Origin of the sequence: Sphingomonas sp. (genome assembly GCF_025353885.1) — a bacterium.
Taxonomy (GTDB): domain Bacteria; phylum Pseudomonadota; class Alphaproteobacteria; order Sphingomonadales; family Sphingomonadaceae; genus Sphingomonas_O.
This window is the reverse complement of sequence record NZ_JANXNX010000068.1, coordinates 1-57515: the sequence shown is the minus strand read 5'-3', so window position 1 is coordinate 57515 and position 57515 is coordinate 1. Positions and strand designations below refer to the sequence as shown.

Here is a 57515-nt window from a genome sequence, read left to right as displayed (position 1 = left end):
CTACTGCCGTCAGCGTTTGCGTAGGTCGGATTGGAATACATCGACCAGTCATAATATTGTGAATAGACATTGGCCTTCAGGGTGTCGCCCATGAATGCCGCATCGACGATGACGCGCCGGGTCTGGCCACGCGCCGATGGATCCGGCGCACAGAACACGTCGCGACATACGGCACTGCCAATGATGCGATCCGGAATTTGCTCGGTTGGATTCCAGTGCGCGTCGTAAAGGTGAAGGCTGAGCGCGAGTGCGCCGTCGCCGACGGGACGGCTCAGCTTGGCGAACGCGGAATAATGACGCAGTCGTTCGGGCGCGGCCCATGGTCCGTCATAGTGCTTTGCCTGGGCAGCGACGGTCAAGCTGCCCCCCGCTGTCGAAACCGTCGCACCGCCAGCTAGTCGCACCGCGCCGTAGGACCCAGCTTCGACCGAGAACCAAGGTTTATCGAAGCGCGAGACGGTCTGAAACATTGCAGCGCCGGCAAGCGCGAAATCTCCGCCAGCAGCACGATAGGGGCCTTTGCGATAATCCTCGCGCTCGACGATTTCCGGGATCAGCCCGTTAAGGTCGAGATAGCCTTGGCCGTGGCCATGCGTGCGCAAATTCATTTGTACGCCATCGATGTACGTCGTGAAATCGGATCCATGATCCAGATTGAAGCCACGCAAAAAATACTGATTGGCCTTGCCGCTGCCCGAGTGTTGCGCGGCGATCATGCCGGGGACAGCTTCGAGCAGCTCGGCGACGCGTAACAGCGGACGGACCAGTAAATCCGCCCCTGCCACTGTTCCCTCGCTGGCAGCGGTTGCCGTTCCAATCTTCGACTCGCCACGGCCAAAGACCACGATTTCAGGAGGGATCGCATCCGGCGCAGTCTGCGCGCTCACAGATGTGCTTGCGGGGATAAGCAGCGTCGCCGCAAAAATGTATTTGTTCAGGGTCATGAAAACGTGCTGGCCGTTTTCTCGTTCGCGCGGCAAGCAAGTTACGGTTCGGACACGTTATTAAGCGTTACATCTCGCATTGTAACGACTACTTCGTTAAGATTTGGCATGACTACGGGACCTATTGCTGAAGCCTCGCTCGATGACCAGGCTGCGCTTGTAATCAGCCACGACGCCTTCGGGCGCTCGCAGGCGCTGGACCGGTTGTTCCGGTTCCTGGTGGACTGCGCGCGCGAAGGACGCGCCCCAAAAGAGATCGAGATCGCGCGCGAAGTTTTCGACAAGGAAGCCGAAGACGATGCCTCGATCCGTGTCCACGTCCATCGGTTGCGCCGCAAACTTGACGAGTTCTATGCAGGGCCAGGAGCCGATTTTCCGTTCCGTCTCGCGCTGCCAAAAGGGGGGTACCGGCTCGTCGTCGTTCCGCGCGAGGTGGTTGAAGCGGTGACACCGGATGTGACACCATCGTCGCGTCGCGGCTGGGAAATGGGCACGATGCTGTTGCTAATCGCCGCAATTCTCGGGACCTGGTGGCTCGCACGCCGACCCGACGCCGCTGAAGCGCCGCTTGCGACGGCACGAGCCAGCCGTTTGTGGAGCCCAATCGTCGACGGCGAAAGGCGGATCGCTTTGGTCGTAGGCGATTATTATATCTTTGGTGAGCGCAATCGCGATGGCGACGTATCGCGCTTGGTTCGGGAATTTGACGTCAATTCAAGTCGCGATCTGGCGGCGCGGTTTAGTGCCCGTGAAGGAGAAGTGCGCGACGTCATAGACCTGGACCTCGCTTATTTGCCGGTCGGCGTTGGCAATGCGCTGCGCGTTATTGCTCCGGTCGTGCGGCGCAATTCTCGTGCTGAAGTGCCGAGTTTCGTGATCCCGGCTTCAAACCTCACCCCTGAACAACTCAAGCTGACTAATATCGTGTATCTGGGCTATCTGAGCGGCTTGGGGTCTTTGCGCGATCCTCTCTTCAGCGGGTCGCGCTTTGGAATTGGCTCGTCCTATGATGAAATTGTGGATCGCTGGACCGGGCGGCGCTTTCTTGCGGGGTCGCACCTTGACGCGGGCACCGACACGCCAACGCGTGATTATGCACTCATTGCGGGCTTTAAAGGTGTGGGCGGGAACCAAATCGTTGTGATCGGTGGCACGCGTGACGCCGCCTTGATGCAAGCTGCTGATTTTGCAACGCGACCCGAAACGCTCAATGAGTTAACACGGGCCGTTGGAGCGGCTGAAGATTTCGAAGCGTTGCTCGCGGTCGATTCACTTCGTGGCGTCGGCCTGCGCGCGAACATCGTTTGGGCGGGATCACGGCGCGCGACAAAGTGGGACGGCCAGCCGCAGGTGTTTCCCGACTCCTCCACGGGCGTGACAGCAAATTTGGCGAGCCTTGCCAAAAGCCCTTAAAGATATTGCAGAATTTTTCCGGTCTTTGCTTTACGGATATGCAGTCGCCGCTATCGCGACTGATGACGTTACCTTATAGGTTGATCGGACAGGATAGCGCCCCTCCATCAAACTAGAGGCGCACAGGGAGGTCGATGAAGCTAAGCCATTTTAACGTGCTCGTCGCAATCAGCGAACGGGGTAGCTTGCGCGGAGCCGCGCGCCAACTTGGCATGACCCAGCCCGCGATGACGCGGAGCATTCGCGAACTAGAGCGCGAACTCGGCGTTCAGCTATTCGAGCGCTCGTCGAGTGGCGTGATGCCAACCGAAGCCGGGCGTGCAGTGACGCATCATGCGCGGACAATTCAAACTCAAATGCAGCACACGCTTGAGGACGTGCAACGCTATAAAGGTGCCGAGTCAGGCACCTTGTCACTGGCCTTGTCGACGGCCGCGCATGTCGCGATTTTACCGCGCATCATAAACCCTTTCCTTCGGCGCTACCCCGATGTGCGGCTGAAGATCATCGAAGGGCTTTATCCGGCGTTGGAAGCTGGCATCCGCGATGGTGAGATCGACGCTTATGTCGGGCCGGTCCCAAAGGATTTGCGCAGCCGGGGCCTGGTGTGCGACGTGCTATTTGAAAATCCCCGCATCATCATCGGGCGACGCGGCCATCCGCTTGCCGCGGCGACATCGATCGCCGAACTCGTCGATGCCTGTTGGGTGACGACGCCGGTGATGCCCAACACCGAAAATGAGGTCAACGCGATCTACGAAGCGGCGGGGCTGTCGTCGCCCAAGATCGTCGCGCAGGCGGCGTCGGGAATGAGCATCATCTCGGTCGTCGCCTCGTCGGACCTACTGGTTCCGGGACCACGCGAATGGCTGGAACTGATTGCCTCGACCAATTTGCTGGTGCGTATCCCGATCCGGGAGTCGACATTCGCGCCGCCGATCTGCGTGGTGCGGCTAGAACGGACCCAGTTGTCGCCGCCAGCGCAATATCTGAACGACCTGATCCATCGCATCGCTGCCAATCATGTACGACAGCTGGCGGCATCGGCGGGGGGCTGATAGTTCAGCTTGAGAACTCGTTCATCAATGCCCTGACTTCTCACGTACAAGCCGAGCGTTGGACTGAGTTTCGGGTAGTTATCGTTTCACCCACTTGTCCTGAAATTTGCGATATGCGGAAGTTGTCGTCCATCGCTCCAGTTTATTGGCATCGGGAATTCGCACCGTGGCGCCCCTTTGTTCCAACTCCGCGCGCTGAGACACCAGACTGCGGTCCATTTCGGCACCCGGCACTGCATAGGCGGTGTGTGCGGCGCGTTGGATCGCATCGCGGTCTCGCCTCGCCAGCCTGTCCCAAGTGCGCTTGTTCATCACCAGAAGGTATAGGTGCCCGAGCCAAAGCTTATTGGATAAGACAATATGGGGTGCTGTGCTTTCAAGGTTTAGCTGCGCGCCGCCGTCTACGTTCACCATAACGCCGTCGAGCGTTCGGCCTTTTAATGCGTCCAGTATGCCGGCGCCCCAAGGCATCGACACTGGTACTGCTCCGCCAGCGCGTAGGAAAATCGCGATGCCAAAAACTTGCTGCGCGCCATTGACCGCCTCACACTTCAAAAGCCGTACTGTGACGCATCCGCTGCTCGTGCCAGTTCTGACTAAAGATCGCGAGCGACACGGAACCCGCGGTCGGCGCTGGTCGCACGGACATCACCGCGCACCCGTGCTGCAGCGCGTAAGTCGCTCGCAGGGGTGGCCCATGAGCCGCCCCGCACCACGCGGGCCGCACAGTTGCCGTGCCAGCAGTCGGACGTCCACGAACCGACGTTCCCTGCGACGTCGAACAGGCCGAACGCGTTTGCCTTGCTTTTGTCGAGCGGGACCGTGAACGCAAAGGGGTCGCAGGCATCGGCTGAATTGACCGGTGCACACCCGGCGGCAAAGTCTTCGCCCCACCAATACGCAGTGGTCGTCCCACCACGTGCAGCATATTCATATTCAGCGTCTGACAGCAGTCGATACCGGTGACCGGTCGTCTGCGCGAGCCAGCGCACATAAGCTTGCGCGTCGGCATATGCGACGCAGGTCACTGGACTGCGCGGCGTTTGCGGGAAACCGGGATTAAGCCAATCACGCGCGCCGCTGGCCGAAACATTGTCCGGCATCGTGCATGCCGTCGCCGACTTGTGTCCGGACGCGTGGACAAACCACGAATATTCGCCATAAGTGATCGGGAACATTGAGACAGCAAAAGCGCGATTCAACCGCACCCGGCGACGTTTTTCGTCATGCTGCCTGCCAGCTTCGGTATCTGGCGAACCGATTGTATATTCGCCAGCTGGCACGACGACCATGCGCGGCGCTACGGCTGTATCAAACACGACGACGGGCGCCGCCGCGGTGCGCCAGACCACCGGGGGATGCTGGAGCGCCGGACCGGGGGCTGCCCGATATGCAGAAACCATCGCGGCGGTTTTCGATTTGATAGTAGCAATGGTGGCGTCCTGGGGCGGCAGTGCCGCCTTTACAGCGGCGAAGCGCCCTTCGCGTTCCGCTTTCCACGCCACATCGTCGTGTGCGCTGGCAGGCGTGTACCCGAGCACTGAAAGCGCAACAATCGCAACCAGACTGATGCCTGCGCGGGTCAAAACTTTGTGAACCCTTCTGCTGTCGGCGGCGGTGCAACGTGCTGGTTGTTCTCGAAGCACGACTGGTCATCAAGCAAGGCCCATTCCGGGCCGTTTTTCCGGTGATAAATATTGGTGATCGTCACCGGCTCGGTAAACGCGCCGTCGTCGAACAGCGTTAAATGAAGATGCAGCGTATCGGGCGTTACACGTCGAATGGTCCATTCAAGACGCAGCTTGTCGCTGTGAGCATCGCGATTGCTGTCGAGCGGTGTGTTGCCCCGGATGCCAATGGTTTCAACGTGCAACGTATCGCCGACCCAGTGGCCGATCGAGTGCCCGTTATAACTCGACACGAAGTTGGCGGGATGCGGTCGACCGTCTGTCCAGATCGTCACGGGGAAGGTGCCAAAGGGGTAGATCGTGACTTGCCCAGGGGTCTGGATAAATTCATCGGGGTAATGTTTTGAAGCCAGCATGTTGGGCAACCCGAACGGGAGGCATCGCGCGCCAGTATCGCCAAGCGCGACGCCACGCTTCGTCGCGGCCAGGCGTTCCTCGAAAACTTTGCGAAATTCCGGAGTGTAGGGCAGTGGCCAAGGCGCCCAATAGATGGGCGGGCTACCGTCGGCGGTGCGGCCCGAATTCGACACCGGCCCTTCGCCGGGTATCCCCATGGCCGTGCCCTGCCAAACCCCCGAAATATCGGGTGCTGAAGGATCTCCATAAAATCGGATACTGCGCTCAACCGTTTTTGTGGGCGCCGCCGGAGGGGTCTGCGCCAACCCCTGCGTGCTGATTGCCATGGACAACAAGGTCAACCCGGCGATCTTCGTCCTATATTTCATCTCAGGCTCCTCTATTGCACATCGTCAAACAAAGCCGATCCAGCGACCTGCGAAAACGACACCAATCCAGAATATCAACGAAAGCGTCGCTGCTGTCCGTGCGGCGATCGGCGTGGGTACTGCTTCAGTCCAATGATGGACGCGCCGATATGCCGTAAAGTGAAAGACTGCCATGTTGGCCCCGGCAAGCGCGAGCAGGATAATTTTGATGCGAAACGGCGTGTTGCCATAATATTTTGTCGCTGCGGACACAAACATCAACGAGCCACTGATGGCGGCTATCGCAAATGCGGCCCACGTCCACGGGAGCGTTTCCGCAGCCAGCGCCACGACACCCCGGTCGCGCGACGAGACACCGAGCAATCGCAAATCGAGCATCGCAATCGACCCTATAACGAGCGTCAGCGCAAGAACATGGATGGTTTCAATGGCTGGAAATAGCCATTCGGACTCGCTAATCGCAGAACCCACACTGCTCGCTTCGAGTGAAGTGCAAAGATCGAGCAAGGTCACAGCGAGTTCTCTCCCGCATAAGCAATCCAGCGGCCGCACACGACGACGAGCACCCAGAATACCAAGGAGAGAAGCGCTAAGCCTCTGATTTTAAGACGCTGTGCACGAGCGTGGTCGCGATAAGGACGCTCATCTAGCATATGTTGGACCGGCATCGTGACGACGACCGCAGCAACAATCAGTGTCATCTTCGTCCAGAAAATCCAATTGCGAAGCTCGCGTTCAGGCTCGCCCATGATCATGATCAAGCCGGTGGTCACTAGCACGATGAGTGCCCACCATATCCATGGATAGGTGCGAAGTGCGGTGCTGCGCGCCGGGCGTTCGTGTCCGATAAACCCTGCGAGGCGCAAATCGAGCATTGCGACGGACGAAAGAACGATCGCGATCGCAAGAATATGGATGCTTTGCACGGTGGGTATCACCCACGGCGCGCCGGAGACCGCTACGCTGACCGATGTCGCCGCGAGCCATTCGCTGATAGTGGCCATCGTGGACACCCTGTCGCTCCAATCCTGTTTTCGTCATCAAGCCGATGATCGTTATATTTCTGACCGCGATCCTAAGGTGCATGGCGACCGATTTAAGATGCCCCCTGGCTGCAGGCGATACCCAAAGCTAATCCCCCCGGATCGCATGAACGTTGACGGTCACGCCAACGGAAGCCGGAATTTCGCTTGTCCCTGCATATTCGCCCTCACCGATTTTATATGCGGTACGATCGACCGTCGCCGTGCCTTGCATGGCCGCTTTGTCGCCATTGATCGTCAACGTGAATGGTAGTGTAATCGGGAGTGTTTTACCTTTCAGCGTAAGCGAGCCGCTCGCGACATAACCACGGCCCGCCTTACGAAAACGGTCTGCCTTGAACACCGCGGTGCCAAATGTCGAAGCCGCAAACCATTCCGAGCTTTTTAGGGTCTCGTCACGTTGAGCATCACCTGTGGAGGCTGAATTAAGCGGGATACGGATTTCGACGTGCGCGGTATCAAGATGATCGGGGTCGAAGCTGATGTTGCCGTCGAAATTCGAGAAACTTCCCACAATGGCGTCACCCGACCAGTTGGTCGTGAACCGTAATGTCGAGCCGGGCGCAATCTTCCAATTCGGCGATGTCGATGCTTTTTCAGCGCTACTTGTGTTGCCAATAATGGGAGTTGCGTCCTCATCGATCGGGGCAGGGACATCCTTTTTAGGGTCGGTTACCAAGTTACTCGAAAGCGGCGACGTCACAGCGGGGCTGGCCACGACTTGGGAGCTTACTACGGTTCCGGTTATGGGTAGCCATTGCAGGCCCAGCCCGACGGCCAATATCGCGATTACGACGATGCCAATCAGGCGCGGGTCGCGCCAAACTCCCGGCGCGATGCCAGGCGCCATGCGCGCCAAATCACCGTCTCGATCGACGAACTGATGTTTAACAACACCAGCCAGATGGAGAGCGAACAGAGCGTAGATCAGATAGACGCCATTGTGGTGAGCGAACTTGCCAACAGCATTCCAGTTATCGCGGGCTGCCGCGGGCAGAGTGTCCAATCCCGGCAGATGCGGCCATGGGACTGCCCCGTAGAGCAGTGTCGGCACGACGATGCGGCTTGAGGAAACGATGAGCCAGCCGCTGAACGGTATTACCAGCAAAAGGCCGTAGAAGAGAATATGGACGCCGCCTGCTAACGCGCGCTCCCAGCCGCTATGAACCAGCGGCGGCGGGGTGTTGCGCCACCGCCAGACCAACCGCAGCGCCACCAGCAACAATATCGTTATCCCGATCGACTTGTGGAGCTGGAACGAGGCGAAGCGCGCCGCTCCATGCGCGCCCTCCATGCGCAAGCCCAGACCGACTTCGAAAAGAAGGAGCGCACCGATTAGCCAGTGAAGAACGATCGCTACAGTGGTGTACCGCGTAGCAACAGTGGAGGGGGAGGGGGTAAGCGAGGGCACAAATGCTCCAGTGGCCTGAGCAGCCTTATTAGCCTATTTTTTCAAACGCGCCGACGAGGCTCAGCATCACTGCATCCCCGACCCGCGGGACCGAATAACCGAGGCCAAAGTCGCTGCGCTGAATTGTCGCGGTACCGGAGAATCCAACCTGCAACTTCTTGCTCAATGGGTTCGCACCCGCGCCGTAGAATTTCATGTCGAGCGTTACCGGTTTGGTAATCCCTTTGATCGTGAGATTGCCTGACACGCGGGCCGACGTTCCGTTGGTCACAACCGCGGTCGATGTAAAACTAGCGTTCGTGAATTTCGCCACATCGAACAGATCGGCTTTGAGCAAATGCTCAGTAAAGCCTTTTGACGTTGTTGCGATGTCGGCAATATTAAAGGTGACGTTGACCTTCGCGGCCGATAATTTCGAGGGATCGATCTCGAGCGTGCCGCTGCTTGCGCCAAACGCACCTGTCAATGGAGTAATACCGAGATGGTCTAGGGTCCAAACCACTTGCGTGTGGTTGACGTCCACTTTGTAGCTGCCTGCAACAACGCGGCTGGCATCCGGTGCACCGGGAGGACCGGCAGGGGCAGGGGCCGGCGTCGACGTCTGCGCAATAACGGGAACGACAATGGATAAAGTTGCGGCTGCGAGGATGAGGCGGGTCGAAAGCACGGGAATTCTCCTGACTGACAATTACTCTAATGTTTGACGATGTTGGTCCAAGGCGGGCTCGCTGGCGGATAGCCCTTCGTCAGCTCGTCAAAGACGGTCCGAGTGAAACTGAAAAACATTGGGTTGGCACCGGGTTCGGGCAACGCAGTCTCTACGTCGCTGAGTGACTTGCCTTGCTCAACCATGGTTTTGACCGCCGCACGTCGTTCCTCGGCATCATGAACGCGCGCTTCAAGCTGCGCCTTTGTCTCCAGGCTGCCGTGGCCCCCAACATAAGTCGTAGCGTCAAGGGCGAGCATCGCCTTCATTGTGGCGATCCAGCCAAGCGAAGAGCCCCCGAAATGAATGACAGGGAATCGCCCGAGGTTGGTCGTTACAACGTCACCCGCGTAGACAATCTTTTGAGCCGGAAGATAGACAATCAAGTCGCCGCTGGTGTGCGCGGGGGCGATATGGATAAGCTGTATTCTGACGCCATCTAGGGTGACCGTCTCATTTCCGGCGATCGTGTGGGATGGTTTGTGGGTAACCACTCGCTTGTACACGCTAGTCAGTGGTCCCCCGGTCGGATCGTTTGATGACGCAACCACTTCGCTCCAGGTGTTCTCGTGTTCGATCAGCCGCGCGGCCGCCGGATAGAGCGGAACGCCCGCGACGTGATCTGGATCGGCGTGCGTGACGATAATTGTGGAAATCGGTTTGTCAGTGAGTTTAGCGATTGCCGCCAGCTCTTGCTTGACCATATCGGGGCTCATCTCGGCGTCGATGACGATTACGCTCGTTTTACCGACGATGAAGCCGGTGTTGGCGCGCCCCCCCTCGATCCAATAGGCCCCGCCACGGAGCGGCTTGACCATGAGCACTTGCGGCGGGCCCGGCCGCTCCTGAGCGATCGCCACACTCGACGTCGCAAGCAGGCCGCCAATGAGAAGAGATTTGATCACGCACGATGTCCTTCGATTGGGGAGACAATGACTTCGCTCACATGAACGCCCCCGAAATGGCGCCAGCACGCCCAGGCGAGCGCTGCGCTGGCAACTGCACCGACAGCGAGTAACGAAGCGGGCGCGAGAGTGAGTTCCTGGGCGGGCAAATTCATGCCGAGCAAAATCCCACCCACCACCGGAGCGGCAAGTGCCCCAAGACGGCCTGCGGACTGCGTCCAGCCTGTGCCGAGCGAGCGGATTGGGGTTGGATAAAGGACGCCGAGAAGGCCCGTCATGCCACATTGCACGCCCACGACGCAGAAACCCGCACCCGCTATCACCAGCGCGTGCATGACCGGAGACAAGCCGGGCAAAACCATCGCTGCAACCAGCGGGCAGCCAAGCGCAAAAAGTATGACCAGTGGCACAACGCCAAGCCGGTCAATGATGAACATCATGACGATGCCCCCCAAAAACCCTCCAAGCGAAAACTGGGCCGCGATTGTACTTGCTTGCGCCGTTGTCGCCCCGCTCGATTGCAGCAACGTCGGCAGCCACGTGAGCGAGAAGAAATTGGCCATCTGGTTGGCTGCCTGGCAGATCCAAAGCAACGGCGTGATCAGCGCAAATGGTCCAGCAAACAACGCCGAAGTCGATCCGCGCGATGTCGACGGCACGGTCGCGGCGATCGTGATGCGGGCGTCGGGATCAATAGCGAGATCGGGTCGGAGCAGACGAGCAAGCTCTCGAACACGATCGTTGCGATCGCCACGGACCAGAAGGTATTTGATACTTTCGGGTAGCACGAAAACAGAAATCAACGCGATTGCGAGTGGCAGAACTCCCCCAATGACGAGAAGAACCCGCCATCCATAAAGGGGGACCAACGCGGCCCCGAGCAAGCCTGGAAGCGCAATCCCCAGAACGATGCCAAGGGTGATCAATACGATCAGTCGTCCCCGCGTCCGGCGCGGGGTCAATTCAGCGACCAGTGCGACGACGTTAGGAATGACGCCGCCAAGCCCCACGCCTGTTATAAAGCGTAGCACGACGAAATGCGTGACCGAAGTCGCCCCCATCGTGACCAGCGTGGTGAGGCCGATAACGGTCAGACCGAGCACAATTATGCGCTTTCGCCCATATCTGTCGCCAAGATAGCCGAGCAGCGGGCCACCGATCATCATTCCGATAATGCCGGCAGAGAATGCAGGAACCAAGGCACCCTGTGCGAGATGCCATTCCTTCGACAACTCGGGCGCGATATAGCCCATGGCTGCTAAATCGAAACCGTCGCTGATGAGCGCGAGCGCCGCTATGACAATCAACAGTATAGTGGACACCTGTACGGGCCGCCCATCGACCAGGGTGTCGAGATCGATCGTCACTGGCGCCTGCCTATCCAATGTCATCAGAATTTGGCCGCAACGCGCACGCCGTAGGTCCTTGGTGCAGTTGTATATGCAACCAGGACACCACCAAAGGCAAATGGCGCAGCAAGCAGGCGCTTGTTTTCGATGTTGCGGACATACGCGCCGATCGACCAGCGATCGTTTTCGGGACTGAAGGTTATCTGTGCGTTGCTTGTCCAACTGGCCGACTGCAACTGCTCGGGCTGGTATTCAAAGCCCATGAATCGCGATGACTTGTACTGGGTGTCGGCGTTGAGCACGAGCTTATAATTACCGACGGGCACCGTCTGCTGCGCCGACAGGTTCACGGTCCATTTCGGCGAATTGAAGGATGGCAGACCCGCGCAATTAACGACGATGCTAGCTGGGATCGTCGCCGGGACCGAAGCTGCCGTCGGGCACCCGGTACGAGACTGTAGCGCCGCGGATGTCGAGTAGGTAAAGCTATCATTGACGGCATCCAGATATTGCACGTCGGCACCGAGCACAGTGGTTGGCGTCAACAGGAAGCGTGTTTCCACCTCAAAGCCTTTGATCGTCGACTTTCCGATGTTTTCCGTAATGCTGTTGGCGCTCGGTGGGCGGCCGCGGTCAAAACCTGGATGCGCGGTCTGCTGGTTGCGATATTTCCAATAAAAACCCTCCAGATTGATTTGCAGGCGGTTGTCAAAAAAGCGGTTCTTCGACCCCAGCGTGAATGCTGTTATAAACTCAGGTTCGAATGTCTCAAACCCTACCGCTGTATTAAAGCCACCCGAACGAAAGCCAGTCTCGACGCTGGCGTAAAGCAGCGACCTGGGGCCAACGTCGAATTCTACAGCGCCGCGATAGGTGGGATGCGTGAATGTGGACCGCCTGACAAATACAGTGTCGCTGCGGCTGACCGTTGTACCCGCAACGGGGCCGGGAACCACCTGGCCGTTCCCTGCCGGCACCGCGAAGGGCAACTGACTTAGGTACGGTACGGACGGTGGAAGGATCGTATTTATGCACGTGAAGGGTACACTACAGTTAACTGAGATCGCGATCCGACTGGCATCGAGAGTCTTTGTGTCGTGAGTATACCGGACACCGCCGACAAGACGCAGCTTATCTGTAAGATGAGCGGTGACTCGCCCGAAAAACGCATAGGAATCAGTTTTCTGGCTTGTCGTATTAAAGCTCGCGTTGCTGCCAAAAGTAGTTGTGTCGCCGCGTAACGATACATCCTCATTAAAATAGAAACCGCCCAGCGTGTAGTCAAATAGCCCGATTTTGCCGGCGAACCGGGCCTCCATCGAATACTGGAGATCGCGCTGGTCGTTGTTCGACGGGAACCCGCCTGCCGGGTTAAGATTTCGGATCCGATCGAACCGGATCGCAGGCTCAAGCGTCAATACGCCCGCGCCGGTATCATATTCGACTACCGCGTTCGTACCGAAAAAATCGCTATTCTGAAAAATCTGAGGGAAGGGGTCGCGCCGCGCACGAACCTGCCCGATCGCACCGGCGCCAAGCGCCTGAAAATAAGCCTGCGACGCAGGTGAATTCACCCCTTCCGAGCGGGACAGGCCCGACGGTGTGAACGTTGTTGCCGTGTAGCGTCCGAGATAACTCCAACTGCCTCCGCGGCCGCCCAGATGGGTGTAATCCCCCGACACCCGCACCATAAGCTGTGGGGTAAGCTGTGCTTTCAACTGAATTCGGAGGGCATCAGACTTATTATCGGAGGTGCCGTCATTGTTGTAGCCGTCGCGATTGTGGATAGCGCCAGACACGCGCATCGCGCCATTTTCGCCAAGTGCGATATTGGCCGCCCCCTCTATCGCGAGGTCGTTGAAGTTGCCGTAGGAGGCTGTGGCATAGCCCGAAGTTTCGCCAAGCTTGGGCTGCGTAGGCAGAATGTTAATCACACCAGCCGTGGCGTTGCGCCCGTATAATGTGCCTTGTGGGCCCTTGAGCACTTCGATGCGCTCGAGATCGTAAAACGTACCCGATGTCGAATTGATGCGGCCCAGATACACACCGTCGTAATTGAAGGCGACGGCGGGATCGCTCGTTACGGAGACCGAAAAGTTTCCGACACCGCGAATGAACGATGCGTTCGACGCGCCGATCTGCTGAATGGTCAGGGCTGGGACCAGCGAACTCAGCGTGGTCACATTGGCGACACCACCGCGAACGATATCGGCTCCGCCGACTACGCTGATGGCAACTGCCGCTTTTTGCGCAGTCTCAACCTTGCGCTGTGCCGTCACGATAATGTCCGCAAGACCGGTGCTTGCCGGGTCAGTACCGTCGGGTGAAGTGACCGTGGGAGTGCCACTTGTCGTTCCCTGAGCCTGGACTGCACCTGCTGCTGTACATGCAATGAAAGCTGTCGTCGCAAAAAGGAAACTGCGCAATTTGATATCCCCTACCTATTTTTTCCGCGTCGGAATGGCCGCGCGGGTTTTTATTATGTTGGGCAATCGACGCTTCGATTGCCGCATCCGGACTGCTCGGGTCCTTCGCAGTCTTGGGTAGAAACTGCCCTAGGGCGACAATAGATAGTCTTGTTGTGCACGTGATGCCCGTTTGTAATCGGGGGTCGCCGAAGGAAACCTGTCGTCAGCATCCGACAGATCTATCAAGTATCCAGCGGGAAAATCTCAGGGGAAGACGATGGCGCGCGGAGGTAATGCTGCAAGCAAATTCAGAGCTTTCCCAAGCTGAAATTCAGCGAGCCAATTCTGAAGACAGGGCAACTCGTCGCAAAGCGCTCAGTACACGACGGTGCTCGGCGATGCGTCCTTCGTTGAATATGCCCCGGAACCGAGCCTAAAGCCGCTGGACTTGGACGGCGGACGTGCGCCGCCGATCTAAAAAAGTGTTTCTTCGGGTTGTCGCACGACTTCCCTTACATCGCGACAGCGCCGTCGGCTCAGCGTGCACCGCGTCCGCACGGCGATATTGGCGGATTAGAACGGATACATGCCCGGGCCGCTGCTCATCGTCATAAGGCGCAGCTCGGTGAAATCTTCGATAGCATAATGGCCCGAGCGCCCCCAACCACTGTCCTTGACGCCGCCGACCGGCAAGGCCGCCTCGCTCGCCATCGTCGGCGCGTTGATATGGACGATGCCGCTGTGAAGTCGGTGCGCCATCGCGAGACCGCGCGCATGGTCGCGCGTCATGATCGACGAACTGAGCCCATAGGGCGTGTTCTGTGCGCCCGCGAGCGCAATTTCGGCATCATCGAACGCCTCGACGACGAGCAGCGGGCCGAAAGTTTCGTCGCATCCGGTCGTGCAGATTGCGTCCTTCGGCACGTTGGTCAAGATCGTCGGCTCGTGAACAAGCCCTTCAGCCTTGCCGCCAGTCACGAGCGTTGCGCCGCGATCAAGCGCATCTTTAATGCGCGCCTGGGTCTGCGCGAGTGCCGCCGCGTTAATCAATGGCCCGATTATTACACTCGGGTCGATCGGATTGCCCTGTTTCAGCGCCGCAGTCTTCGCAGCGAGCTTTTCAACATAGGTGTCATGCAGCGATCTCGCGACGTAGACCTTACGCGTATTCATGCAAACTTGGCCCTGATGCAGGAACGCACCGAACACCGTGGCCTTGACCGACTCGTCAATATCGGCGTCGTCCAGGATCAGCATCGGATTGTAACCGCCCAGCTCCATAACCATCCGCTTCAACGCCTGCCCAGCCCGGGCGCCCAGGATCCGCGCGGTCTTGTCCGATCCCGTAAAGTTAATGCATCGGACGGCGGGATCGGCGAAAAACACATCGGCAATTGCCTCAGCCGCGCCTGGAGCGTGGGTAACGACGTTGAAGCTACCTTTGGGAAATCCTGCCTCCTCCAAAATCTCGGCGTGGACCAGCCCGGCAGACATCGGCGCTTCTTCGGATGGCTTGATCACCGTCGTATTACCGAACGCCATCGGCAGCAGAAACGTACGCCATGCAAGGTAGAACGCGCCGTTCCAAGGCGTGAAGCCGGCGACGACTCCGAGCGGCTTGCGTGCGACGAGCGCGGTGCGACCAGGGACATCACTGTGCATGATATCTCCTTGGGGCAAATAACCCCAACTTGCCGCCTGACGCAGCATAGCGACCGACAGCTTGACCTGGAACGCGGCAAAAGTGCGACTTGATCCATTTTCAACAGCCATCAGCTTGACGGCATCTTCCAATCGGCGCTCGGTAATGTCAGCTGCCTTCAGGAACAGCCGCTGTCGTTCGCCGGGGGGAAGGGCTGCCCAAGCGGGAAAGGCTGCGGTCGCGGCGTCCACCGCCGCCTGCGCTTCAACACGCCCACCTGCAGCGATATTGGCGACGCATGAGCCGTCGAAGGGATTGTAATCAGGGTATGTCGCGCCTCCTTCTGGAGACCATGTGCCGTTGATGAAGTGGGTCGTGCGCGCAAAATCGGACTGGAAACTGGACATGGTGCAACAACCCTATGCTCGACAAACTAGTTCGGCTTCCTTACTAACTGTAATCAATTAAATCAAGAAAGGATCGACGATGGCTATGGTGTTTGTTTTGCCGAAGCTCGTTTTCGGATCGGGATGCCTTGCATCACTAAGTGTTGAGCTAGGTGCAGCGCGCGCGCTGTTGATCAGCGATCGGGGCATTGAACGCGCCGGGCTCGTGGCCAAGGTAGCTGCCGCTGCAAATTTTTCTGCGACGTTCCTTGATGTTCCGGAAAATCCAACAATTGCGGGCGCCGATGCAGCACTGGCCGCGTTTCGAAATGATAAATGCAACGTGATCGTTGCGCTCGGCGGCGGGTCGGTCCTCGATACTGCCAAGCTTGTCGCTGCTGCTGCGGGCACCGGCTGTGCAAGTACTGGCGAACTGCTCGGTCGTCCGGACGCCGTGCGCGCGGTCGCCATGCTGATTGCGATTCCAACGACGGTCGGAACCGGCAGCGAAAGTTCGCCGGTTGCCGCGCTACACCGCGACCCGCAAGCGCCAGCGATTGGCACCCGCTCGCTGATGCTCGTTCCGCATGTTGCGCTGTGCGATCCAGATCTTGTCAGTACCCTGCCGCCGCGCTTAATCGCGGCAACTGCGGTCGATGCGCTGTCGCATTGTATCGAGGGTTATTTCGCAAACCCCACCCATCCGTTGATCGATGCACTTGCGCTCGACGGCATCGCGCGCGTCGTCGCCAACGCTGCGGCGGCGATGATCCCTGACGGCCCTGAGGGCCCCGAAGCACGCGCCTCGCTGATGGCTGCGGCCTTTGCAGGCGGAGCTGCGATCCATAAGGGTCTTGGTCCCGCACATGCTATTGCGCTCGTTTGCGGCGATCAGGACATCCACCACGGTACGTTGGTTGCCATAGCGCTGCCATCGACGACCGCGCTGTTGGCGCGCCACGTGCCGGCAAAAGGCGCGCGTGTCCGGGCGGCGATGGGCCTTGCTGCCGACGCGAACCTTGGCGACTTCCTCCGGGAATTCATTCACTCGCTGGGACTGCCGGACACGCTGGCGGCCGCCGGATATCGTTTTGACGACAGCGATGCGCTGGTCCGAGACATGGTCGCCAGCCATTTCAACCGCACTAGCCCCTATGCCCCATCACACGCCGACTACGCGGCGTTGCTTAAGGGAATGCGCCGCTGAGAATGGCGACGCTCGTGATGCAGTCTGAGGTTGGGTGGCGCACCGAAAATCTGGGAGCCTTGTTGTTCGCGGCGCGGAACCGCGCCGTTCAGGCAAAACTCGCCGTGCTTTACGGGCAGGGCCATGCGATAGTAACCGATGCGCAACTCGCGCTTTTTCACAACCTGGATCGTAGCGGCGCACGACCGACGCTGATCGCCGAGCGCGCCGGTTTGACGAAGTCGAGCATTTCAGAACTGGTTGAGCGCGCGGTTGTGATGGGTCTGGTAGAGCGTGTTGCCGACCCGCACGACGGTCGCGCCAAGCGAATATGCTATACGCCGCCGGGACTTGCCTTCCTCGAGCTGCTCGAAACCGCGATTGCGGTCGCGGACGACGGATTTTTGGCCGCCGTTGGTCCAGTGGCAATGCGGCACACCGTGGCGACGCTCGCACAATATGCCGAATTGGATGGGACCGCAGCAAGCGGCAATATCGGAAGGCTATTTGGGCGCGCGGCCAGACGTTTCGTTGGCGATGTGCTGGCCCGAACCGACGGCAATATTGGCGAGCCGCGGCTAATGCTGTTTCGGGCGCTCGATCTGGACGGGACGCGGCTGACTGACGTCGCCGCGCGGAGCAATGTGACGAAACAAGCGATGCGGGAAACGATAGCGCTCGCGGTGCAGGCGGGCTTTATCGAGGCACGGCCAGACCCCGAGGACGGGCGCGCACGACTGCTTGCCTTCACACCTACCGGGCTGACCGTTCTCGCCCAGTTGCGGCTGGCGGTGACCGACGCTGAGCGCGACGTAGCCTGTCTGTTGGGCGACCCGGCGCTTGGCGATCTGCGACGACAGCTGAAAACTTGGCTGGCTACAGATCAGGCGAAGCTGCGCCCGACGAACCAATAGGTACCGACCCCGACCAGCGCTGCGGCGGCAAAATCAACGACAAGCGGGCGCGGCAGTGCAAGCCCGTAGCGGCGCAATACTGCCACCAAGCCGATCAACACCAGCACGACGCTCAACTGGCCGGCCTCCACGCCGACGTTAAATCCTACGAGAATCTCTGCGAGCTTTTCGGTCGGCAAGCGACTTTCAAGTAGATCGGCGGCAAAACCGAAGCCGTGGATCAACCCAAAGACGAGCGTCACGACCAGGCGGAGCCGCCCAGCGTCGCGCAGATACCCCGAAATCAACAAGTAGTTGACCGAAAATATTGCTGCTCCGATCAACAGGAGTGGCGGCAGGAGGCCGATGCCCGCCAAGCGCAGCCCCGCCATCACGGCGAGCGCGAGCCCGGTAAAGAGCGCCACCGTGCCAGGGCGTTTGGATGCCAGTCCCACGTTTTCGGCACCGATCAACGCTATAGTCAGCGCTACAAGCGCGTCGATAAACTCGGCATGCGGACGGATGATCCCGGTGACTGCAAGTGCGAGCGTAAGGCTATGACCAAGCGTGAAACCGGTTATGACGAAGACGAGGTCTTTCGTGCGTCGCGAAATCAGCACCAGCCCGACTAGGAAAGAGATGTGATCGATGCCGGTGAAGATGTGCATGACACCCATGCCGACAAAGCGGATGAAGCTGGCGGTGGCCAGTCCATTGCCATCGGCATCGGCGAGGTCGAGACCTTGGTCGTCGGCGGTGATTAGTTGTTCGATGAAATCGCCATCGGGGCGTTGCACCTGGGCAAAGTTGATGTGCGTCGGAATGGCATCGAAGAAGGCGATGTCGATCAGCCGCAATCTGTTGCCGGAAGAACAGAGGAACTGCAATTCGGCACGACGGAACCCGGCGGCTGCTGCGAGCATGTGCGGCTCCCCGATCAGTTTGCAGGGGACACCCGATGCCGTCGCGCCAAGGCGCGGCGTCAAATAAGCAAGGAACGCGGCGTTGTCGGGCCGAAGCCCGGCGGGCGTGATCCTAATCGTCTCGGTGTCGGCGACGCTGAAGCTCATGCGGACGTTGGGCCCGTCAATCGTCCATGTACTGTGTGACTGGCTGCGCGTGTGCGCGAACGCGGGTGCCGCCCAAGCGAGCAGCACGATCGTCAGCAGCACGCGTATCATTCGAAGCCTCTCGCGACCTGGATGTCGGCGCGCTTGTGCAGGAAGCGTTCGTTGGCTGCGGTGAGCAATTTGGTCTGCGCTGCGACCAGCGCGCTGAGCACCCGGTCGCGGACTTTTTCAAAGGGCGGCGGCACAGGTTGGACATTGCTACGGACAACGATGAGGTGAATGCCATCGGGCAATATGATCGGCACCGAAACTGCGCCCGGTTTCATCGCTCGCGCTGCAGCAAAGAGCCGGTCGCCGAGATGGATGCGCGCGGCGAAATAAAACTCCTCGCCCTGTGTCATCAGTGACGATCTAGTTGAGGCGCGGCCTTCGATTGCTTCGTTGCCGCGCGCCGCGATCAGTGCGTTTCGCGCAGCTGCTATCCGGGCTGGCGTAGATGTGGCCGGCAAGACGTAATCGGCGAGGGCAAGCCTGCCTTCGTCGGCAAAGTCGTTGCTATGGCTGTCGTACCAAGAGCGCAGCTCAGCTTCGCTCGGCTGTGCCATCGTTGCATCGGAAGCGCTCTGCGCCTCTACCGATCCGGTCAGGGCGGCTCGCACTTCGATCGTATCGGCTTGCATGCCGAGCTCGATGCCGCGTTGAACATAAAGTTCTTCGCGGATCATGTCAGCAAGGACCTTCTGCTTTTGTGGTCGTGTCGCCTCCGCCAGCGAAACATCGTCGACCGCGCGAAGCTGCTGAATGAAATCGCTCATTAGAATTGGTACTTGATTGACCGTCGCGACGTTTTCCGCGGCGACTCCACTGGTGCGTGTGCCATGGGCGGTAAACAGCCCAAGTCCGGCAATCGCGAGGCCAAAAAGCGCGCCGATTCCGCAGAGTATCAGCGAGCGTCGTGCGCTCGGTTCGCTTAATGCCCAAGCATTGGCGGGGGCGCCGTCGATAACGCTCATCGGGCAATCCTTTGCGGTTGGGACAGCGACGCGACATATACCGCGACCGCGCGCGCTTCCACCGGCGACAGCTTCGATTTGAAGGCCGGACTGAAACCATGACGCCCGTAGGCGATCGACCGCGCAATGCTCGCCGCCGAGCCATCGCCATAGAGCCAGACGTCATCGATGAGGCTTGGAGCGCCGATCGCGTCATTTCCGCCACCGTCGGCGGCGTGACAATCCCAGCAGCCACCGCTGCCCGCAAACAGAATTGCACCGCGTCCGGCAGCCGGTGCGTCGGCCGGGTTGCCTCGGCGCTGCATCAGATACTGAGTAACGTCGGCAATCGCCCGCGGAGTCATAGCCGGAACCGGCTCGCTAGCCGACGGCTTGGCGCTCGCATAGGCGGGCATCGCTGCCAGGTTCCAGCCACGCGGGCTGCCCGATCGAATGCCGTAAAGCACAATCTGCTCGATTTCGGCGACGCTGCCTGTGCCATAAAGGTGCTCGCCATCGGTGAGGTCGGGAACACCGCGCCCACGGTCGGGCCGACCGTCCTGGTGACATGATGCGCAATGGTCTGCAAACTGCGTCCGACCGATGCGAAGAGCAACCGGTGCGAGCCGGGGATCGGCGAGACTACGCTCGGGGTCCGCACGCATCAGCGCGTCGCGGCCGGCGCGGTTGCTCGCTTGGCTAGCGGCAACGGCGGCAATCGCGATCGCCGCCGCGACGCCTGTCAGCCAGAGATTACGCATTCGGTTCATGACAATCGCGCTTCCAGTCGTGAATGTCTGCGTCAAACGATCAACGGTTCCGCACGGGTTGCGGCAACGGTTATCAGTGTTTGTCAGTGACGGTGTTTGCAACGATGCCAATGCCCTCGACTTGCACCGACTGGACAACTCCCCTCTCAGCTGCGTTTCGATGGCCGGGTCGGCAACGGGCAAATGCCGCCGTCAGCGAACCTCTGCGCACACGGGCCATCGCGCACAATCTTGACCAACTCCATCGCCATACCTCAATCCAGAGCGCCGAAATGTTTGGCATTCCGGTGTCGCCATTGAGCGGTGGCGGGGCAGCAACGGCAGGGGCACCCGCTAATAACAAGGCGAAGTACACCCTGCCGCGCTTCATCCTATTTCAAACGCTCGCCAAGTATCTTGCCGTTGGGCAGACGCACCGCATTGATCGCGCCGCCTTTCTCGCCGTTTTTAAGTGGCGAAATGTAGACCGTCAGCTTGTCACCGGCAGCGATCGTGCCTTTGGCAAAGCCCATACGGCGCATGACGCCCGGATTGCCGCCCTCGATGCTGTACTTGGTCCCGTCAGCCGCGACGACGAACAGCCAAGTATGTGGGCTGGTCCACTGCCAGTCCTTGACCGTCACATTCTTCAGTTCGATTTCGCGGGCCTTGTCGAACATTGCAAACGAATGGTGCGCGCTGGCGGATGCGGACAGTGCCACCGTCGCCAGGACGGCGCCCTGGATTGCCTTGCGATTCATGATCTTCTCCTTGCTCGATCGTCCGGACCGAGACGGCTCAGCGGACGTATTTATCGGGATAGTAGTTCGTAGATGGCGTACAGATGAACTCGCGCGGTTCCCAATGGGGATCGTCGAGCGCGGTATAGGTAGTGACGCTCGTCATTGTCCGGGTATAGGCAAGCGGATCGGTCAGAGTCACCGTAACGCGGAGGGTCTTTGCGTCGATGCGGTGATAGCGCTCGACGATCTTCAACGATGGGCTGTGCGGAACGCCCGTTCCGTCGATCGGATAGTCCTTCACCCCGATCAAGTCGGTGACAAGTTCGGGACCGACGTAGCGGCCGACTGCGTTGCCGTTCGAAAAATCCTCAAGGTCTTTGGCCGCTGGTTGCGCACGGCCGTCGGTCCACACCCGTCGCACCGGAATGCCATCACGGTAAAGCGTCACGCGCCCCGGCGTCTGGATGATCTGCATCGGCCCGTTCGTCCCGGTAATAAAGCGCGGCATTCCCGGTGGCAGGCAGGCGCGCACCGGATCATCCGTGCGTTTGCCCACGGCGTTGTCGGCGACGCGCTTTTTCCACACGTCGGCGAGCTCTGGCTTGAGTGGTGGTGGCCACGGCAGCCAGCCTTCCTTACTTACCCCAGCGCCGGTCGCGGCGGCTTTGTTGCGGATCCACACGCCGCTTATATCGGGCGCGGAGGGGTCGCCGTACCAGCTTAGCTGCGAGGGAGGACGAACAACGGGTAAGGTCGCCGTCTGCGCGACCGCGGCGGACCCGGCAAGCATGGACGCGGCGAACGCGGCGGTGATGAGACGCTTTGGCATGTTCTTCTCCCTCAAGCTTCGGCCAGCGGGGCTGCCGTCAATATGCGGCGCCACAAATCGCCCCCGCATACGGTGCGCGCCCGTGCCCATAAATAATGCCTCAGTCGCTCAATCTCGGGCGCCTTCACGTTGCGCTGCTGTCGAACAGCGGCGGTGCTGGCGTGATATGGAACAGCCGTTCGGCATTCTCGTGCGCAAGCTTGCGACGCGTGGCATCGGGGAGGGGAGCAGCCCTGAAAAACGGTACGGCTTCGGCCGTCTGCTCATAAGGATAATCAACGGCAAACATCGCGCGGTCATCGCCCAGCAGCCCGAGACAGAAATCAAGAGGCTGGTCGGTCATCATCCCGCTTGTCGTAATGTGGAAGTTGTCCCGAAAATACTCGCTCGGCAGACGCAACAACTGCTTCATACCTAACGGCCCCAGCCCGCCGCGTCGCACGATATTGGCATAGCGATTGTCAAGCCGCCCCAGCCAAAACGGAATTGCTTCCCCGAGATGTCCCAGCACAATCTGCAGCGTCGGGAATGCGTCAAATACGCCGCCCATGATCATCCGAACGGCGTGCATCGAAGTGTCTGCTCCGAATCCCCACAATGCGCCCATCATGCCGTAATCGGCGTAAGGCGCGATCATCGCATCGGATGGGAAGGTGGGATGCAGATAAATGGCGACGTCATGCGCAACCGCCGCCTCGAAAATCGGCCAGAATTTTGGATCGTCGAGATACTCGCCGTATGTATGCGAATTGATAATGATGCCATTTAGCTTCAGCGCACCGATCGCGCGGTTAATCTCGCGGACGGCGCGTGCGGGATCCTGAGGGGCGATTGCTGCAAGTCCGGCAAAACGTGTTGGGTGCTTTTTAATTGCGTCGGCCAGCATGTCGTTCGCCACGATCGCCAGTTCGCTACCGAGATCGGCATCGAACGCCTGGACGCCAGGTCCGGTGATGCTAAGTACATGCATATCGACGTGAAACCGGTCCATCTCGGCTAAACGATAATCGAGGTCCGTCAGTTGGCGTACCGCTTCATCCTGCTGGTAATAAATCGAGAGGTAGCGCGATGCGGCGCTGTCGATGCGCGCGCCCAGCTTGAGGTATTCCGAAATATACTCAAGCGGAGCGAATGCTTCTTCGGTTGCGATCAGGCGCATTGGGCAAACTCATGCGTTGCGGTCAGGCAGCTTGCATCGGTTCCATCCAGCCACGCTTGCCCCCGGACGCGTAAGTGCGCGGTTTCAGGCCCATGCGTCCCCGGCATCGATTTGATGACGTCGAAACCGAGCTTGGCTTGTAAATAGGCCAAGTGGCGATAGCCGACTGGAAACGAACCCAGCAATGTCGGGTCTAGCTTCAATACAGCCGCCGGGTCGAGCGGCGTTAGATGGTCGATCTCATAAATCGGCTGACGCAACCTTAACAGCCATACATCGCCAACGCGTTCCCAGGCATCCCAGAAACGACCATGGCACGAGACGTCGACTTCGACCCCGTCGATCGCGCCGCGTTGCATGATCGTGCTGCGCGTTTGCGAGATCGCGCGGTTACCCACAACATCAATGCTCGTACCGCTCATCAGGTGGAGTACGGTGATGCCTGTCTCGAATGCAAGCCGACTTCGCGTCACGAATTCAGCGCCGCTCGCTTGGAACCATGTTGTTTGCATGCGGCCCTCAGGATGCCATACCGTCGCGAACCGGTCCCAGTCGCCCCCGTCGCGCCAGATCATCCAATTATCGATCGCTTCGCGAATGGCGAGGCGATCTTGCGCAAGCGCAGGAGCGCGGTCAGACATTAATCTCTCCAAGTCCGCTTTCGCGGTTCGCTGCCGTTCTAGGGAAAGCAAATCACGCCGCCATGATCGAAATTTCGGTGGGCCGATGCCGCTGGCGCATCGGGCTTAGCGATGCTGCCAGCGTATCGGTTAAAGCCTGTTGGAGTCTATCCTGTCATACGAATTGGGCCGACAAGAGGCGATGACCGAAAAAATCCACGTGACGCATTGGGGCGATCAGGGCGAGCGAGTTGTCCTGATCCATGGCAGCGCGCAGGGTAGTAAAATCGGTGGCGACCGCCATTTTGCAAGACAACAGGGGCTGGCGGCGCGAGGATGGCAGGTCATTGTGCCGGACCGACCTGGTCACGGGCAGAGCAGCGACCCGGGGCGACCGGATGACGCCGAGGCGGATGCTATTTGGGTTGCTGAAATGTTACAGGACGGCGCTCATCTTGTCGGCCACTCTTTTGGCGGCGCTGTTGCGCTTGCGGCAGCCGCGCGGCGACCCGATGCGGTGAAATCACTAACGATCATCGAGCCAGCGATGCAGAAGCTCGCAGGCGACGATCCGGAAGTGCGCAAATTTGTAATCAGCCTCATCCGCGCTTTGCTTCTGACGCTGAGCGATGCAAAACGCGTTCAGCGCTTTGCACGCGTGGTCAATATACCTTCGTTCATCGACGGCGACCGTCCCTATGACGAAATGAAGGCGATGGGACGTGCGATCCGCAAACTTAAAATTCCCGCCAAAGCTGACGTTGCCCGCGAACTTGCCGTCGTGAAGCAGGCAAAAATCCCGCTGATGCTTGTAAGTGGCGGCTGGAGCCCGGCTTTCGATGTCGTCAGTCGCCGGGTCGCGGAAGCGGGCGGAGGCTTCCATCAAATAATCACTTCGCCGCACCATTTCCCTCAAAGCGTGTCCGAAGAGTTTAACGATCGCCTCGACGCTTTCATGCGCGCGGCAGACATGACCCCGGCAATTTCCGCCTCATAAGTGCAATCGACAACGTCCGCAGGGCTGTGTCGGGGAGTTCGCTATTCTTCTTGCACGGGCGGGAACGATCCTGGCGCCCATTAGGGCGGCATTGACCAGTCTAGGCGTTGCGGAGGCGATTGGCCACCATTGGCCGTAAAACAATGATCGCAGACGTAGCGCACAGCGCAACGATAACTCGTGTCCCCTATGCCAAACAGGCATCGTCTATCCACCAGCGAGTTCTTTTACACGCGTCTGTAAAATATGATTTTCAGTGGGCGGGGCAGCTTCAAACGACTCCGCAGAAAATTCGCGCGGGAATCGACGCGAATAATGGGGAGAATCTGGATGCGTGTATTTTTGTTGGCCAGCACGGCCGTTGTCGCCAGCACTGGCTTTACCAACAGCGCTTTTGCTCAGGTCGCTGGCCAAGCAGCGGCCAGTACGGCCGAAGCCACAGATAGCACCGCGGACGCGAGCGACACTAAAGTCGTCGATATTATCGTGACCGCGACGCGGCGTTCGCAAAGCCTCCAGGACGTGCCTGCCTCAATTCAGGCCGTATCCGCTACCCAGTTGAAAGCGTTTAAGATCGACGGTGTGCTTCAGTTGCCGAATTTGGTTCCTGGCCTCGTTGTGGCGCCATCGGGCGGCAACAATATTTACCTGCGCGGGATCGGATCCAGCAGCACCGGATATAACGAAGGCCAGACAGCGGTATATATCGACGGCCTCTACCTGCCCAATCCGGCGATGAGCATTTACTCATTCAATAATATCGAACGCATCGAGGTGCTTAAGGGTCCGCAGGGGACGCTGTACGGCCGCAATGTCACTGCTGGCTTGATCTCAGTCACAACACGCGACCCGGGCGACGCCGTGAAGGTCGACGCGTCCTTGGGCTATGGAAATTTTGATACGGTCACCGCCAACTTTTACGGCTCGACCCCGCTTTCAGACACGTTCGCTGTCAACACAGCCGTGTTCTACCAAAAGCAGGGCAAGGGCTGGTCACGCAATATATTCACCGGCAATGATGCTCAAAAATCGGAGGAGTTCGGCGTTCAGGCGAAGTTCGTCTGGAAACCTGGCGTCGACACTCGCGTTACCGGCAGCTTTATCTACGATTGGAATAATCGTACATTTGGCGCGGCGAGGCAGGTTTATCCCGGCACGCTTGGAAGCGACGGTACGCCATACCTTGGCGAATATCGCGTGACTGGCCGGTTCGACCAAACGGCGCCTTTTCATGCTAATATCGCAAGCCTGAAGATCGAACAGGATCTGGGCTTTGCTCGCCTGATGAGTTTGACCGGTTATCAATCGAGCGCGTTGAACATTCTGTTCGATGGTAGTCCGATCCTTGGCCAGCCGCTTCCCGGGCAATCATCGACGCCAACCTATTTTGCTCAGAGCAACCGGACTTGGAGCCAAGAGTTCCAGCTGACGTCCTCGGCAAAGGCAGCGCGTTTCCAATGGATCGTCGGCGCTTTCTATTATAATGACATAACGCGTCTTGAGCTAAATTCGTCCCAGACCTGTGTTGGCACAGTCTGCGCGCCCGGCACCCCGAATCGCAACTTCGGTCGACCCACGACCGAATCATATTCGGCTTATGGCGACGTCAGTTATCGATTCCTCAACGCGACAAAATTGACCGTTGGCCTTCGTTACACCGATGAAACCAAGGGTCTGACCGGATTGCTTTCGCCACTCGCAGGCTTCCCCAATTCGGTCACCGCCATTCCTGTTCCTCCCAGTACGCCCGCAGGCAATCCGCAGCCCACGGTCGTCGCCCTGACGCCCGGTCAGCCCTATACGCTCGCCGTCGGCGGAGTAACGACGTTGTTCCCCGGAATACCGACGCGGTTGCATTTTGGAAAGTTGACGTATCGCTTCGTGCTTTCCCAAGAAATCGGCAAAAACATTCGCCTCTACGCATCGCATGACTTGGGTTTTAAATCGGGTGCCTACAATGGCAATTCATTTACCAATCCGCCGGTGAACCCAGAGTTGCTTTATGCGACAGAGGTGGGCCTGAAATCGCAATTGTTCGACAACCGGCTACGGTTCAACATCGCTTACTTCCATTACACCTACAAAGATGTGCAGGTCCGCACTCAGGCACCGCCAGCGGTGCCTGGTTTCCCCATTTTGTTGAATGTCGCCAGGGAACGCATCGATGGTGTCGATGCCGACTTTGCGTTGGTTCTGATCCGCGGCCTGACCATCCAAGGTGCGTTTGAAGTTCTCAACGCAAAATTTGCCGATTACCCCGGTGCCACGTGCATCGTTCCAGGCACACGTGTCGTGGGGGGCGTCACCATCGGCGCCCCGGTTTCCCGGACATGCAATTTCGCCGGTAACCGGGTTGCTTATGCGCCACCTTTTTCAGGGTCGATCGGCGTGACCTACAAACTCGAAACGCCGACGAGGGGTGATTTCACATTCAACGTCAACGACCGCTACAATTCACCTTATCCGCTGTCCGGCGATAATTACATGATTCAGCAGTCTCATCATCTGGTCGATGCCTCGATCGGGTGGGTTGCACCCGCTGGGCATTTCGATGCCCAGCTATTCGTCCGAAATCTCACCAACCAGTATGTTTATGCCACTGGTCTGGTGTCTAACAGTTTTCAGGTAACGCCGGGCGCGCCACGGACCTATGGCGCAACGATCGGTTACCATTTTTAAGACAAAATTCTGTAATCGGTTGGGGCGATCAACGAAGTCGAAGAATAGATCAGCAATCGCCTCAACCGTAGCCAAAGGCCAAGCGCGTTTCCTTGTCCTGGGCGTACGTTTGCCGCCACCGAACCGCCAATGGATGACATTCAAAAACTGGCTCAATGAGCAGTTCACCGGCGTGGTACCGGGCATTCTCATCGCCGGGAACGTAAGAATCAAAAATTACGGATTGGCTTGATAGATTTTGGCCCGACAGGATTCGAACCTGTGACCTCTGCCTTCGGAGAGCGACAAAAGCGCCACTCATCCGCGGGAAACCGTGGAAAAGACGATGCTGAAACCCATTTTCTGGGTCAAAAAGGGCTATCAACGATACCAGTACGATACTTGAATTTAGTCAATGCGCCGACGGCTTACTGGCTCGCGGATATCTCTTCTAAGTGTCTGTGATAATTGCACTTATCACACGTCCAAGTTTGACCGTTCTCTATAAGTTGAGCTGTACGTCGAGCTAGGGATCAACCTGCGCCGATCGACGAAAACGCCTTGCTCACTGGGCAGACCAGCGTGCCGACGCGGATAGGGGCAGGTATGCTGGGGTATGACCATGCGGTAGAGGATGGCTGTTGGACGGTTCGACAATGGGGCGCTCCTGATTGCCGGAAGGCGGCACCCAACCTATCTAGAGTCCGTACCATAGTCCGGAGACAAGAGCTGATGTCGATAACGATTGCGAAGTTGGCGAAGGCGGGCGCTGTGGGGGTCGAGACCGTCCGATATTACCAGAAGCGGGGGCTGTTGAACGAACCGAATCGACCAAGCAGCGGCGGTTTTCGTAGCTACGGTGAGGCCGATGTTCGTCGGCTACGTTTTATCCGCCAAGCACAGGCAGCAGGATTCACGTTGGAGGAGATCGGCGAACTGCTGGCTCTTGAGGCCACCGAGGATAGATTGCGGGCACGCGAAATGGCGCAAGTGCGCGTGGGTGCGCTGGACGTCAAAATCGCGGTGCTGCGTTCTGCCCGAGATGCGCTTGAGCGCTTAGCTAAGGAGTGCGGCGCGGGAATAGGCAGAGCCTGCCCAATCCTATCTGCTTTCGATGGAGATTCAGCGGTCGTTCTGCCGTCGTGAAATAGATCGGGTCATTCCATTGAAGCCAGATAAAACGGTGATTGCTCGCTTCGAGCGCATATCCGCACAGCAGACGCAGTCCGTTGGCATTGAAACACCGTCTGCTGTACTGAGGCGACCATACGCCCTTAATTGGGGCTGCCGTCTCGTGAAAAGAGACATATCGCGCCTTGATCAACGGTCGGCTTCCCTGTGCCATGACAACCCAAAGGTCTGTTCAGCATTACACCGCCTGAAGATATCAGGCATCCCCATCGAGTGCCGAAACGGTACGTAGCTGGCTAGATTTGACAGTCGCGCCTCGGCTAACAGCACCTTTACCGGGTGCCATCCCACTGACAGTGCCATATTGCTGGTTCGTGGCGGAATAGTTACGACTGCGCGTAGGTGCTACATACTAATTTCCACAACGCAACGGAAACAAATTATCGACCAGTTGGTGGCCCTGTTCCTTCTCTTCGCTTTGGTCTTTGCGCTTAACCTAATTCCGGTCTTTGCGCCGCCGACGTGGATGGCCTTGGCGTTTGTAGGATTTCAGTTTCCTGAAACCGGTGCCTGGGCATTGGCTTTGATTGGTGCCGCGGCGGCGACTTTTGGGCGGCTAACATTGGCGCTGTTCTCGCATAGGATTGTCGGAAAAAAGCTGTTAAACGCAGCACAACAGACGAACATATATGTAGTTAAGCAGCGTCTAGACAAACGGCCTGTTCTGACCTTTGGTATTTTTCTGTCCTACGCATTCAGTCCCCTACCTTCGAACTTCCTGTTCATCGCCTATGGCCTGACGGGTCTTTCGTTAGCCAAAGTGGCACTGCCGTTCTTTCTGGGTCGATGCGTCAGCTATGCGTTTTTCATTGTCGGTGGCCAAGCCGCAGGGCGACGATTCCAGATCGATACGTTTGAATCAACAATTTATGCCAGTGGTTATTTTATCGTGACTCAGCTCGCGGTGATGGCTGCGCTTTATGCATTTACACGGCTTGATTGGGCAGTTTTGATTGATCAACACCGGATCGTTTGGCGACGTTAACTATTTGCGATCGCCCGCACTTAGCGTGAAAATGCTGGGGGCCGCGTCTTGAGCGATACCCACCAGGGGCGCGCGAACTCGACCAGATCGGAATTGGGCGCATCTATCATCCTGAGCATGGCCTGCCCCTGCGCACGTGTTCGTGTGGCTCACTCGCTCGGCGCCACAATGGCGGCTCAATCGGAGACGGCGCTATCAGGAGAGTTACGGATAGCCTTTGCGATCCTGGCTGGGGCAATTGGCGCCTAGGCGGAACAGTCTCAACCGACCAACCCGCATGTCGACGCCAAAAAAGGATACGAAAAAATGGCCAATACTATTCTCCAGCCCGATGCGCGCGGGCTTGCCGAAGAGCATACCGCGCAGCCCGTCATCCATCACGTTCCTGATGGGTTCTCCGACCGATTTGCGCTTGGCTTCACCAAGCTGCTGCGTTTTACGGCGGACACTTTTTTTGCCAAACGCTACGGCCACCGCGCGATCGTTCTTGAAACGGTCGCCGCCGTACCGGGTATGGTGGGGGGCATGTTCACGCATCTGACATCGCTACGCCAGATGCGCGATGACGATGGCTGGATACGCACCTTACTCGAGGAAGCCGAGAACGAGCGAATGCATTTGATGACCTTCATCGAGATTGCAAAGCCGACACTTTTCGAACGGCTGGTTATCCTCGGCGCGCAGTGGGTCTTCCTGCTGCTCTACTCGGTTCTCTACCTCGTCTCGGCGCGTACCGCCCACCGTGTCGTTGGGTATTTCGAGGAAGAAGCAGTGATCAGCTACACGCTCTACCTGAAGGAACTAGATGAGGGCCGGTCGGAGAATGTGCCGGCACCGACCATCGCTATCCATTATTGGAAGATGGCCCCCGATGCGACGCTGCGCGATGTCATCCTAATCGTGCGCGCCGACGAGGCACATCACCGCGACATCAATCACGGCTATTCCTCAAAGCTTAGCGGACAAGTCGTCGATCGGTCGCTCGCTGCGCCCTATCCCGAACACGCTACCGAGGTTCGGCTCAACGTCTGATCTTTCGCCAACGATGCCGGGGCCATTGGCGCTGGCACGTTGGGAAAAGGAGGTGCCCATGAGTTTGTAGACACCACGTTGGCCGGACCAGTGCTCGATCTGGCGATATGCGCCTTGGCGAGGGAACGCGTCGGTCGCAGTTTCACGCACGACAGACGATTGAGGTCAACGACACGGGCTTTGCGTGGCGCTCGATGTGCCCCTATTCGGCCTGATCAGCCTGGCGCATATGACCGGACCAGCGTTCGCAAAAGCGGAAATCATGCGTTATCTCGCCGAGATCGCCTGGGCTACCGACGCGATGTTGATCAATCGCTCGCTCGTCTGGTCGGTGATCGACAGTCGCACGCTCAAAGTCGCAGCAAGCTCCGAGGCGGGTCACCGCTCTGTGCGGATCGATCTCGACGACGAAGGGCGAATCGGGGGCATTTTCGCGAGCAATCGGCCTCTTTCCAACGGAAAAACCGTTGAGGAGCGGGCTTGGTCGGGGCGCTTCTTCGATTATCGCCGCCATGCGGGACGATGGTTGCCTTCGGCGCCGAAGTCGGCTGGTGCGTCAATGGTTGGATCGCAAACTACTGACGCGGAACGTTGGCAAGCTGGACCGTTGCGTAACGCGCACGCTTAATGCCACAGGGATGCGCATCGACACCCAATTGCTAAACGAAGATATTACGTGCGATTGGTTCGTACACACCGGCAACGTCGAGGGGCAATTGTCAATCGCCGGCACGTATGCGACCTGATCTTGCTGAGTTAGACGGACAACGAAGACGTGGTGGGGTGTCGCGCCACATGCTCGCCCATAGTCCGATCCTGCTTCCCCTTGTGCATTGATGCTGGCGCAGCAATCCAAGCCGAATGTGCTAGAAGGTGTCCCACGCCTATCAAACTGAGCACAATCTTGATTGAAGCAACGACAGCGACCAGCGAGGCATTGCTTCATTCAATTCTGGCGACGGTTCCGGACGCCATGATCGTGATCGACGAGGACGGCGTCATCGTGTCGTTTAGCGCTGCGGCAACAAACTTGTTTGGATTCGCCGAAAACGAGGTGATTGGGCAGAACGTCACGATACTGATGCCCGAGCCAGACAGACGACAGCATGCCAATTACATAAACCGCTATCTGGCAACAGGTCAGAAGCAAATCATCGGCATTGGTCGCATCACTGTTGGCCAGCGGCGCGACGGATCAACCTTCCCGATCGAGTTATCGGTAGGCGAGGCGAGAACTGCACACAGTCGCGTATTCACCGGCCTCATCCGTGACCTTACACGTCGCCAGGAGACCGAGGTTCGCCTCGAGGAAATGCAGGCTGAACTGGCTCATGCGTCGCGCGTCAGTGCGATGGGCACTGTGGCGTCGGCGCTGGCACACGAACTCAACCAGCCGCTGACGGCGGTAGCGAATTACGTGGAGGCCGCGCGTGGCCTGCTTAACGTGCCCAATGCTGAGAATGTCGCGATCGTCCGCGAAGCGCTTGGCGACGCCGCGATGCAAGCCGTGCGCGCGGGACAGATCGTGCGTCGCTTGCGGGACTTTATTGCGCGCGGTGACACCGACAAGCGTGTTGAAAATCTGCGCGGACTGATCAACGAGGCCAATGCGCTCGCTTTGATCGGCGTGGCCGAGCTGGGCATTGATGTCCGCCTTGACATCGATGACCGGATCACCGGCGTACTGGTCAATAAGGTTCAGGTCCAGCAGGTGCTGGTCAACCTTATCCAGAATGCCGTTGAGGCGCTCGCGGATGCATCGGTTCGACGGCTGTCGATCTCGGCAATCCCGATTGCCAACCAAATGGTCAGGATTAGCATTGTGGATACCGGACCCGGTCTCGACACCGAAGTCGAGAGTAGGCTGTTTCGACCATTCGTCCGCACAAAGGATGCTGGAATGGGCCTAGGGCTATCGATATGCCAGACAATCATCGAGGCGCACAACGGCACGATCTGGCTCGATAAGCCTGCGGACGGAGGAACGGCTTTCCGCTTCACACTTGCGGCAGCTGAGGTTGGCCAATGACCATCCCACGCCATGTGTATCTTGTCGACGATGATGAAGCAATTCGGCATTCGGCGAGCTTTATGCTGAAGACGTCTGGGTTCATTGTGACAGCATTTGCATCTGGCATAGACTTTCTGAAAGCCGCCAACGGGCTTGGTCCCGGGTGTGTCCTGCTCGACGTGCGAATGCCCGATATCGACGGGCTGGCTGTCCAGGCCGAGTTGAAGGCGCGAGGGATTGTTTTACCGGTAATCGTAATGACAGGTCATGGCGACGTAACCGTCGCCGTCTCCGCGATGAAAGGGGGGGCTGTCGATTTCCTCGAAAAACCATTCGAGAAGTTAGAGCTACTTGCGGCGCTAAGCGATGGCTTTGCCCGCATCGACCAAAGCGGGCACCGCGCCGACCGTGCCGAACGCGCGGTCGTTCGGTTGGAGGCGTTGACGCTGCGCGAGCGCGAAGTATTGCGTGGCCTTGTCAACGGTTTGCCGAACAAGACAATCGGCTACGACCTTGGAATAAGCGCCCGCACGGTGGAAATTTACCGCGCGCATTTGATGACAAAGCTCGAAGTTCGCAGCCTTGCCGAAGTCCTTCGCATCGCGTTCGCGGCAGGGTGGAGCTAATTACCCGACGACGGAGTCGGGACTTCTACGTAAAGCGCTCGCCTGTCGTTCCTGTCACCATCCTTATTAAATATGGGCCTGGGACAAGCAAATGAACGTGGTCTTTCGACGACGACGTAGCGGTGCGGAATCTCTAAGGCTGTTGCTGGCAGCGCGGGGTTACGACGTCGACCTCTATGCTGGCGGCGAGGCGCTGCTTGAGGCAAAGCTCGACAGCCGCGCGCGGACCTGCCTAATCGTAGACTATCTTATGCCGGACATCGACGGGTTGACGCTGCTTGGGCGGCTGCGAACGCAGGGCTGGTCGGAATCAGCTCTTCTGATAACGGGCCATTTTAACGCCACCCTCGAAGCGCGCGCTCTTGCTGTCGGATTTTCTCGAGTGTTCGAAAAGCCACTGGATCACGAACGATTGCTGGATTCTGTCGCGCTTTTGAAGGCCTCACTTTGAGGGTGCGAAACATCATCGCAGTGGCAACGCTCGCGATCATGGGCGCTCATGAACGGCTGACTTTGACCGGGCTACGCGTTTAGCGCTCCGTATTCAAATGAAGCACTTGCGGTGGGTGCCGAGCGATTCAGGCGCGAGATACCTGCTCGTTAACATAGCGGGCTAAACGGTGCACGATCACGCCGAGGCACCAGATTTACCCTGAGGGCAGTCGCCGCTGACCCATTCGTCGGCACCGAATACAGGACGCGACACCGGTTACCTGCAACCGTTCCGTTCAATTGCTCGGGCCCGCAAGCGCTCCACCCCCAGCGCCAATAATGGCCCCTGTCGTGCTACGTCGGTCATAATAGCCACCGCGTCCTATTTCGCCTCCCAGTAACCCTCCGACTACCGCGCCAACGATGGTGCCGGTAGTTCCGGAAGTGCAGCGCTGAGATCCCCGATACTGCTGACCTGAAGAGGAGTAGTCTTGGCGAATGACATAGGGACGGGTCACATAGACGCGCCCGAGTACGAGTCCGAATAATAACCAGCGTTATAGTCGCCGTCGTCATAAATGGCCGGGCTATCGTATGAACCATCGTAATTGCCGTCTGAATAGACATCGCGGCCATAATCGGAATAGCCGCCCACACCATAATAGGGATTATCGTATCCCGACCCAATTGAGAGGGTGATACTCCCCGCAGCAGAGGCGACCGATGGCAACGAACCCAAAACGGCTGCAACGCCCAACGCAGTTTTGAGTGATCGCTTAAATCCCACAATGTATCTCCTCATATCGCTGTGGTTTTAAGTGAATGCACTGTTCAATCGATATCACCCTCTTTGCACCTCGGAACTTGAATGGAAGCTGAGGGTGCTCTGCAGCAAGCATTCAGGCATTCCCGCCTATCATGCTGTGCTTACTTTTTTCGCATTTGCCTCCACGCACTCGCCTATTTCGGCCACACTGCTAGGCACGGGCGCGGTGCTTTTGCCAAAACCAACCCGGAAGAGAGAACAGATTACACAGGAAATAAACACCACAGGAAACGTCAGCCTCCGACGGATAGTCGGTCTTGTCGCGCTGCTAAACCTCGCCTATTTCGGCGTGGAGTTCGCGGTGGCACGTGCAATCGGATCGGTGTCGCTGTTCGCCGACAGCATCGATTTTCTTGAAGACGCGGCCGGGAACCTTCTGATCCTCATCGCGATCGGCTGGTCTGCGCGGAGCCGTGCTCGCCTTGGCATGATGCTTGCTCTCATCCTGCTGGTGCCCGGGCTCGCGACGTTGTGGACAGCGTGGGCCAAGTTCGCTGCACCCGTTGCTCCCGATGCTCGGTTGCTGACGATTACAGGCTTGGGCGCGCTGGCAATTAATCTGACCTGCACCTTTATGCTCGCCCGCTACCGTCATCATGGCGGAAGCCTGACCCGTGCGGCTTTTCTGTCGGCGCGTAACGATGCGCTTGCCAATATCGCGATTATTGCTGCCGGTCTGGTCACGGCGCTACTGTGGCGTTCGGTTTGGCCCGATCTCGTTGTAGGCCTCACGATAGCACTCATGAATGCCGACGCTGCGCGCGAGGTTTGGGAGGCCGCCCGAGAAGAGCATCGTTCCGTTTAAACAACGCCCAAGTTGCGCTTTCGGCAGGTTCTTCGTTGGCCGGCTTGACCGCAATCTACGCGCCGACCCGGCACCCTTACAGCAAAGCGGGCGGTTAAAGCGTGCCAGCCAGACAGCCAATTCAACGATAAGCACGGCTGAAAAAGCCTCGGCTACAATGCTGCGCTGCAGAGCTGCCAAGGCCATTTTGGTCTCATCACCCTTAGTCGCCGCATCGAGACGCGGCGTCAGGCGAAAGCGGTTGCTTGCCGCCAGGCAGATCATGAAGCCAAGTAAAGCAATTTTTCGAATCAGAGGCTTTTTCGCCCAGCACTGGGCAGATCATTTTTCACGTAGACGACGAAAGGCAGGAGCGGCCTAGGTGAGGCCGCCCCTGTGCAGATCAGTTCGTTTTTGTCGACACTGTAACGCGGGTTCTTTTTGTCACCGTGTGATGAGCCCGGCGATGAACGACGTGACGTACGACCGGTCGCTTTGCTGCGGCCGACGCCGATCCAGAAGAACGCTCCTCTGATTCCGTCGTGACGGTCGTTGCTTGCGGCGCTGGTGCGGCCACTATGACCGGAGCAGCCCGCGCGGCCGTAGCCTGAGCGGTCGCGACGGCCGCCGACTGCTGGGCGGCATCGGCCCGGACGTTCGCTGCAGCAGCATCTTCACGCGCAGCAGCGGCACTCGCCTCAGTCACGGCGCGCTGTTCACGATTGTCTGCAGCACGGTTTTTCTGTGTCGTGCCGATTGCCTCATCCGAAAGTTGGACGGCGTGATTGGCCTGCGCGATGGACTCTTCCTTATGTCCAGCGGCAAAGGCTTCATGTGCGGCGCGAAGTGCCGCCTGAGCTTGGGCCTGCAGGCGAGGTGTTTCCCCGGTTGCGCCAATTTTGTTGGCTATCTCAACTTTGGCTTCGGCAGCCGCCATGGCTTCCTTTGCCCGATCCCCTTTTCCGTCCGCCAAAGCAGGCGCAGCCATTAGCAAGAGTACCGACACGCTAAGGCCGCGTGTGAGCAATAATGAACGCTTCATATAACTCTCTCCTCTGTAACATCGTTAGCCGATGCCCACAAAGATATCGAACAGTGTTGATTTTTTACAGCTGAACAGCTTGTAGCGTGCCGTTAATGTTTACCGCTTCTATCGAGGATGTCATTTGAAGAAGTAGGACCCCAAGCCGAACGGGGTTACTATTAAAACCGTCCCTGCGTTTGAACGATGCCTCACACGCCAGCGCTACAATGCGCGAAAAACCATGGCTGCCCATGGACCTATTTCTCGCTCAAGCGTTATCCGGTCAACTTTGCAACGAGAAATATATTATGGCCGATACCGATCACGACATCCATACGCTGAACAGTCTGATTGCGACAACGCTCGACAGCATTGATGGCTACACCGAGGCTGCGAAGGATGCGGAGAATAGTCGTTACCAGCAGATGTTTACGGAGCGAGCGAGCGAACGGCGCACGGTCGCGACCGCGCTTCAAAGCGAAGTCTCGCGTCTGGGCGGCAATCCCGAAGACGATGGCACCGTACTTGCAGGCGCACACCGGGTATTCCTAAACTTAAAGGCGACGGTTACCGGAAACGACGATCAGGCAATTGTGAGTGAGGTCGAACGTGGCGAGGATCATATCAAAGTCAAGTTCGAGAATGCGATGGCGGACGCCGACCTGTCGTCCGAAGTCGGCGCGAAGATCGAAGGCTGCTTTACCTCGGTGCGCCAGGGCCACGATCAGATGCGCGACCTCAAGCATGCTCTCGGGAATTAATAGAGCCAAAAATTGAAGGAGACGACCATGATACAAAAGATTGCAATCGCCCTGCTTGCGTCCGCTGTGACGCTTGTGCCCACTGCTGTGCTTGCCAAAGGTTGCATTCGGGGTGCTTTGGCGGGCGGCGTAGCCGGACACTATGTGCATCATCATGCCATCGCTGGCGCCATGGCCGGGTGCGCGGCGGGTCATTATTATTATAAACACAAGGAGAAGGTTTCTGCCCGGTAGCGGACGATGAGTGGGCCCTCGATGTCGCACCCATGAACGCCAGTTCTGCCTGCCGGAAATTGAGGCGGGCGGACCGACCCGCAGATGAGTACTTGACCCATATCTGATTTGACCTGTTAAACAGAGGCAATGATATTGCGAAATACCATCTTCAGTTTTTCACTGAGCTTGGCTTTCAGGATAGCAGTTTTATTATCGCCGGGAATGGCAGAGGCGACAGAGTTGCAAAGGCCTGCGCAGGCCGCCAGCTACTCGGAACAGATCGAACCGACTGTCGAGTCCGATGGAGATGCCTTGGCCGAGGACGCAGTGGAATATGCCAGTCAATTCGGAGTGTCGCATGAAGAGGCAATGCACCGCCTTGCTGCTCAGGAGGCAAGCGTGCCTGTCACTGATGCGCTGGCCGAGCGCTACCGCGACCGACTGGCAGGTATCGCTATAGAACACCGCCCTAGCTATCGCATCGTCGTGAACTTGACGGGTATGAAGCCAGTGGCCGCAGAGCGGATGGTGCTGAACGGCCAGACGACCCCGATCGTCTTTCGAACCGGTGCACTAGTCACCCGCGACCGTGTGATTTGGGCAATGACCAATCACCAGGCCGCAATTCGTTCGGCCCTTACGCGACCATCCGGTATGGGCCTTGATCCCCGGTCAGGTGAACTCGTTGTCATCATCAGCAAAGCCGAGGCATCGGAGGGAGTAAACGCCGTCAAAGCGAAGCTCGAAGCCATTGCCGGGGTGCCCGTACAAGTCCGGGTCTTAGACAGGATCGACAAAAACCTGTCTGTAGAGGGCGGGTCGCGTCTCGAAAGCATGGGCGCAGCCAATAACCGACGCTATATGTGCACCAGCGGATTTGTTGTCACTGATGGCGTGCGTGACGGTGTGGCTACCGCGGCGCACTGTGCGGACACGATGACTTACTATGATCCTCAGCACAATCCGACCCCGTTGACGTTCGTCGGTCAGTGGGGCTGGGGTTATCGAGACGTCCAAATCAATGCTGCCCCATATGCCCTGCCACCGCTCTTCTATGCGGACAGTGCGCGCACCCGATCACGACCGGTGAACTCGCAGCGTACGCATGCCGCAACTCGCGCTGGGGATTTTGTATGTCATCGCGGCGAGGCCACGGGCTATAGCTGTGCTCTTGTTGAGTTGACCGATTTTGCCCCGGCAGGCGACCTTTGCGGCGGGGCTTGCCTGCCAACGTGGGTCACGATTTCAGGACCAAAATGCAAAGCAGGTGATAGCGGGTCTCCGGTGTTCAGCGGCACCACCGCGTTCGGACTTGTCAAAGGCGCAAGCTATCGACCCGATGGGTCCTGTGCATTCTATTTTTACATGCCCATCGACTATCTACCGTCAGGCTGGACCCTGCGTCGTGCGACGTTGTCGCCGTCGAGCACCAGAGTATTGCCGCCAATTTCTGCAGCAAAAATTAACTAGCTACAATCCAGGCATCAGAACAATCGAGACGTTTGGCACGCGCCATTTCGCTAAGCTGTTCGGCCAGGAAATCGTACACAGCGCGCACTTGAGGAGAATGTCGGACGCGTTCATGTGTAACCAACCAGAGGCCAGAAGCCTCATTTGCAACCGGTTCAAGGCATCTCACCAGTTCTTCATCTTGGTCCGCGACGAAGCAGGGTAGAACCGCAAAACCTGAGCCGGCACGAACGGCCGCCAGCAGGCCGGGGCAGGTTGAGTAGTGAATGACAACTGCCTCCTCAAGCTTATGGCGCTTAAGCCACGATGAATATCTGCGCCAAACTTCGGGCCCGCCTCCACCAACAAATGAATGCTGGCGTAAATCGGCCGCGGAACTCGGCTTCTTATGCGCAGCGGCATAAGATCGGCTACAGTATAGCGTCCAGGAATCGACGGCTAGTTTGCGTCGCACTATCCCCCTGCCAGAAGGCGCTATGCCAACGCGGAGCGCCACATCGGCCGCCCCTTCTGCCAAGTCACGGGCCTGGTCGGAAGTGTCGAGTTCAATGCGAAGAGATGGATGACGGCGGTGCAGGTCGCTGAGCAGCGGCGTCAGCAGGGTGAACGCATAAATGTCCAACGCCGTGACGCGCACAAGGCCCGAGATATCTCGGACCTGCCCCCCTGCACAATCGGTAAACCGTTCGACAGCGGACTCTGCAGCTTCTGCATGCTCCAGCAAAGTTTGCCCGGCTGGAGTTATCGTGAAACCGGATGGTTTGCGCTCGAACAAGGCAAATCCGATCGCGTCTTCCAACGCCGACACTCGCCGCGAAGTTGTCGTCTGGCTTACCCGCAACGACCTGCCGCCAGCCAAGGTGCTTCCGGTTCGCGCAACCGCCAGAAAATGGCGTAAATCATCCCAAGCAATCATATTTTCGTTCTGCACTTTTGCAGAGCGGTTGTCCAACATCGTTGATCATGCGTATCGAAATTATCGGCTACCTTGGTTCACCTCAATGATGAACGCTTAGGAACGCTATGATGAAAAAGCGCTGCGCTTCTGCAGTTTTCGCAGTCTGGCTATCTGTGCATACGACACCCTCCCACTCTGTGCCATCTGCGTTGCCAATAGCCCGGGTGCCGCACTCCGACCTTGATCTTAAGCAACAGGCCGATCGAACCAGGCTTAATCATCGCCTCCGCACAGCCGTCGATAAAGTGTGCGGGTATGCGCTTGCGAGCGACCTCCGCGGCCAGAATAACGTCAGACGTTGCCTGAAGGAGACCTTTCGCAATGCAACATCGCAAATGGACGCTGTTGTCTTTTATACTCGCTGAGCGCACGAAAATTTGAAAAGGACGGCGCTCGCATAGCGGGGAGCGTTTCTCACGCTGAAGGCACGACAACTCCCGGAGTAATCGGCCACCTCGCGAAGGTTCAGTGTTGGGGAGGTGCCGGGCTAACGCAAAACCGGTAGACACATGCCTGATTTGACAAATCCGCCAATAGGAACAAAATGGCAACATCACTTTGCGAGTCGAGTATGAATTATGCTGTATCCCTTCTTCGTCAGCAGCTTGCTGCGATGGAAACCGCAGATCGTGCGGGCAGGGCAGTCTTGCCCTTCGAGATTACGGAAGCTGATAGCAGGCTTGCCGATAAGGGCCTCCGCATCGACACTCTGCACGAGGTGGCGGCAGCGGGAGCGCGTTGGGGCGATGACGCTGCTGCTACACTGTTCCTAGCCGGCATTGCGGGCCGACAGAGTGGGCAAGTGCTCTGGCTTGTAACCCGAAGCAGCCTCTTTGCGCCGGGCTTGTTCCAGGCCGGACTTCCGCCGGAACGGCTGATCCATGCCGAAGCTCGTGACGATAACGAATTGCTGGCGGTAATGGAGGATGCTTTGCGTCATCGCGGCCTTGGTGCCGTAGTCGGAGAAGTCAGGAAGGCGGGGCTTACCGCGACCCGTAGGCTCCAGCTTGCCGCAGAAGGCGGAACGACACTGCCCTTGTTGATGCGGCACCACACAAAGCTTGGTGTTGATCCGCTTAGCCAACCTTCGGCCGCTACCACACGCTGGCGGATCGCGTCGGTGCCCTCTGTCCCACTAGCGGTGGAAGGAGTTGGCCGTGCGCGTTGGCGCACGGAACTTGTGCGCCAACGCGGCGGCGATCCTTTTGAAATGATATTGGAGGCTTGCGATGAAACGGGTCGCTGCGCTCTGGCTGTCGAACTGGTCGATCGATCGGATTTTGCACGCCGAGCCGACGTTCGCGCCGCTGCCTGAACGCTGTGTCGCTAGTCCTAATTTGAGCGACCTGCGTACTACGGCTCTGGCCGAACAGGTGCTGCAATGCGACGCGCCCAAAAATACCGGCTGGCGACCTGGTGCACGCTGGGCGCGCCAGAACATTGAAATGCAGATCGCCGCACTGCCACATCATAAACGGCCGTCGATGCAAATGCTCGGCCGGTCAAGTGAAGCTGCCGATCATCCGTTCACAACGATGCTGCTCGATGAAGGGGCAGCGCCGATGCAAAAGATGTCACGCCTGACGGAGGGCGCTGAACACCCGTTTCGTCGCACCGCAGTGCCAAGCGTGCGCTATCCCGGCGAAGGCCAACGGCCAGACAAGCATCTTGAGCGGGGCTCGAACGATCCGCATAGCGGGCCGCCAGGGGTTGCAGCGTTTTACGATACGGGCCGGACAATGTCCGGTCTGATCAGTCAGGTTTGCCGCGACGAACAAACCCCGACCATACCCGTTGGAGGCGTGGTCCTCGTCACCACTCACAGAATAGGGTCCCGGATTGAGGTTGCTGCGGTATCACCCGCGGCGCAGGCCTTGGGGCTGGTGCCGGGTATGCGGCTTACTCAGGTCCGCGCCTCGGTTCCTGAAGCGATCCTCCGCAATGCCGATCCATCGGGCGATGCCGCCGATTTGCATCGGCTGGCGGTGCTGATCGCCCGCCGCTGGACGCCGATAGTCGCAAAATCAGATAGCGACGCGCTTTTCCTCGACCTGACGGGAGTGGCGCACCTTTATGGTGGTGAGGCGCGCATGGCCTCTAGGCTGTTTCGATTGCTGGCGCGAACAGGCTTTTCAGCGCGGATCGGCATTGCCGATACACCCGGCGCGGCTTGGGCATTGGCGCGGTTTGTGGCCGATCCGATTTTGCATTGCCCGCCGGGCACCCACGCCAATGCACTGGTGCGGTTGCCGACCGCGGCGCTTCGCCTTCCCGAGCCAACCCTTGCGCTGTTCCAGCGGCTGGGCATCGAAACTATTGGCGATGTTGCGGCCTTGCCGCGCGCGCCATTTGCCCGCCGTTTTGGGGCAGAGGCTGCGCGGCGTCTCGACCAAGCGCTGGGCCACGCCGCAGAACCGCTGGTTCCAGTAATACCGCCCGAAACTATCCATGTCGTTCAGCGCTTTGCAGAGCCGATCGGATCGGCGGAGGTCATCAAGCATTGGCTTGCCAAACTGGTTCCGCAATTATGCGAGGCGCTGGCCCAAGCGGGACAGGGCGCTCGCCTTCTATTTTTTGTCGCCGACCGGATCGATGGCCAGCCGCAACCGATCCGTATCGGCTTTGCCCGGCCAAATCGCGATCCGACGCATATTTTGCGCCTGATCTGCCGGAGGATCGAGGAAATCGACCCCGGTTACGGTGTCGATGCCTTGCACCTCCATGTCAGACGCGCTGAGCCGTTGGGCGCACAGCCGTTCGACGAAACCCTGGACAGCACGGCGCCAGATCTTGGCAGCTTGGTTGATATCCTTGCCAATCGTTCGGTGCCGACCTGGCGCGAAATTCCGCTGGAAAGTGATGTTCCAGAACGCAGCGTAGGGCGACGACCGATCCTCGATGCTGCTAACCGTCAGCAGCAGGCAAACAAGCGCGACGACGTGCGGCAGCTCGACAGGCGCGTGATCGAACATCCCTGGCAATCGCGCTGGCCGCGGCCTACCCGCGTCCTGCGTCGGCCCGAGCGGCTGGATCATGTCATTGCAGAATTACCCGATCAACCACCGCAGCGTTTTACCTGGCGTGGTAATAGCCACGTTGTCGTCCGTGCCGACGGCCCCGAACGCATTACCGGCGAATGGTGGAAGAATTCAGCCGAGCGTGACGCGGTGCGCGATTATTTCCTGGTCGAGGATGCTGCGGGGCAACGTTTCTGGCTGTTTCGTCGAGGGGATGGCGAACGCGGCCAGACCGGCGACCTTACATGGTACCTCCATGGCCGCTTTGGATGACCTACAGCGAACTTCAGGTCACCACCCATTTCAGCTTTCTGCGCGGTGCATCGAGCCCTCAGGAACTGTTCGTCATAGCGGCCATGATGGGCATGCCTGCGCTCGGTATTACCGACCGGAATTCTGTGGCGGGGGTGGTGCAGGCGCTATTTGCTGCCGAGCAGATTGAAAAAGAACAGCAACTGGTCATGAGGCCAGTGTTCGGTTGCCGGCTTGATCTTGTCGATGGCAGTTCGCTTCTTGTCTGGCCTGAGGACAAGCAAGCCTGGTCGCGACTTACGCAGTTGCTCAGTCTGGGCAAGGGCCGGGCCGACACCCAACGTGGTGAAAAGGGCAAATGCTTTCTCCACTGGGAAGATGTCGCCGCTCAGTCGCAAGGGCTGGTCGCGGCGCTGGTCCCTGATGCGATGCCCGACCCGATCCAGCTCGGCTGGATGGCAGATTTGTTTCCGGGCCGCGGTCATGTTTGCCTGACCCATTGGCGGCGGCCGGGAGAGGCGCAAAGGCTTCATGAAACCGCGCTTGCCGCGCAGGCCCATGGGCTGACGCCGCTCGCCACCGGGGATGTGCTCTATCACGATCCGGCGCGGCGAATGCTCCAGGACGTGGTCACCGCAATTCGGGAAAAGACCACGATCGACGCACTTGGCTTTGCCCGCGAACGCAACGCTGGGCGCCACCTCCAGCCGCCTGGGCAAATGGCGCGGTTGTTTCGTCACCACCCTGAGGCGCTGTCTGCCGGGCAGGCAATCGTCGAACGCTGCACCTTTTCGCTGCGCGAACTGAAGCATCAATACCCCGAGGAACGGGTGATGAGCGGGCACACCCCGCAAAAGGCGCTCGAGAAGATGGCGTGGCTGGCGCTCAATAAAATGAATCATGGCGACCGCCCCACCCCGGCCTATCGCAAATTGCTCACCAAAGAACTCAGGCTCGTCGGGCATTGGCAGTATGCTGCCTATTTTCTAACCGTGAATTCGATCGTGCAATTCGCACGAAGCCAGCAGATCCTTTGCCAGGGGCGGGGTTCGGCAGCCAACTCGGTAATTTGCTTCGTGCTTGGTATTACTTCGATCGATCCAGTCAAGCACCAGCTCCTGTTCGAGCGTTTCCTGTCTGAGGACCGGCGCGAACCGCCGGATATCGATATCGATTTCGAGCATGAACGCCGCGAGGAAGTGATCCAGTGGATCTACGACAGCTATGGCCGTGATCATTCTGCCCTGACCGCAGTCGTCAGCCGATTCCGCACGCGTGGCGCGATCCGCGAAGTCGGCAAGGTGCTGGGCCTTCCCGAAGACATGACCGCAGCATTGGCAAAGCAGGTGTGGGGCTGGTCGAACGACGGGGTGCCCGATGAACATGTTGAGGCACTGAACCTCGACAAGGATGAGCCCCGGCTGGCGCTTGCGCTTGAACTAGCGCGCGATTTGGTCGGCACGCCGCGCCATCTTTCGCAGCATCCCGGCGGCTTCGTGCTGACGCGCGACAAGCTTGCCGATCTCGTTCCGATCGAGCCTGCGGCGATGGCCAATCGCCAGGTCATTGAATGGGAAAAGCTCGATCTCGAGGAACTTGGCTTTATGAAAGTCGATATTCTTGGACTGGGCATGCTCGGCTGCATGCGCCGTGCCTTCGATCTACTCCGCCACCACAAGCAAATTGATATCGAAATGGCCGATCCCATCCTGCAGAAGGAGGACGCGGCAACTTTTGAAATGATGCGCCGCGCCGATACGCTGGGCGTCTTTCAGATCGAGAGTCGCGCGCAGATGTCGATGCTGCCGCGTATGCGCCCCGAAAACTTCTACGATATTGCCATTCAAGTCGCGATCGTCCGCCCAGGACCTATTCAGGGCGACATGGTCCACCCCTATCTCAAGCGTCGCGAGCAACGCCGCAACAATCCTGCCACCATTTTCGAATATCCCAGCCCAAAGCTTAAACAAGTGCTCGAAAAGACGTTGGGCGTGCCACTCTTTCAGGAACAAGCGATGCAGGTCGCGATCCTCGGTGCTGGCTTTCTGCCGAGCGAGGCCGACAGCTTGCGTCGGGCAATGGCGACTTTCAAGCTGACCGGCGGCGTCGGTGGTTTTCGCGACCGGCTGATCGGCGGCATGCGCAAAAACGGCATTAAGGAGGAGTTTGCTGAACGGCTGGTCAAACAGATCGAGGGTTTCGGCAGCTACGGCTTCCCTGAAAGCCACGCTGCCAGTTTTGCCAAGATTGCCTATGCCTCGTCATGGCTGAAGTGTCACCATCCCGACATTTTCTGCGCGGCTTTGCTTAACGCCCAGCCGATGGGGTTCTACGCGCCCGCGCAGATCGTGCGCGATGCCCGCGCCCACGGCGTCGAGATACGCCCGGTCTGTGTGCTAAATAGCGAATGGGACACCATAATCGAGCCGTTCAACGATTCGAATGCGGCGCGTGCTCCCGATGGCTCGCCGCTGCGCCCGTTGCGGCTGGGGATGCGCGTCGTTACTGGGCTGGCAGCAAATGACGTTGGCCGCATCCTGCTGGCGCGGGGAGCGCGCCCCTATAGCAGTATCGGCGATATCTGGCGGCAATCGGGGGTCAAACCCGCGGCGCTCGAAAGGCTCGCGCAGGCCGATGCGTTTCAGGCATTCGGGCTCGACCGGCGCGCGGCGCTATGGGCAATCAAAGGGCTGGGCGACCGTCCGCCACCGCTACTCGCGCTGCTAGAAACCATCGAGCCCGATCCGGTGCTCGCTCCGCTCACTGCCGGACGCGAGGTGGTTGAGGATTACCGTGCCACTCAGCTCAGCCTGCGCGCGCATCCACTTACTTTTCTTCGCGGTGAACTCGCCCGGCGCGGCATGATTACCTGCGCCGATCTCGATCGCACCAAGGATGGACGCCGCATCGAACTCGCGGGGATCATCTTGGTCCGCCAGCGTCCGGGCAGCGCTAAGGGCGTTCTCTTTATCACGCTGGAGGATGAAACCGGCGTCGCCAACGCGATCCTCTGGCCCGACCGTTTCGAGGCCAATCGCCGCGTCGTGATGGGATCGGCCATGCTTTCGATCTCTGGCCGGGTGCAGAGGGAAGCAAGCGTGATACACGTCATTGTCGACCACCTCGCCGACCTTACCCCGATGCTGCGCACCGTTGGCGATATCGATCTGCCCCGGCTGGTTTCACGCGGCGATGGCGCCACCTATCCCGGCGCCCCTGATCGTGGCGATTTCGAATGGCGGCCACACGTACGGTCCGATTATCACTTCAGAAACGCTGGCGAATTAATTCCGATCAAAAGCCACGATTTCCACTAATGTCAGTGAACAAGTGGCCGCTTTCACGCGCAGTTTTGCGTAAGAAAAACGTCTGCTTTGAACTTTGCCTCATTCTACATCTCCGATGCATATCGCCACTGGGCCGCGGATGAGGCAACCGAAACGTCACAAATGAATTCCCCACCCTTCAACGGCCTGTATATCGGCCAGTCGGACCGGGCAGCGGCCGCCGTCGCAGCCTGGAAAAAGGCTAACCCGCCGCCGCCCGTAACGCTGTCGATGGTCGCGGATCACATCGAGCATATCGCGCAGGTCGCTGGGAAAGACCAAGTTGGCATCGGATCGGACTTCGACGGGGTTGGCAGCGTCTTGCCGCATGGCCTTGAAGACGTTTCCAGCTGCCTCGCCCTGCTCGCCGAGTTGATGCGCCGGGGGTGGACGGACCAAGACGTCGGAATGCTCACCGGCGGGAACGTCCTCCGCGTCATGGGTCAGGCCGAGCAGGTTTCGCGGAAGCTGACTACCGCAAGCTCTCGACCGGGCAGGCGGTGCGTCACTAGCAGCGTTAGCGCAACGGCGCTCTTTCCAATCGCACCTTCAGCAGAAGCTAACAAACCAAATGCGCATCGGCATCCCAAAAGAGATCAAGAACAACGAATATCGAGTTGGTCTCACTCCCCCTCGGTGACCGAGCTAACCTCGGCCGGGCATGGACGTACGCGACGAGCTCGCGCCGTCGTCCAGGCGTCAGAGCTTTTTTGACAGGACATCCTGCAGGATGTGCTTGTCCAGGCTCAGATCGGCAACCAACTGCTTCAACTGCCGATTCTCGTCCTCGAGCTGCTTTAGACGCCTCAGCTCGCCGACGCCGAGACCGCCATACACTTTCTTCCAACGGTAAAATGTTTGCTCCGAAATTCCCATCCGCCGGATGACTTCGGCCACCGGCGTCCCGGTCTCCGCCTGCTTCAGCGCAAACGCAATCTGCTCGTCGGTATACCTAGATTTCTTCATTTCCAACTCCTCGCCGAAGGCTTCACAAGGCTGGAAACTCTCGCTTAAAATGGACTAAAAAACAGGGGGATGTCATGCGCAAAACATCGCGATCAGCACGATCGCGAGCGGCGCGCCCGCCATATCCGCCGTACGTCCAGCAAGTCGGCTAGCTGCAAGGTGGATCATCAGACACTCGACGATAGCTGTCTGGTCGGCAAGACGGCCTCTCGCGCCAATGAACTTGAAAGGATGATACGCTTCTGACGCCATTGGCAGGTCGGCGGTCGCCACCTATCTTGCATCATTACGGAGGTACCCGGTGTCCACACGATCGATCCGATTTGTTACTTTAATCGCCACTTTTCTGATGTTGGCTGGCCTGCTGACCCAACCTGTCGAGGCGCGGCGCGGCGGAAGTTTCGGGAGCCGTGGATCGCGAACCTATGTCGCTCCACGGTCAGGCTATGGGACGAGCCGCTATGTTCCGCCAATCGAACGTTCTATGACGCTGCGTTCGATGGCGCCGGACCGAAGCGTTTTCCGCTCCGGCACAGGCGCGCAGCCTTATGGGCCTCAACGCAGTCGCTTTGGCGGCTTGGGTGGTGGGCTGCTTGGGGGCTTGGTCGCTGGCGGCCTCATCGGTCATTTTCTCGGTGGCGGATCAGGATGGGGCGGTGGCAGTGCAGGTGGCGGATTCCTGTTGTCCTTGATTCAGATTGCTCTTTTCGGCGGAATCGCGTGGTTGGTAATAGGTTTTTTCTGGAGGCGACGGACGGCCCTGCAATCAACAATCCAGCAGGGCTATACGAACCCACTGCCATTTACACCTTCTGTAGGCTCCCGTCCCTGGGACGCACAGCAACAATCCCAGTATCCTGTAGAAACGGCAGATATCGCGCTCACTCCGGCAGACCAAAATACGTTCGAGCAATTGTTGATCGAGGTCCAGGATGCTTTTGGGAGAGAGGACTATCGCCGTTTGCGTGGCCTGACCACGCGGGAAATCATGTCGTTTCTCGCAGAGGAGCTGGGCGAAAATGCAACGCACAACAGGCGCAATGAGGTCTCGGCTACCAGACTGATTGACGCAGAAGTCCTGGAAGCGTGGCAGGAGGAGAAGGCCGACTTTGCGACCATACGCCTGCGCTATGAAAGTATCGATGTGATGCGCGATCGAACGACCGGCACGATAATCGGCGGAATGGCCAACGCTCCAACCGAAGCCAATGAGGTGTGGACGTTCGTTCGCGAGGAGAGCGACATCTGGAAGCTCTTTGCAATTCAGGAAGCCTGATTTTCCCCTAAGGAAGCTTAGTAAAGAGGCACCGCCTGATCGGGTGATCAGGCGGTGCGAGGCTCAACTGTTATTTTGCGTGGGCAGCTTTCTTTGCTGCATGGTGATGACCGGCAACTGCGCCCGCAACAGCACCTGCTTTTGCATGACCGTGGCCGACAAAGTGACCAGCGGTCGCACCCACGACCGCGCCCTTGACCACGCCTTTTGCATCTGCCGCAGTCACTCCGCTGATGAGGCAGAATGCCAGAATTCCGGTTAATACTGCCCTACAGCTATTGATCAGTTTCATCATACTCTCCTGATTGGCTCCCGCGACACAACTGGCGTTCGGTCGAAATGAATGCAAGCCCCGGAGTCCGGCGTACTGGACGAGTAATAGTGAAAAATACTGACCTCTAAAATATCCGCAGATTGTCATTTGCGTTGAGATCGCCGATGCCCGAAAAGTTATGAACGCGAGATCAAAATCTTCAAGAAATGCGGATGTGATCGCGGGCTTGTCTGTGGCCGGGCTCATGCTGCCCGAAGCGGTTGCCTATGCGGCAATTGCAGGACTTCCTCCTGGACGAGCGTTGGTCGCCGCGGTCGCTGGCGGGCTTGCCTATGCGCTTATCGGGCAGAGCCGCTTTGCTATAATTGCGCCGACGTCATCTTCCGCCGCGATTTTGGCTGCTGCTCTCGCAACGTTGCCGGGAACCGCGAGCGACAAGGCAATGCTTGCAACGGCGATGGTAGCGATCGTCGCCGCATTGTTCGGCGTCATTGCGCTTTTTCGGCTTGGCGGCCTCGCCGGGTTTATCGCGCGTCCGGTTCTGCGTGGCTTTGCTTTTGGATTGGCGATCACCATAATCCTGCGCCAGCTGCCAAGTCTGACGGGATTGCACTTAGCAGCGCCGAACATCTTCTTGCTGGTCGGCAGACTGGCGTCGCAAACTCAGGCAATGAGCCTGTACAGCATCCTTATCGGTGGAGCCGCTCTGGCGGCTATCCTTGCGATACGGCGTGCTGGCAAATTGCCGGGAGCATTGATCGTGCTTGGTTGTGGGGTCGGTCTGGCGTCGCTGGTCGATCTTCCGGCGCACGGCGTTGCGCTGGTCGGGCCAATTGCGATCGTACTCGACAAACCCTCGCTTCCCAACTTCGGGTTCCAGACCTGGTCGCATCTAGTGCAACTGGCGCTGCCGCTGACGCTGATCCTTTTCGCCGAAAGCTGGGGAACGATGCGCGCATTGGCTTTGCGGCATGGCGACACGCTATCGGCCAATCGCGAACTGGGCGCACTCGGCGGCGCAAATCTGGTGGCGGCGCTCTTTCAGGGAATGCCGGTCGGCGCGGGCTTTTCGGCGGGGTCCGCCAGTGAGGCGGCGGGTGCGAGCAGCCAGCTTAGTGCTGCCGTAGCGTCGTTTGCCTTGGCGGCGCTGGTGGTTTTTGCAGGATCGGCGGTTGCGCGAATACCGGAGCCGGTGCTGGCGGCGGTCGTGATTGCCGCTCTTACGCATGCGCTCGCGATCGGTCCTTTCAGCCGACTGTTCCGGATCGACCGTGATCAGTGGATTGCGCTGGCAGCAGTCGCGGGCGTCATCGGCTTCGGCGTGCTGAACGGAATGCTGATTGCTGTGGCGCTGTCGGTCGGTGTGCTGTTGCACCGGCTTAGCAGGCCCACGATCAGCGAATTGGGCAGGATCGGGACCAGTCACGACTTCGTCGATCGGGCGCGCCATGACGATGCCGGGCTGGTCGATGGCATTGCGATCTATCGCCCCAATGCGCCATTGTTTTTCGCCAACGCCGATATGGCTCTGGCTGCCGTCGGTAAACTCGCTGTCAGACATCCTGCCGGGACGCAGGTCATCCTCAGTCTTGAAGAAAGCAACGATTTCGACAGCAGCGCGGTCGAGGTGCTGGCGGAGTTCGAAAAGCTGATCCAGAACAGAGGGATGGTTTTGCGACTGGCACGGACGCACGACCGGGTGCGCGAGTTGTTGACAGCGGCAGGTCTGACAGAACTGGCGAGCGACGCGGGTTTCAGTGTTGCCGACTCGGTCGAAGCAGCTCAGCGAAAAGGATTATGATGTATGTATAGCAGAATGGAACCGCAGCTCAGTCCCATCGCGCTTGCCGATCTTCGACCAACGCAGATGACAGTTGGCATGCTAGAAGTTGAACGCAAGCGGCACGGCTGGCGCGCGCGCGTGGCGAGCGATGGCCCGGAATTTCTGGGAACGCATATGATCCCCGTCATCATTGGTCCCAAGCAAACTCCCTGGATGATTGACAACCACCACCTTGCCCGCGCCTTGCTTGATGAGGGGGTCGAGCATGTCCTTGTCAGCGTGGTTGCGCGGCTCGACCGGCTCGATCGCTCGGCGTTCATGACCTTCATGGACAATCGCAACTGGCTTCACCCCTTTGACGTAAAGGGGGTCCGGCGACGTTACGATGACATCCCGCGCAAATTATCGAAGATGGAGGATGATCCTTATCGCTCAATCGCGGGCGCGGTGCGGCGCGCTGGCGGCTATGCCAAGGATCTGACGCCCTATTCCGAGTTCCTGTGGGCCGACTTTTTTCGGCATCGCATCGACGCGAAGCTGATCGGGCACGACATGGATAAGGCGGTGACAAAGGCGCTGGCTCTGTCCCATAGCCAGAAAGCCAACCACCTGCCGGGCTGGTGCGGCGCATCTTGAGCCGTGCTTCAGGCGACAAGACCGAAGGTCACGAAAGTTCACGCAAGGGAGTGGACGTTCTTTAACATAACGTGCGTCAGGCGTTCATATTCATCGGTCTAGGATGATCACTTGTGGCTAAGATGGAGTGACGAAATGTCCCGGCGCAGATCGATCAGTGCAAAACTCTCGTTTGCCGTGTCGCTCGCCGGCTTGGCAGTAAGCGCCTGTAACCAGCCGGCGTCGTCGAACCCGCAGAACAGTGCCGATAGCGGCCAGCCTGCAAGCGCACCGCCGATCGCTGCCCTGCCGCTGGCGACGGCGCCCCCTGTGGCCATGCAATCCGCACCGCCGGTTGGCGCGCTGCCATCCGTGGCTCGGCCATTGCGGTACACCGGTGCGCCCCGCGCCGACCGTTACCGATACACCGAACGGGCCTATGCCATGAGCGCTGCGTTCGGCGATACGCCGCCCGACTATACGGTGGACTATCAGGGAACCCGACCGTGGATATGGAGATCGAACAGCGGCGGCTATCGCGTCGTCGAACAGGTTCCTGGGGGACAGCGGGATTATTATTATCAGCCGGGTGACACTCAGCCATTTTATGTGAGCGACCCCGACGGTGGCTATGCCTATGACCGCGGCAAACTGATCGGGGTTTATGGTTCTGACGGCGTTCCTGTTGACGATATTCGAGCCGCAGAGCGCGCCGACGCTGCCGGGCGTTATCTATATCGCGCACGACAGCTTTATCACGCAGCCCAATATCAGCAACGTCAGGCCGCTTATGCCGCCGACTGGCAAGCACGCCGCGATGCCGTGGTCGCCCAGCGTCAGTCGTGGGAGGCGGCGCGTGCCCGCGATGCCGACTGGCAAGTCTGGCACGACGCGCATGAGAGGGATGAGCACAATGCGTGGCAGGACGAACAAAACCGGCGGACGGCCTATGTTGCGGCTATCGGAATTGGCGTCAGTGTCGCCGCCGTGGCGTTGACCCGGCACCATGATGGAGGGGCTCCGAGCGGAGGCGGTCCTGCTGATCGAGCAGGGGGTTCTTATGGGCCGCAAAATGCTGGTTATGGTCAGCCGCCGCGCGGGCCGCAACCGCAACAGCCGCCGACCCGACGCCAAGTCCAGCCAATTCATTCGGCTATTCCGCAGCCTCAACCTCAGCCGGTTAGGCAGCAAGCGCCAGCTGTTCAGGGGATCGACGCGCGACAACACGCTGAGCAAGAGGCGCAGCGTCAGGCTCAACTCGCGCGCCAGCAGCAGAACGCCGCGGCACGTTCGGCAAACATCGCAGCTCAGGTCAATGCAGCCAAGTCGAGAGATGCCAACAACGTGCGATTGCAGCAGGCCCAACTTTCCCGGCAACAGGCAGAGATCACGCGGCAACAACGGCAGGTGGCGAGTGAACACGCCGCCGCTCTCAACGCGGCAGCCAGCGCGCGGGTGGCCAGAGACCAAGCTATGGCGTTTCGCAATTCGGAGCGTCCGGCGAATGCTCAGCATCAACAAAAACAACGGCAACAGCAACAGCAACAGCAACAGCAACAGCAACAGCAACAGCAACAGAGAAGTCAGCAGCAGGCATCGCGGATTGCTGAGCAAGCCGCCAGCCGGGTGCGGCAACAGGCCGACACTCAACGCCAAATCGTGGCTCAGGCCAGTGCGCACGCTGCGACGATGCAGCAAGAACAGCAAAATGCTGTGCGGGCGGCGATCAAGCAAGATGCCGCGCATCAGCCGGGCAATCCAAGACCGCAAAAGCCGCAGGACGGTCGTCAAAATCGCCACCCGTCTCAATAGATCGTGGCGCTCAGGGGCCGCCGTCTGCCGTGAGAACTGAGGTTAAAGTATAACGCCTAGCTTGGTTAGGATCGCAAAAGCTATTCCGGAAAGCGCAATGAGGGATGCTCCGCTCGCCACGACCCAGGACCGGCCAATAAGCGCAATCGACAGGAGGACGATGGCCATTTGGAGCGCCGTTTCACTGATCTCGTAATGTTCGCCAATGGTGGCAGAATGTTCGGCAGTCTCGCGCTGTTGTTCTCCCGATTTCTGCAACTGTGTAATGCCGTGTCCTGCTTTGTCGGGCGCTCGCAGTCGCTTGGCTTCCTTGGCCCAGTCGCCACTCCCGGCAGCGTTATTCTGGTCCGCAGTTGCCGTCTTCAAAACGGTCTCGCGCACGATCTTCGCCTGCATATAAGCAAAGGTATCCGACGCTTCGATCCCGAGACGGAGGCTTTCGCGCTGCGCCCCGGCTGCCGCCATGTGGACGAATGCCAGGCTTACCGCGAAAATACCGACCAGTAGCGATACCCGATCGCGAAATTTTCGTTCCTTCGCCCGCTCGTCGCGTTCGCTATCGTCATGTTTATCCTCGGCCCTTTCGATTGCTTCATCGATAAGATCCTTGGCATCTTCGGGTTCTAACATCTTACGACCTCTGGTCCGTAGTGAGTTTGAAAAGTTCGCGATACAGGCGGAAAGGTGCGTGAGCGCGTCAACATGAACTCAGCCCAACTCGCAGGTTAAAGGGTGTTCATTCACAAGAGGTGTCGGCGAAACCCGGTCCGTTATTGAAGTGGCCCCCTAAATGACCTGACAGGGCCTCGCTCTTATATAAGAGTGAGGGATATGACTAACAGTACGATCAGACGTTACAATGATGGCGAGGTCCTCTCCGGTGTTCAGCGGCGGAGGCGGTGGACACCGGAGGAAAAGGTCCGGATCGTCGAGGAGACGTATTTGCCGGGGATGAGCGTATCGCTCGTCGCCCGCCAGCACGGCATCAGCGGCAGCCAGGTCTTCACATGGCGCAGGCTGATGAACCAGGGCGCACTGACTGCCGCAGCAGCTGGTGAGGAAGTGGTGCCAGCGTCCGAGTATCGCGCCCTGGAAGCACAGGTGCGCGAACTGCACCGGCTACTCGGCAAGAAGGCCATGGAGAATGAGCTGCTCCGCGAGGCCGTGTCCCGGGTCGCAGGCCCAAAAAAAACTGCTGTTACGCTCGACCTCGTTGCCAGGGGATGGACGGTGAGCGCGGTCGCAGAAGCGATCGGGGTCGCCCGCCCACACTTGTCCGCGGTACGTAATCGACCTCCGCCGCGGCCGCGAGGACGACCGCCGCTGCCCGATGCCGACCTGGTCGCCGAGATCCGCGTGCTCGTCGCCGATTTGCCGACCTACGGCTATCGCCGTGTTCATGCTTTGCTGCGCCGACAAGCCGAGAAGACCGGGCGCGGAGCGCCCAATCCGAAACGCGTCTACCGCGTCATGAAAGTGCACGGGCTGCTGCTACAGCGAGACGGCGAACGCCGCGAGGAACGGCGTCACGACGGCCAGGTCGCCGTCGATCTGCGCAACACTCGCTGGTGCTCCGACGGGTTGGAGATCACCTGCGAGAATGGTGAGAAGGTGCGTGTCGCATTCGCGCTCGACTGCTGCGACCGCGAGGCGATGGGACATGTGGCGACGACGGGCGGCATCACCGCCGAGGATGTCCAGGACTTGATGGTCGTCACCGTCGAGCATCGCTACGGACGGGTGAATCGCGTGCCCGAGCCCATCGAGTGGCTCACCGATAACGGCAGCTGCTACACCGCCAGCGATACGCGTGCCTTCGCCCGAGGCATTGGACTGATCCCGCGCACGCCCCCGGTCAGCAGTCCTCAATCGAATGGCATGGCGGAGGCGTTCGTGCGCACCCTGAAACGCGATTATGTCCGTGTGAACCCCAAGCCCAATGCGCAGAGCGTCATCGATCAACTGCCCGGTTGGTTCGCCCATTATAACGAGGTGCATCCGCACCGCGCTTTGCGCTATCGATCACCCCGCGAGTTCATCGCGAAAACCTGCGAGGCTCTGTCACGCCTTTAGGGGGCAACAATACCTGCCGAGCATACGTCGCTACAAGCTTGCTAGGCAACGTCCGCTTTTCTCCCCGTAAGCTGCCGGTCGGCTATCAGGCGATGTGCGCTTGGGATTGATCGCGAACGTCGCAACGTGGTGGAAAGAGGTCCGGCAGGTTGCGGGAATAACGAAATAACCACCGCCAAAGCTGACATTTTGCATCGGCCTTATGCGTCGGCCGAGCTGTTGATCTTGTGACTGGCGAAGTGGCGTTGCGGAAGGGAGCCCTGTCGCAACAAACTGAGCCGGGCGCACGCTCTTGGTTAGAGCCAGTCGCCAACGTCCGGGATTGAACCGGTTAATATATCTTCTCGCTAGGTGTTTTCCGAGGGTTACGCGACGCTGCGACGCGCTCTAATCGTAAGTCCGCAAACTGCTCGGACCTGACATCATGACAACGAACAAAGCTTTCTCCCGTCTTTCACGCCGTGAGATGATCCTGCTCGCTGCCGCTGGTGGGGGAATAGTCGCCGCTGGCACCATTGCATTCGCTCCCGCCGAGGCGTCGACCAAGGTTTCGCAAAAGGCGGTTAACTATCGACCAAAACCTAGCGGCAAGTCGCGCTGCGATGGATGCCTTCAATGGCAGCCGCCTGCTGCGTGCAAAGTGGTCACCGGAACGATCAGCCCGTCGGGCTGGTGCACGATCTACGCGGCAAAAGCGTAATATGAGGGCGAACCCACCACTGACCGGCGGCGTCGATTCTCAGTTTCGCGCACATAACCTGAGGATAGACTGATGCCGACCGCGCTCAGTGTTTTTCGTGGTCGTTGGCCTTTGGTCGGGGCAGCTTCAATTCTGGCCTTGGTCGTAGCCAGCGGTGTGGGGACCGCACCAGCGTCTGCCATCCCAGCATTCGCCGAGCAGACTGGGCAACGATGCGTCGCTTGCCATGTCGGCGGTTTTGGCCCGCAACTGACCCCATTCGGTCGTGCGTTCAAGCTTGGTGGTTATACGCTGCGAACCAAGCCTTTCAACCTGCCCGTATCCGCGATGGCGGTTGCTTCCTTTACCAGCACCAAGCGCCCTCTGCCGTCGCCTGCCGCTGATGGTTTTGCTGATAACAACAATCTGGCGCTGGACCAGGTAAGCATTTTCGTCGGCGGAGGAATCGGATCGCACTTCGGCGGCTTTGTACAAACGACCTATGACGGAATCGGCAAGCACTTTTCGTGGGACAACCTCGATCTCCGCGCGGTGAACACCGGAACGATCGGCGGCAAGGATCTGGTTTACGGATTGAGCCTCAACAATAACCCAACGGTGACCGATGCGTGGAATACTTTGCCGGCATGGGGCTACCCCTATACAGGGTCAGCTCTGGCACCAGGGCCGTCAGCAAGCCCGCTCATTTCAGGGGGCCTCGCGCAGAATGTCATCGGTCTCAACGCCTATGCCTGGATAGATTCAAAGATTTATCTTGAGGTTGGCGGCTATTCGACGCCGCGAGCGAGTACGCTTGGTTGGCTCGGCGCTGACCCGTTCAGTCCCGGCGATATCAGGGGAACCGCTCCCTATGCCCGCGTCGCGTTCAGCCAGGAGCTCGCAGGCGGGACGGCCGAAATCGGTGCCTTTGCCCTCAAGGCTAATATCCGACCAGGCCGTGACCGGACCACCGGTCTCACCAACCACTATTCAGACGTGGGCCTCGATGCGTCGTTCATCAGGACGTTCGGGTCGAGCGATACAATCACGTTCAACACCCGCTATACTCATGAACGACAGTCGCTGCTTGCTAGCTGTGCATTGGGCATCGCCGACGGTTCAATCTCGCCGACACCCCTGCGCACGTGTGCTGACGGATCACTAAATGAAGTACGCGGCGACATTTCGTATTACTGGCGCAACAAAATCGGCGCGACGATCGGTGCGTTTGATATAACAGGGCGACGCAACGCCTCGTTATATTCAGGCAATCGGATCGACCGACCAGACAGCACGGGTCTGCTACTCCAACTCGATGGCACCCCTTTCAGCGGGCCGAACTCTCCATTCGGTACTCGTTTCGCAACACGAGTGGGCATTCAGTATATTGCGTATTCTCGTTTTGATGGTGCCAAGCTCGACTATGATGGCACCGGTCGGAGCGCATCCGATAACAATACGGTCCGCGTCTTCACTTGGGTGGCATTTTAAACTGGTCGGTCCAAAGATGCTCAGGAGAACACGGCGCTGCTCGCAAGGACCAACCGTAAAA

The 57515-nt window shown here is 58.8% G+C and carries 55 protein-coding genes and 3 pseudogenes (1 of these 58 running past the window's edge); 28 read left to right on the top strand and 30 right to left on the bottom strand.

Annotation, left to right across the window (positions count from 1 at the left end; all coding sequences use genetic code 11):
• Positions 1-944 carry the beginning of a TonB-dependent receptor gene (locus tag Q0R02_RS07535; RefSeq protein ID WP_293882097.1) on the bottom strand. Its footprint begins 1093 nt before the window's first position, so 944 of the gene's 2037 nt are visible here — the first part of the coding sequence; its start codon is at positions 942-944; its stop codon lies off the left edge, out of view.
• Between the two features lie 108 nt (positions 945-1052).
• On the opposite strand from Q0R02_RS07535, the gene Q0R02_RS07530 reads away from it, so the two are divergent.
• Both Q0R02_RS07530 and Q0R02_RS07525 read left to right on the top strand, forming a co-directional pair.
• On the top strand, positions 1053-2357 hold the full coding sequence (locus Q0R02_RS07530) for a helix-turn-helix domain-containing protein (RefSeq protein ID WP_293882095.1): 1305 nt from the start codon (positions 1053-1055) through the stop codon (positions 2355-2357).
• A gap of 134 nt (positions 2358-2491) precedes the next feature.
• Positions 2492-3415, top strand: a complete 924-nt coding sequence (locus tag Q0R02_RS07525; protein ID WP_293882093.1) for a LysR family transcriptional regulator — start codon at positions 2492-2494, stop codon at positions 3413-3415.
• A gap of 78 nt (positions 3416-3493) precedes the next feature.
• Here the strand turns inward: Q0R02_RS07525 and Q0R02_RS07520 are convergent, their stop codons facing one another.
• The 11 genes from Q0R02_RS07520 to Q0R02_RS07470 form a co-directional block, all read right to left on the bottom strand.
• On the bottom strand, positions 3494-3970 hold the full coding sequence (locus Q0R02_RS07520) for a hypothetical protein (RefSeq protein WP_293882091.1): 477 nt from the start codon (positions 3968-3970) through the stop codon (positions 3494-3496).
• A 41-nt stretch (positions 3971-4011) separates the two neighbouring features.
• Entirely contained in the window at positions 4012-5001 is a 990-nt protein-coding gene (locus Q0R02_RS07515; protein WP_293882089.1) for an SUMF1/EgtB/PvdO family nonheme iron enzyme, read from the bottom strand.
• Complete coding sequence (locus Q0R02_RS07510; protein ID WP_293882087.1) at positions 4998-5828, bottom strand: hypothetical protein; 831 nt, start codon at positions 5826-5828, stop codon at positions 4998-5000. The genes Q0R02_RS07515 and Q0R02_RS07510 overlap by 4 nt, the downstream gene beginning before the upstream one ends.
• 24 nt (positions 5829-5852) lie before the next feature.
• The gene (locus Q0R02_RS07505; protein ID WP_293882085.1) at positions 5853-6299 is read right to left on the bottom strand and encodes a DUF6644 family protein; all 447 of its coding nucleotides are present in this window, start codon (positions 6297-6299) and stop codon (positions 5853-5855) included.
• A gap of 38 nt (positions 6300-6337) precedes the next feature.
• Positions 6338-6832 carry a DUF6644 family protein gene (locus tag Q0R02_RS07500; protein WP_293882083.1) on the bottom strand — a complete coding sequence of 165 codons (495 nt, stop codon included), beginning with the start codon at positions 6830-6832 and terminating at the stop codon, positions 6338-6340.
• A 127-nt stretch (positions 6833-6959) separates the two neighbouring features.
• The gene (locus Q0R02_RS07495; RefSeq protein ID WP_293882081.1) at positions 6960-8282 is read right to left on the bottom strand and encodes a YceI family protein; all 1323 of its coding nucleotides are present in this window, start codon (positions 8280-8282) and stop codon (positions 6960-6962) included.
• A gap of 28 nt (positions 8283-8310) precedes the next feature.
• Positions 8311-8949: a YceI family protein gene (locus Q0R02_RS07490; protein ID WP_293882079.1), complete on the bottom strand. Its 639-nt coding sequence runs from the start codon at positions 8947-8949 to the stop codon at positions 8311-8313.
• A gap of 26 nt (positions 8950-8975) precedes the next feature.
• Positions 8976-9893, bottom strand: a complete 918-nt coding sequence (locus tag Q0R02_RS07485) for an MBL fold metallo-hydrolase (protein WP_293882077.1) — start codon at positions 9891-9893, stop codon at positions 8976-8978.
• On the bottom strand, positions 9890-11260 hold the full coding sequence (locus Q0R02_RS07480; RefSeq protein ID WP_293882075.1) for an MFS transporter: 1371 nt from the start codon (positions 11258-11260) through the stop codon (positions 9890-9892). Before Q0R02_RS07480 ends, Q0R02_RS07485 begins: the two co-directional genes overlap by 4 nt.
• A 23-nt stretch (positions 11261-11283) precedes the next feature.
• Positions 11284-13521, bottom strand: coding sequence for a TonB-dependent receptor (locus Q0R02_RS07475; RefSeq protein ID WP_293882073.1), 2238 nt, complete (start codon positions 13519-13521; stop codon positions 11284-11286).
• A gap of 702 nt (positions 13522-14223) precedes the next feature.
• Positions 14224-15699: an aldehyde dehydrogenase family protein gene (locus Q0R02_RS07470; RefSeq protein WP_293882072.1), complete on the bottom strand. Its 1476-nt coding sequence runs from the start codon at positions 15697-15699 to the stop codon at positions 14224-14226.
• A gap of 79 nt (positions 15700-15778) precedes the next feature.
• Here Q0R02_RS07470 and Q0R02_RS07465 point away from each other — a divergent pair, with 79 nt between their 5' ends.
• Together Q0R02_RS07465 and Q0R02_RS07460 are read left to right on the top strand one after the other, a co-directional pair.
• Positions 15779-16885, top strand: coding sequence for an iron-containing alcohol dehydrogenase (locus tag Q0R02_RS07465; protein WP_293882070.1), 1107 nt, complete (start codon positions 15779-15781; stop codon positions 16883-16885).
• Positions 16886-16887: 2 nt separating this feature from the next.
• Positions 16888-17778: a MarR family winged helix-turn-helix transcriptional regulator gene (locus tag Q0R02_RS07460; RefSeq protein WP_293882068.1), complete on the top strand. Its 891-nt coding sequence runs from the start codon at positions 16888-16890 to the stop codon at positions 17776-17778.
• On the opposite strand, the gene Q0R02_RS07455 is transcribed toward Q0R02_RS07460, so the two are convergent.
• From Q0R02_RS07455 to Q0R02_RS07425, 7 genes are all read right to left on the bottom strand, one after another.
• Positions 17748-18938 (bottom strand): HupE/UreJ family protein, encoded by a 1191-nt coding sequence (locus Q0R02_RS07455; RefSeq protein WP_293882066.1) that lies wholly within the window; start codon positions 18936-18938, stop codon positions 17748-17750. The two genes, Q0R02_RS07460 and Q0R02_RS07455, sit on opposite strands and share 31 nt — an antisense overlap.
• A complete protein-coding gene (locus Q0R02_RS07450) occupies positions 18935-19840 on the bottom strand; it encodes a peptidylprolyl isomerase (RefSeq protein ID WP_293882064.1) in 906 nt (301 codons plus the stop codon). The genes Q0R02_RS07455 and Q0R02_RS07450 overlap by 4 nt, the downstream gene beginning before the upstream one ends.
• Positions 19837-20589 carry a c-type cytochrome gene (locus tag Q0R02_RS07445; RefSeq protein ID WP_293882062.1) on the bottom strand — a complete coding sequence of 251 codons (753 nt, stop codon included), beginning with the start codon at positions 20587-20589 and terminating at the stop codon, positions 19837-19839. The genes Q0R02_RS07450 and Q0R02_RS07445 overlap by 4 nt, the downstream gene beginning before the upstream one ends.
• Before the next feature lie 371 nt (positions 20590-20960).
• The gene (locus Q0R02_RS07440) at positions 20961-21329 is read right to left on the bottom strand and encodes a DUF6152 family protein (RefSeq protein ID WP_293882060.1); all 369 of its coding nucleotides are present in this window, start codon (positions 21327-21329) and stop codon (positions 20961-20963) included.
• A gap of 37 nt (positions 21330-21366) precedes the next feature.
• Positions 21367-22140 (bottom strand): hypothetical protein, encoded by a 774-nt coding sequence (locus Q0R02_RS07435; protein WP_293882058.1) that lies wholly within the window; start codon positions 22138-22140, stop codon positions 21367-21369.
• A 124-nt stretch (positions 22141-22264) separates the two neighbouring features.
• Positions 22265-23299 carry an amidohydrolase family protein gene (locus tag Q0R02_RS07430; protein ID WP_293882056.1) on the bottom strand — a complete coding sequence of 345 codons (1035 nt, stop codon included), beginning with the start codon at positions 23297-23299 and terminating at the stop codon, positions 22265-22267.
• Positions 23290-23940, bottom strand: coding sequence for a nuclear transport factor 2 family protein (locus Q0R02_RS07425; RefSeq protein ID WP_293882054.1), 651 nt, complete (start codon positions 23938-23940; stop codon positions 23290-23292). Before Q0R02_RS07425 ends, Q0R02_RS07430 begins: the two co-directional genes overlap by 10 nt.
• 181 nt (positions 23941-24121) lie before the next feature.
• Here Q0R02_RS07425 and Q0R02_RS07420 point away from each other — a divergent pair, with 181 nt between their 5' ends.
• The 9 genes from Q0R02_RS07420 to Q0R02_RS07380 all read left to right on the top strand — a co-directional run bounded on the left by Q0R02_RS07420 (position 24122) and on the right by Q0R02_RS07380 (position 33870).
• Positions 24122-24916: an alpha/beta hydrolase gene (locus Q0R02_RS07420; RefSeq protein WP_293882052.1), complete on the top strand. Its 795-nt coding sequence runs from the start codon at positions 24122-24124 to the stop codon at positions 24914-24916.
• A gap of 330 nt (positions 24917-25246) precedes the next feature.
• On the top strand, positions 25247-27595 hold the full coding sequence (locus Q0R02_RS07415; RefSeq protein ID WP_293882050.1) for a TonB-dependent receptor: 2349 nt from the start codon (positions 25247-25249) through the stop codon (positions 27593-27595).
• A 711-nt stretch (positions 27596-28306) separates the two neighbouring features.
• Entirely contained in the window at positions 28307-28720 is a 414-nt protein-coding gene (locus Q0R02_RS07410; RefSeq protein ID WP_293882049.1) for a MerR family transcriptional regulator, read from the top strand.
• Positions 28721-29159: 439 nt separating this feature from the next.
• Positions 29160-29750: a hypothetical protein gene (locus Q0R02_RS07405; protein ID WP_293882048.1), complete on the top strand. Its 591-nt coding sequence runs from the start codon at positions 29160-29162 to the stop codon at positions 29748-29750.
• A gap of 306 nt (positions 29751-30056) precedes the next feature.
• Positions 30057-30782 (top strand): alternative oxidase, encoded by a 726-nt coding sequence (locus tag Q0R02_RS07400; RefSeq protein ID WP_293882047.1) that lies wholly within the window; start codon positions 30057-30059, stop codon positions 30780-30782.
• A gap of 184 nt (positions 30783-30966) precedes the next feature.
• Positions 30967-31410, top strand: a complete 444-nt coding sequence (locus Q0R02_RS07395) for a DUF6544 family protein (protein WP_293882046.1) — start codon at positions 30967-30969, stop codon at positions 31408-31410.
• A 276-nt stretch (positions 31411-31686) separates the two neighbouring features.
• Positions 31687-32811, top strand: coding sequence for a PAS domain-containing sensor histidine kinase (locus Q0R02_RS07390; RefSeq protein ID WP_293882044.1), 1125 nt, complete (start codon positions 31687-31689; stop codon positions 32809-32811).
• Positions 32808-33419 carry a response regulator gene (locus Q0R02_RS07385; protein ID WP_293882043.1) on the top strand — a complete coding sequence of 204 codons (612 nt, stop codon included), beginning with the start codon at positions 32808-32810 and terminating at the stop codon, positions 33417-33419. Before Q0R02_RS07390 ends, Q0R02_RS07385 begins: the two co-directional genes overlap by 4 nt.
• Before the next feature lie 91 nt (positions 33420-33510).
• A complete protein-coding gene (locus Q0R02_RS07380) occupies positions 33511-33870 on the top strand; it encodes a response regulator (protein WP_293882042.1) in 360 nt (119 codons plus the stop codon).
• A gap of 258 nt (positions 33871-34128) precedes the next feature.
• On the opposite strand, the pseudogene Q0R02_RS13815 reads toward Q0R02_RS07380, so the two are convergent.
• A pseudogene (locus tag Q0R02_RS13815) lies at positions 34129-34318 on the bottom strand (glycine zipper 2TM domain-containing protein); the annotation flags it as partial.
• 47 nt (positions 34319-34365) lie between these two features.
• Entirely contained in the window at positions 34366-34638 is a 273-nt protein-coding gene (locus Q0R02_RS07375; RefSeq protein ID WP_293882040.1) for a hypothetical protein, read from the bottom strand.
• Between the two features lie 31 nt (positions 34639-34669).
• Here Q0R02_RS07375 and Q0R02_RS07370 point away from each other — a divergent pair, with 31 nt between their 5' ends.
• Entirely contained in the window at positions 34670-35482 is an 813-nt protein-coding gene (locus tag Q0R02_RS07370; RefSeq protein WP_293882038.1) for a cation transporter, read from the top strand.
• Here Q0R02_RS07370 and Q0R02_RS13810 read toward each other — a convergent pair.
• Both Q0R02_RS13810 and Q0R02_RS07365 read right to left on the bottom strand, forming a co-directional pair.
• Positions 35366-35764 carry a CopD family protein gene (locus Q0R02_RS13810; RefSeq protein WP_367271444.1) on the bottom strand — a complete coding sequence of 133 codons (399 nt, stop codon included), beginning with the start codon at positions 35762-35764 and terminating at the stop codon, positions 35366-35368. The genes Q0R02_RS07370 and Q0R02_RS13810 overlap by 117 nt on opposite strands.
• Positions 35765-35864: 100 nt before the next feature.
• Entirely contained in the window at positions 35865-36503 is a 639-nt protein-coding gene (locus Q0R02_RS07365; protein WP_293882036.1) for a hypothetical protein, read from the bottom strand.
• Between the two features lie 209 nt (positions 36504-36712).
• On the opposite strand from Q0R02_RS07365, the gene Q0R02_RS07360 reads away from it, so the two are divergent.
• The 3 genes from Q0R02_RS07360 to Q0R02_RS07350 all read left to right on the top strand — a co-directional run bounded on the left by Q0R02_RS07360 (position 36713) and on the right by Q0R02_RS07350 (position 38932).
• Entirely contained in the window at positions 36713-37246 is a 534-nt protein-coding gene (locus Q0R02_RS07360) for a PA2169 family four-helix-bundle protein (protein ID WP_293882035.1), read from the top strand.
• 27 nt (positions 37247-37273) lie between these two features.
• Positions 37274-37480, top strand: coding sequence for a hypothetical protein (locus tag Q0R02_RS07355; protein ID WP_293882034.1), 207 nt, complete (start codon positions 37274-37276; stop codon positions 37478-37480).
• A 135-nt stretch (positions 37481-37615) separates the two neighbouring features.
• Complete coding sequence (locus tag Q0R02_RS07350; RefSeq protein ID WP_293882032.1) at positions 37616-38932, top strand: S1 family peptidase; 1317 nt, start codon at positions 37616-37618, stop codon at positions 38930-38932.
• Here Q0R02_RS07350 and Q0R02_RS07345 read toward each other — a convergent pair.
• Positions 38925-39887 carry a LysR family transcriptional regulator gene (locus Q0R02_RS07345; protein WP_293882030.1) on the bottom strand — a complete coding sequence of 321 codons (963 nt, stop codon included), beginning with the start codon at positions 39885-39887 and terminating at the stop codon, positions 38925-38927. The genes Q0R02_RS07350 and Q0R02_RS07345 overlap by 8 nt on opposite strands.
• Positions 39888-39955: 68 nt before the next feature.
• Between Q0R02_RS07345 and Q0R02_RS13805 the strand changes: the two genes are divergently transcribed.
• A complete protein-coding gene (locus Q0R02_RS13805) occupies positions 39956-40255 on the top strand; it encodes a UrcA family protein (RefSeq protein WP_367271443.1) in 300 nt (99 codons plus the stop codon).
• A gap of 404 nt (positions 40256-40659) precedes the next feature.
• Here Q0R02_RS13805 and Q0R02_RS07340 read toward each other — a convergent pair whose 3' ends face one another.
• Positions 40660-40974 (bottom strand): hypothetical protein, encoded by a 315-nt coding sequence (locus Q0R02_RS07340; protein WP_293882029.1) that lies wholly within the window; start codon positions 40972-40974, stop codon positions 40660-40662.
• A 145-nt stretch (positions 40975-41119) separates the two neighbouring features.
• Here Q0R02_RS07340 and Q0R02_RS07335 point away from each other — a divergent pair, with 145 nt between their 5' ends.
• From Q0R02_RS07335 to Q0R02_RS07325, 3 genes and pseudogenes are all read left to right on the top strand, one after another.
• Complete coding sequence (locus Q0R02_RS07335; RefSeq protein ID WP_293882027.1) at positions 41120-43180, top strand: DNA polymerase Y family protein; 2061 nt, start codon at positions 41120-41122, stop codon at positions 43178-43180.
• Positions 43177-46476: an error-prone DNA polymerase gene (locus Q0R02_RS07330; RefSeq protein WP_293882025.1), complete on the top strand. Its 3300-nt coding sequence runs from the start codon at positions 43177-43179 to the stop codon at positions 46474-46476. The genes Q0R02_RS07335 and Q0R02_RS07330 overlap by 4 nt, the downstream gene beginning before the upstream one ends.
• Positions 46477-46608: 132 nt before the next feature.
• Positions 46609-46917: pseudogene (locus tag Q0R02_RS07325) on the top strand (membrane dipeptidase); the annotation flags it as partial.
• Positions 46918-47187: 270 nt separating this feature from the next.
• Here Q0R02_RS07325 and Q0R02_RS07320 read toward each other — a convergent pair.
• A pseudogene (locus Q0R02_RS07320) lies at positions 47188-47451 on the bottom strand (transposase); the annotation flags it as partial.
• Positions 47452-47523: 72 nt separating this feature from the next.
• On the bottom strand, positions 47524-47724 hold the full coding sequence (locus Q0R02_RS07315; protein ID WP_293882024.1) for a hypothetical protein: 201 nt from the start codon (positions 47722-47724) through the stop codon (positions 47524-47526).
• Between the two features lie 211 nt (positions 47725-47935).
• Here Q0R02_RS07315 and Q0R02_RS07310 point away from each other — a divergent pair, with 211 nt between their 5' ends.
• Positions 47936-48727, top strand: a complete 792-nt coding sequence (locus Q0R02_RS07310; protein WP_293882023.1) for a TIM44-like domain-containing protein — start codon at positions 47936-47938, stop codon at positions 48725-48727.
• 70 nt (positions 48728-48797) lie between these two features.
• Here the strand turns inward: Q0R02_RS07310 and Q0R02_RS07305 are convergent, their stop codons facing one another.
• Positions 48798-49019 (bottom strand): hypothetical protein, encoded by a 222-nt coding sequence (locus Q0R02_RS07305; RefSeq protein ID WP_293882022.1) that lies wholly within the window; start codon positions 49017-49019, stop codon positions 48798-48800.
• 196 nt (positions 49020-49215) lie between these two features.
• On the opposite strand from Q0R02_RS07305, the gene Q0R02_RS07300 reads away from it, so the two are divergent.
• Together Q0R02_RS07300 and Q0R02_RS07295 are read left to right on the top strand one after the other, a co-directional pair.
• Positions 49216-50802: a SulP family inorganic anion transporter gene (locus Q0R02_RS07300; RefSeq protein WP_293882021.1), complete on the top strand. Its 1587-nt coding sequence runs from the start codon at positions 49216-49218 to the stop codon at positions 50800-50802.
• A 3-nt stretch (positions 50803-50805) separates the two neighbouring features.
• Positions 50806-51420: a ParB-like protein gene (locus Q0R02_RS07295; RefSeq protein ID WP_293882020.1), complete on the top strand. Its 615-nt coding sequence runs from the start codon at positions 50806-50808 to the stop codon at positions 51418-51420.
• 107 nt (positions 51421-51527) lie between these two features.
• Here the strand turns inward: Q0R02_RS07295 and Q0R02_RS07290 are convergent, their stop codons facing one another.
• Positions 51528-51737 carry a hypothetical protein gene (locus Q0R02_RS07290; protein WP_293882019.1) on the bottom strand — a complete coding sequence of 70 codons (210 nt, stop codon included), beginning with the start codon at positions 51735-51737 and terminating at the stop codon, positions 51528-51530.
• On the opposite strand from Q0R02_RS07290, the gene Q0R02_RS07285 reads away from it, so the two are divergent.
• Positions 51730-53211, top strand: coding sequence for a hypothetical protein (locus tag Q0R02_RS07285; protein WP_293882018.1), 1482 nt, complete (start codon positions 51730-51732; stop codon positions 53209-53211). The genes Q0R02_RS07290 and Q0R02_RS07285 overlap by 8 nt on opposite strands.
• Positions 53212-53253: 42 nt before the next feature.
• On the opposite strand, the gene Q0R02_RS07280 is transcribed toward Q0R02_RS07285, so the two are convergent.
• Positions 53254-53841 (bottom strand): DUF4337 family protein, encoded by a 588-nt coding sequence (locus tag Q0R02_RS07280; RefSeq protein WP_293882017.1) that lies wholly within the window; start codon positions 53839-53841, stop codon positions 53254-53256.
• A 201-nt stretch (positions 53842-54042) separates the two neighbouring features.
• Here Q0R02_RS07280 and Q0R02_RS07275 point away from each other — a divergent pair, with 201 nt between their 5' ends.
• From Q0R02_RS07275 to Q0R02_RS07265, 3 genes are all read left to right on the top strand, one after another.
• Positions 54043-55284 carry an IS3 family transposase gene (locus tag Q0R02_RS07275; RefSeq protein ID WP_293882016.1) on the top strand — a complete coding sequence of 414 codons (1242 nt, stop codon included), beginning with the start codon at positions 54043-54045 and terminating at the stop codon, positions 55282-55284.
• A 424-nt stretch (positions 55285-55708) separates the two neighbouring features.
• The gene (locus Q0R02_RS07270; RefSeq protein WP_293882014.1) at positions 55709-55984 is read left to right on the top strand and encodes a hypothetical protein; all 276 of its coding nucleotides are present in this window, start codon (positions 55709-55711) and stop codon (positions 55982-55984) included.
• 72 nt (positions 55985-56056) lie between these two features.
• Positions 56057-57454, top strand: a complete 1398-nt coding sequence (locus Q0R02_RS07265; RefSeq protein WP_293882012.1) for a hypothetical protein — start codon at positions 56057-56059, stop codon at positions 57452-57454.
• Positions 57455-57515: the final 61 nt, after the last annotated feature.

Excerpts from the sequence above, each read along its gene's own strand:
- Q0R02_RS07380 (WP_293882042.1), top strand. The coding sequence starts at position 33,511 with ATGAACGTGGTCTTTCGACGACGACGTAGCGGTGCGGAATCTCTAAGG.
- Q0R02_RS07530 (WP_293882095.1), top strand. The coding sequence starts at position 1,053 with ATGACTACGGGACCTATTGCTGAAGCCTCGCTCGATGACCAGGCTGCG.
- Q0R02_RS07280 (WP_293882017.1), bottom strand. The coding sequence starts at position 53,841 with ATGTTAGAACCCGAAGATGCCAAGGATCTTATCGATGAAGCAATCGAA.
- Q0R02_RS07470 (WP_293882072.1), bottom strand. The coding sequence starts at position 15,699 with ATGTCCAGTTTCCAGTCCGATTTTGCGCGCACGACCCACTTCATCAAC.
- Q0R02_RS07290 (WP_293882019.1), bottom strand. The coding sequence starts at position 51,737 with ATGGCCACAGGGGGCGCCGTCGCCAGCGGCAGGGCAGCGATCGGCGGT.
- Q0R02_RS07330 (WP_293882025.1), top strand. The coding sequence starts at position 43,177 with ATGACCTACAGCGAACTTCAGGTCACCACCCATTTCAGCTTTCTGCGC.
- Q0R02_RS07525 (WP_293882093.1), top strand. The coding sequence starts at position 2,492 with ATGAAGCTAAGCCATTTTAACGTGCTCGTCGCAATCAGCGAACGGGGT.
- Q0R02_RS07510 (WP_293882087.1), bottom strand. The coding sequence starts at position 5,828 with ATGAAATATAGGACGAAGATCGCCGGGTTGACCTTGTTGTCCATGGCA.
- Q0R02_RS07270 (WP_293882014.1), top strand. The coding sequence starts at position 55,709 with ATGACAACGAACAAAGCTTTCTCCCGTCTTTCACGCCGTGAGATGATC.
- Q0R02_RS07385 (WP_293882043.1), top strand. The coding sequence starts at position 32,808 with ATGACCATCCCACGCCATGTGTATCTTGTCGACGATGATGAAGCAATT.
- Q0R02_RS07445 (WP_293882062.1), bottom strand. The coding sequence starts at position 20,589 with ATGAACCGAATGCGTAATCTCTGGCTGACAGGCGTCGCGGCGGCGATC.
- Q0R02_RS07420 (WP_293882052.1), top strand. The coding sequence starts at position 24,122 with ATGACCGAAAAAATCCACGTGACGCATTGGGGCGATCAGGGCGAGCGA.
- Q0R02_RS07275 (WP_293882016.1), top strand. The coding sequence starts at position 54,043 with ATGACTAACAGTACGATCAGACGTTACAATGATGGCGAGGTCCTCTCC.
- Q0R02_RS07465 (WP_293882070.1), top strand. The coding sequence starts at position 15,779 with ATGGCTATGGTGTTTGTTTTGCCGAAGCTCGTTTTCGGATCGGGATGC.
- Q0R02_RS07455 (WP_293882066.1), bottom strand. The coding sequence starts at position 18,938 with ATGATACGCGTGCTGCTGACGATCGTGCTGCTCGCTTGGGCGGCACCC.
- Q0R02_RS07365 (WP_293882036.1), bottom strand. The coding sequence starts at position 36,503 with ATGAAGCGTTCATTATTGCTCACACGCGGCCTTAGCGTGTCGGTACTC.
- Q0R02_RS07295 (WP_293882020.1), top strand. The coding sequence starts at position 50,806 with ATGTATAGCAGAATGGAACCGCAGCTCAGTCCCATCGCGCTTGCCGAT.
- Q0R02_RS07440 (WP_293882060.1), bottom strand. The coding sequence starts at position 21,329 with ATGAATCGCAAGGCAATCCAGGGCGCCGTCCTGGCGACGGTGGCACTG.
- Q0R02_RS07435 (WP_293882058.1), bottom strand. The coding sequence starts at position 22,140 with ATGCCAAAGCGTCTCATCACCGCCGCGTTCGCCGCGTCCATGCTTGCC.
- Q0R02_RS07310 (WP_293882023.1), top strand. The coding sequence starts at position 47,936 with ATGACGCTGCGTTCGATGGCGCCGGACCGAAGCGTTTTCCGCTCCGGC.
- Q0R02_RS07400 (WP_293882047.1), top strand. The coding sequence starts at position 30,057 with ATGGCCAATACTATTCTCCAGCCCGATGCGCGCGGGCTTGCCGAAGAG.
- Q0R02_RS07265 (WP_293882012.1), top strand. The coding sequence starts at position 56,057 with ATGCCGACCGCGCTCAGTGTTTTTCGTGGTCGTTGGCCTTTGGTCGGG.
- Q0R02_RS07450 (WP_293882064.1), bottom strand. The coding sequence starts at position 19,840 with ATGAGCGTTATCGACGGCGCCCCCGCCAATGCTTGGGCATTAAGCGAA.
- Q0R02_RS07425 (WP_293882054.1), bottom strand. The coding sequence starts at position 23,940 with ATGTCTGACCGCGCTCCTGCGCTTGCGCAAGATCGCCTCGCCATTCGC.
- Q0R02_RS07430 (WP_293882056.1), bottom strand. The coding sequence starts at position 23,299 with ATGCGCCTGATCGCAACCGAAGAAGCATTCGCTCCGCTTGAGTATATT.
- Q0R02_RS07305 (WP_293882022.1), bottom strand. The coding sequence starts at position 49,019 with ATGAAACTGATCAATAGCTGTAGGGCAGTATTAACCGGAATTCTGGCA.
- Q0R02_RS07415 (WP_293882050.1), top strand. The coding sequence starts at position 25,247 with ATGCGTGTATTTTTGTTGGCCAGCACGGCCGTTGTCGCCAGCACTGGC.
- Q0R02_RS07360 (WP_293882035.1), top strand. The coding sequence starts at position 36,713 with ATGCGCGAAAAACCATGGCTGCCCATGGACCTATTTCTCGCTCAAGCG.
- Q0R02_RS07335 (WP_293882027.1), top strand. The coding sequence starts at position 41,120 with ATGAAACGGGTCGCTGCGCTCTGGCTGTCGAACTGGTCGATCGATCGG.
- Q0R02_RS07410 (WP_293882049.1), top strand. The coding sequence starts at position 28,307 with ATGTCGATAACGATTGCGAAGTTGGCGAAGGCGGGCGCTGTGGGGGTC.
- Q0R02_RS07355 (WP_293882034.1), top strand. The coding sequence starts at position 37,274 with ATGATACAAAAGATTGCAATCGCCCTGCTTGCGTCCGCTGTGACGCTT.
- Q0R02_RS07460 (WP_293882068.1), top strand. The coding sequence starts at position 16,888 with ATGGCGACGCTCGTGATGCAGTCTGAGGTTGGGTGGCGCACCGAAAAT.
- Q0R02_RS07500 (WP_293882083.1), bottom strand. The coding sequence starts at position 6,832 with ATGGCCACTATCAGCGAATGGCTCGCGGCGACATCGGTCAGCGTAGCG.
- Q0R02_RS07345 (WP_293882030.1), bottom strand. The coding sequence starts at position 39,887 with ATGTTGGACAACCGCTCTGCAAAAGTGCAGAACGAAAATATGATTGCT.
- Q0R02_RS13805 (WP_367271443.1), top strand. The coding sequence starts at position 39,956 with ATGATGAAAAAGCGCTGCGCTTCTGCAGTTTTCGCAGTCTGGCTATCT.